At 60.2% G+C, this 55,900-nt stretch carries 54 protein-coding genes and 3 tRNA genes (1 of these 57 cut by a window edge); 24 read left to right on the top strand and 33 right to left on the bottom strand.

The window, feature by feature from the left end:
• Positions 1-265, top strand: partial view of an ATP-binding protein gene (locus ACR0NT_RS05255; RefSeq protein WP_170443762.1) — the 3' portion only. Its footprint begins 1,055 nt before the window's first position; the window shows 265 of its 1,320 coding nt (coding positions 1,056-1,320); its start codon lies beyond the left edge, outside the window; it ends in the stop codon at positions 263-265.
• 11 nt (positions 266-276) lie between these two features.
• Here the strand turns inward: ACR0NT_RS05255 and ACR0NT_RS05250 are convergent, their stop codons facing one another.
• The 8 genes from ACR0NT_RS05250 to ACR0NT_RS05215 form a co-directional block, all read right to left on the bottom strand.
• Complete coding sequence (locus ACR0NT_RS05250) at positions 277-1,203, bottom strand: 3-hydroxyacyl-CoA dehydrogenase NAD-binding domain-containing protein (RefSeq protein WP_170671679.1); 927 nt, start codon at positions 1,201-1,203, stop codon at positions 277-279.
• Positions 1,203-1,943, bottom strand: coding sequence for an SDR family oxidoreductase (locus tag ACR0NT_RS05245; protein WP_170443766.1), 741 nt, complete (start codon positions 1,941-1,943; stop codon positions 1,203-1,205). The genes ACR0NT_RS05250 and ACR0NT_RS05245 overlap by 1 nt, the downstream gene beginning before the upstream one ends.
• A complete protein-coding gene (locus ACR0NT_RS05240; RefSeq protein ID WP_170671677.1) occupies positions 1,943-3,361 on the bottom strand; it encodes a gamma-aminobutyraldehyde dehydrogenase in 1,419 nt (472 codons plus the stop codon). The genes ACR0NT_RS05245 and ACR0NT_RS05240 overlap by 1 nt, the downstream gene beginning before the upstream one ends.
• A 25-nt stretch (positions 3,362-3,386) precedes the next feature.
• Positions 3,387-4,175 carry an SDR family NAD(P)-dependent oxidoreductase gene (locus ACR0NT_RS05235; RefSeq protein ID WP_480442694.1) on the bottom strand — a complete coding sequence of 263 codons (789 nt, stop codon included), beginning with the start codon at positions 4,173-4,175 and terminating at the stop codon, positions 3,387-3,389.
• Positions 4,175-5,710, bottom strand: a complete 1,536-nt coding sequence (gene betC, locus ACR0NT_RS05230) for a choline-sulfatase (RefSeq protein WP_170671673.1) — start codon at positions 5,708-5,710, stop codon at positions 4,175-4,177. Before betC ends, ACR0NT_RS05235 begins: the two co-directional genes overlap by 1 nt.
• Complete coding sequence (locus ACR0NT_RS05225; RefSeq protein WP_170671671.1) at positions 5,707-6,846, bottom strand: ring-hydroxylating oxygenase subunit alpha; 1,140 nt, start codon at positions 6,844-6,846, stop codon at positions 5,707-5,709. The genes betC and ACR0NT_RS05225 overlap by 4 nt, the downstream gene beginning before the upstream one ends.
• Positions 6,847-6,979: 133 nt before the next feature.
• Positions 6,980-7,996 (bottom strand): GlxA family transcriptional regulator, encoded by a 1,017-nt coding sequence (locus ACR0NT_RS05220; protein ID WP_170671670.1) that lies wholly within the window; start codon positions 7,994-7,996, stop codon positions 6,980-6,982.
• 103 nt (positions 7,997-8,099) lie between these two features.
• Positions 8,100-8,176 (bottom strand) — tRNA-Ile (locus ACR0NT_RS05215).
• Positions 8,177-8,283: 107 nt separating this feature from the next.
• Here ACR0NT_RS05215 and purM point away from each other — a divergent pair.
• From purM to rnd, 3 genes are all read left to right on the top strand, one after another.
• Positions 8,284-9,330 carry a phosphoribosylformylglycinamidine cyclo-ligase gene (purM, locus tag ACR0NT_RS05210; RefSeq protein ID WP_170671668.1) on the top strand — a complete coding sequence of 349 codons (1,047 nt, stop codon included), beginning with the start codon at positions 8,284-8,286 and terminating at the stop codon, positions 9,328-9,330.
• The gene (gene purN, locus ACR0NT_RS05205) at positions 9,327-9,923 is read left to right on the top strand and encodes a phosphoribosylglycinamide formyltransferase (RefSeq protein ID WP_170443779.1); all 597 of its coding nucleotides are present in this window, start codon (positions 9,327-9,329) and stop codon (positions 9,921-9,923) included. The genes purM and purN overlap by 4 nt, the downstream gene beginning before the upstream one ends.
• Positions 9,924-10,034: 111 nt before the next feature.
• Positions 10,035-11,192, top strand: a complete 1,158-nt coding sequence (gene rnd / locus ACR0NT_RS05200; RefSeq protein ID WP_170671666.1) for a ribonuclease D — start codon at positions 10,035-10,037, stop codon at positions 11,190-11,192.
• A 6-nt stretch (positions 11,193-11,198) separates the two neighbouring features.
• On the opposite strand, the gene ACR0NT_RS05195 is transcribed toward rnd, so the two are convergent.
• Positions 11,199-11,726 carry a hypothetical protein gene (locus tag ACR0NT_RS05195; RefSeq protein WP_170671664.1) on the bottom strand — a complete coding sequence of 176 codons (528 nt, stop codon included), beginning with the start codon at positions 11,724-11,726 and terminating at the stop codon, positions 11,199-11,201.
• Between the two features lie 139 nt (positions 11,727-11,865).
• On the opposite strand from ACR0NT_RS05195, the gene ACR0NT_RS05190 reads away from it, so the two are divergent.
• Positions 11,866-12,276: a SufE family protein gene (locus ACR0NT_RS05190; RefSeq protein ID WP_170671662.1), complete on the top strand. Its 411-nt coding sequence runs from the start codon at positions 11,866-11,868 to the stop codon at positions 12,274-12,276.
• A 6-nt stretch (positions 12,277-12,282) separates the two neighbouring features.
• On the opposite strand, the gene ACR0NT_RS05185 is transcribed toward ACR0NT_RS05190, so the two are convergent.
• Together ACR0NT_RS05185 and ACR0NT_RS05180 are read right to left on the bottom strand one after the other, a co-directional pair.
• Positions 12,283-12,948, bottom strand: coding sequence for a DUF1638 domain-containing protein (locus ACR0NT_RS05185; protein ID WP_170671660.1), 666 nt, complete (start codon positions 12,946-12,948; stop codon positions 12,283-12,285).
• Positions 12,949-13,048: 100 nt separating this feature from the next.
• Entirely contained in the window at positions 13,049-13,747 is a 699-nt protein-coding gene (locus tag ACR0NT_RS05180; RefSeq protein WP_170443789.1) for a cobalamin B12-binding domain-containing protein, read from the bottom strand.
• A gap of 300 nt (positions 13,748-14,047) precedes the next feature.
• On the opposite strand from ACR0NT_RS05180, the gene ACR0NT_RS05175 reads away from it, so the two are divergent.
• Positions 14,048-15,112: a PA0069 family radical SAM protein gene (locus tag ACR0NT_RS05175; RefSeq protein ID WP_170671658.1), complete on the top strand. Its 1,065-nt coding sequence runs from the start codon at positions 14,048-14,050 to the stop codon at positions 15,110-15,112.
• Positions 15,113-15,163: 51 nt separating this feature from the next.
• On the opposite strand, the gene gltA is transcribed toward ACR0NT_RS05175, so the two are convergent.
• A complete protein-coding gene (gene gltA / locus ACR0NT_RS05170; RefSeq protein WP_170443794.1) occupies positions 15,164-16,456 on the bottom strand; it encodes a citrate synthase in 1,293 nt (430 codons plus the stop codon).
• Between the two features lie 121 nt (positions 16,457-16,577).
• Positions 16,578-17,978: a glutamate--tRNA ligase gene (gene gltX / locus ACR0NT_RS05165; protein ID WP_170671656.1), complete on the bottom strand. Its 1,401-nt coding sequence runs from the start codon at positions 17,976-17,978 to the stop codon at positions 16,578-16,580.
• 78 nt (positions 17,979-18,056) lie between these two features.
• Here gltX and ACR0NT_RS05160 point away from each other — a divergent pair, with 78 nt between their 5' ends.
• On the top strand, positions 18,057-20,108 hold the full coding sequence (locus ACR0NT_RS05160) for a ComEC/Rec2 family competence protein (protein ID WP_170671654.1): 2,052 nt from the start codon (positions 18,057-18,059) through the stop codon (positions 20,106-20,108).
• Here ACR0NT_RS05160 and lexA read toward each other — a convergent pair.
• The 6 genes from lexA to ACR0NT_RS05130 form a co-directional block, all read right to left on the bottom strand.
• Positions 20,102-20,800 carry a transcriptional repressor LexA gene (gene lexA / locus ACR0NT_RS05155; protein ID WP_170671652.1) on the bottom strand — a complete coding sequence of 233 codons (699 nt, stop codon included), beginning with the start codon at positions 20,798-20,800 and terminating at the stop codon, positions 20,102-20,104. The genes ACR0NT_RS05160 and lexA overlap by 7 nt on opposite strands.
• A gap of 78 nt (positions 20,801-20,878) precedes the next feature.
• Complete coding sequence (locus tag ACR0NT_RS05150; RefSeq protein ID WP_170671650.1) at positions 20,879-22,051, bottom strand: molybdopterin molybdotransferase MoeA; 1,173 nt, start codon at positions 22,049-22,051, stop codon at positions 20,879-20,881.
• A complete protein-coding gene (gene moaC, locus ACR0NT_RS05145) occupies positions 22,048-22,521 on the bottom strand; it encodes a cyclic pyranopterin monophosphate synthase MoaC (RefSeq protein ID WP_170671648.1) in 474 nt (157 codons plus the stop codon). The genes ACR0NT_RS05150 and moaC overlap by 4 nt, the downstream gene beginning before the upstream one ends.
• Positions 22,521-23,333, bottom strand: a complete 813-nt coding sequence (gene trpC, locus ACR0NT_RS05140) for an indole-3-glycerol phosphate synthase TrpC (protein ID WP_170671647.1) — start codon at positions 23,331-23,333, stop codon at positions 22,521-22,523. Before trpC ends, moaC begins: the two co-directional genes overlap by 1 nt.
• Positions 23,330-24,349 carry an anthranilate phosphoribosyltransferase gene (gene trpD / locus ACR0NT_RS05135; RefSeq protein WP_170671645.1) on the bottom strand — a complete coding sequence of 340 codons (1,020 nt, stop codon included), beginning with the start codon at positions 24,347-24,349 and terminating at the stop codon, positions 23,330-23,332. The genes trpC and trpD overlap by 4 nt, the downstream gene beginning before the upstream one ends.
• On the bottom strand, positions 24,346-24,927 hold the full coding sequence (locus ACR0NT_RS05130; protein WP_170671643.1) for an aminodeoxychorismate/anthranilate synthase component II: 582 nt from the start codon (positions 24,925-24,927) through the stop codon (positions 24,346-24,348). Before ACR0NT_RS05130 ends, trpD begins: the two co-directional genes overlap by 4 nt.
• A gap of 120 nt (positions 24,928-25,047) precedes the next feature.
• Here ACR0NT_RS05130 and ACR0NT_RS05125 point away from each other — a divergent pair, with 120 nt between their 5' ends.
• Positions 25,048-26,670 carry a divergent polysaccharide deacetylase family protein gene (locus ACR0NT_RS05125; protein ID WP_480442686.1) on the top strand — a complete coding sequence of 541 codons (1,623 nt, stop codon included), beginning with the start codon at positions 25,048-25,050 and terminating at the stop codon, positions 26,668-26,670.
• A gap of 45 nt (positions 26,671-26,715) precedes the next feature.
• Here ACR0NT_RS05125 and trpE read toward each other — a convergent pair whose 3' ends face one another.
• The 5 genes from trpE to fabI all read right to left on the bottom strand — a co-directional run bounded on the left by trpE (position 26,716) and on the right by fabI (position 32,686).
• On the bottom strand, positions 26,716-28,227 hold the full coding sequence (gene trpE / locus ACR0NT_RS05120) for an anthranilate synthase component I (protein WP_170443810.1): 1,512 nt from the start codon (positions 28,225-28,227) through the stop codon (positions 26,716-26,718).
• Between the two features lie 12 nt (positions 28,228-28,239).
• Positions 28,240-30,081, bottom strand: coding sequence for a peptidylprolyl isomerase (locus tag ACR0NT_RS05115; protein WP_170671641.1), 1,842 nt, complete (start codon positions 30,079-30,081; stop codon positions 28,240-28,242).
• Between the two features lie 80 nt (positions 30,082-30,161).
• Positions 30,162-31,337 carry an aminotransferase gene (locus tag ACR0NT_RS05110; protein WP_170443814.1) on the bottom strand — a complete coding sequence of 392 codons (1,176 nt, stop codon included), beginning with the start codon at positions 31,335-31,337 and terminating at the stop codon, positions 30,162-30,164.
• A gap of 27 nt (positions 31,338-31,364) precedes the next feature.
• The gene (gene gpt, locus ACR0NT_RS05105) at positions 31,365-31,874 is read right to left on the bottom strand and encodes a xanthine phosphoribosyltransferase (protein ID WP_170443816.1); all 510 of its coding nucleotides are present in this window, start codon (positions 31,872-31,874) and stop codon (positions 31,365-31,367) included.
• 5 nt (positions 31,875-31,879) lie between these two features.
• Positions 31,880-32,686, bottom strand: coding sequence for an enoyl-ACP reductase FabI (gene fabI / locus ACR0NT_RS05100; protein WP_170325040.1), 807 nt, complete (start codon positions 32,684-32,686; stop codon positions 31,880-31,882).
• A 135-nt stretch (positions 32,687-32,821) separates the two neighbouring features.
• On the opposite strand from fabI, the gene pdxH reads away from it, so the two are divergent.
• From pdxH to ACR0NT_RS05080, 4 genes are all read left to right on the top strand, one after another.
• Entirely contained in the window at positions 32,822-33,427 is a 606-nt protein-coding gene (pdxH, locus tag ACR0NT_RS05095) for a pyridoxamine 5'-phosphate oxidase (RefSeq protein WP_170672435.1), read from the top strand.
• 142 nt (positions 33,428-33,569) lie between these two features.
• Positions 33,570-34,076: a cold-shock protein gene (locus tag ACR0NT_RS05090; RefSeq protein ID WP_480442830.1), complete on the top strand. Its 507-nt coding sequence runs from the start codon at positions 33,570-33,572 to the stop codon at positions 34,074-34,076.
• Positions 34,077-34,082: 6 nt separating this feature from the next.
• Complete coding sequence (locus ACR0NT_RS05085) at positions 34,083-34,550, top strand: DUF192 domain-containing protein (protein ID WP_170671639.1); 468 nt, start codon at positions 34,083-34,085, stop codon at positions 34,548-34,550.
• Positions 34,551-34,593: 43 nt separating this feature from the next.
• Positions 34,594-34,670: transfer RNA gene (locus tag ACR0NT_RS05080), tRNA-Pro, on the top strand.
• 10 nt (positions 34,671-34,680) lie between these two features.
• Here ACR0NT_RS05080 and ACR0NT_RS05075 read toward each other — a convergent pair.
• On the bottom strand, positions 34,681-35,115 hold the full coding sequence (locus ACR0NT_RS05075; RefSeq protein ID WP_170443825.1) for a hypothetical protein: 435 nt from the start codon (positions 35,113-35,115) through the stop codon (positions 34,681-34,683).
• 531 nt (positions 35,116-35,646) lie between these two features.
• On the opposite strand from ACR0NT_RS05075, the gene ACR0NT_RS05070 reads away from it, so the two are divergent.
• Together ACR0NT_RS05070 and ACR0NT_RS05065 are read left to right on the top strand one after the other, a co-directional pair.
• Positions 35,647-39,267, top strand: a complete 3,621-nt coding sequence (locus ACR0NT_RS05070; protein WP_170671637.1) for a vitamin B12-dependent ribonucleotide reductase — start codon at positions 35,647-35,649, stop codon at positions 39,265-39,267.
• 545 nt (positions 39,268-39,812) lie between these two features.
• Positions 39,813-40,058 carry an EF-hand domain-containing protein gene (locus ACR0NT_RS05065; protein WP_170443829.1) on the top strand — a complete coding sequence of 82 codons (246 nt, stop codon included), beginning with the start codon at positions 39,813-39,815 and terminating at the stop codon, positions 40,056-40,058.
• A 49-nt stretch (positions 40,059-40,107) separates the two neighbouring features.
• Here the strand turns inward: ACR0NT_RS05065 and ACR0NT_RS05060 are convergent, their stop codons facing one another.
• Complete coding sequence (locus ACR0NT_RS05060; protein ID WP_170671635.1) at positions 40,108-41,652, bottom strand: trimethylamine methyltransferase family protein; 1,545 nt, start codon at positions 41,650-41,652, stop codon at positions 40,108-40,110.
• A 417-nt stretch (positions 41,653-42,069) separates the two neighbouring features.
• Between ACR0NT_RS05060 and ACR0NT_RS05055 the strand changes: the two genes are divergently transcribed.
• Entirely contained in the window at positions 42,070-42,588 is a 519-nt protein-coding gene (locus tag ACR0NT_RS05055; protein ID WP_170443832.1) for an outer membrane beta-barrel protein, read from the top strand.
• A gap of 6 nt (positions 42,589-42,594) precedes the next feature.
• Here ACR0NT_RS05055 and ACR0NT_RS05050 read toward each other — a convergent pair whose 3' ends face one another.
• Entirely contained in the window at positions 42,595-43,785 is a 1,191-nt protein-coding gene (locus tag ACR0NT_RS05050; protein ID WP_170671633.1) for a pyridoxal phosphate-dependent aminotransferase, read from the bottom strand.
• Positions 43,786-44,050: 265 nt separating this feature from the next.
• On the opposite strand from ACR0NT_RS05050, the gene cysS reads away from it, so the two are divergent.
• From cysS to ACR0NT_RS05035, 3 genes are read left to right on the top strand one after another with little or no spacing between them, the layout of a single operon-like run.
• On the top strand, positions 44,051-45,448 hold the full coding sequence (gene cysS, locus ACR0NT_RS05045) for a cysteine--tRNA ligase (RefSeq protein ID WP_170671631.1): 1,398 nt from the start codon (positions 44,051-44,053) through the stop codon (positions 45,446-45,448).
• Positions 45,448-47,082, top strand: a complete 1,635-nt coding sequence (gene cimA, locus ACR0NT_RS05040) for a citramalate synthase (protein WP_170671629.1) — start codon at positions 45,448-45,450, stop codon at positions 47,080-47,082. Before cysS ends, cimA begins: the two co-directional genes overlap by 1 nt.
• A gap of 2 nt (positions 47,083-47,084) precedes the next feature.
• On the top strand, positions 47,085-47,861 hold the full coding sequence (locus tag ACR0NT_RS05035) for a squalene/phytoene synthase family protein (RefSeq protein WP_170672433.1): 777 nt from the start codon (positions 47,085-47,087) through the stop codon (positions 47,859-47,861).
• Positions 47,862-47,863: 2 nt separating this feature from the next.
• On the opposite strand, the gene ACR0NT_RS05030 is transcribed toward ACR0NT_RS05035, so the two are convergent.
• Positions 47,864-49,090, bottom strand: coding sequence for an MFS transporter (locus ACR0NT_RS05030; RefSeq protein ID WP_170443840.1), 1,227 nt, complete (start codon positions 49,088-49,090; stop codon positions 47,864-47,866).
• Between the two features lie 96 nt (positions 49,091-49,186).
• Between ACR0NT_RS05030 and ACR0NT_RS05025 the strand changes: the two genes are divergently transcribed.
• The 4 genes from ACR0NT_RS05025 to ACR0NT_RS05010 are packed head-to-tail and all read left to right on the top strand — an operon-like array spanning position 49,187 to position 51,283.
• Positions 49,187-49,819, top strand: coding sequence for a DNA glycosylase family protein (locus tag ACR0NT_RS05025; RefSeq protein WP_170671627.1), 633 nt, complete (start codon positions 49,187-49,189; stop codon positions 49,817-49,819).
• Positions 49,816-50,481, top strand: coding sequence for an alpha/beta hydrolase (locus ACR0NT_RS05020; protein ID WP_170443845.1), 666 nt, complete (start codon positions 49,816-49,818; stop codon positions 50,479-50,481). Before ACR0NT_RS05025 ends, ACR0NT_RS05020 begins: the two co-directional genes overlap by 4 nt.
• A gap of 2 nt (positions 50,482-50,483) precedes the next feature.
• The gene (locus ACR0NT_RS05015) at positions 50,484-50,987 is read left to right on the top strand and encodes a GNAT family N-acetyltransferase (RefSeq protein WP_170671625.1); all 504 of its coding nucleotides are present in this window, start codon (positions 50,484-50,486) and stop codon (positions 50,985-50,987) included.
• Positions 50,981-51,283, top strand: a complete 303-nt coding sequence (locus ACR0NT_RS05010; protein ID WP_170671623.1) for a putative quinol monooxygenase — start codon at positions 50,981-50,983, stop codon at positions 51,281-51,283. The genes ACR0NT_RS05015 and ACR0NT_RS05010 overlap by 7 nt, the downstream gene beginning before the upstream one ends.
• Positions 51,284-51,287: 4 nt before the next feature.
• Here ACR0NT_RS05010 and ACR0NT_RS05005 read toward each other — a convergent pair whose 3' ends face one another.
• Together ACR0NT_RS05005 and ACR0NT_RS05000 are read right to left on the bottom strand one after the other, a co-directional pair.
• Positions 51,288-51,713 carry a VOC family protein gene (locus tag ACR0NT_RS05005; RefSeq protein WP_170443851.1) on the bottom strand — a complete coding sequence of 142 codons (426 nt, stop codon included), beginning with the start codon at positions 51,711-51,713 and terminating at the stop codon, positions 51,288-51,290.
• 31 nt (positions 51,714-51,744) lie between these two features.
• Positions 51,745-52,350, bottom strand: coding sequence for a pseudouridine synthase (locus tag ACR0NT_RS05000; RefSeq protein WP_170671621.1), 606 nt, complete (start codon positions 52,348-52,350; stop codon positions 51,745-51,747).
• Between the two features lie 213 nt (positions 52,351-52,563).
• Between ACR0NT_RS05000 and ACR0NT_RS04995 the strand changes: the two genes are divergently transcribed.
• Complete coding sequence (locus ACR0NT_RS04995; protein WP_170443856.1) at positions 52,564-53,151, top strand: HNH endonuclease; 588 nt, start codon at positions 52,564-52,566, stop codon at positions 53,149-53,151.
• On the opposite strand, the gene ACR0NT_RS04990 is transcribed toward ACR0NT_RS04995, so the two are convergent.
• Both ACR0NT_RS04990 and ACR0NT_RS04985 read right to left on the bottom strand, forming a co-directional pair.
• Positions 53,148-53,615, bottom strand: a complete 468-nt coding sequence (locus ACR0NT_RS04990; RefSeq protein ID WP_170443858.1) for a disulfide bond formation protein B — start codon at positions 53,613-53,615, stop codon at positions 53,148-53,150. The genes ACR0NT_RS04995 and ACR0NT_RS04990 overlap by 4 nt on opposite strands.
• On the bottom strand, positions 53,612-54,190 hold the full coding sequence (locus ACR0NT_RS04985) for a YqaA family protein (RefSeq protein ID WP_170671618.1): 579 nt from the start codon (positions 54,188-54,190) through the stop codon (positions 53,612-53,614). Before ACR0NT_RS04985 ends, ACR0NT_RS04990 begins: the two co-directional genes overlap by 4 nt.
• 145 nt (positions 54,191-54,335) lie before the next feature.
• Here ACR0NT_RS04985 and ACR0NT_RS04980 point away from each other — a divergent pair.
• Positions 54,336-54,421: transfer RNA gene (locus ACR0NT_RS04980), tRNA-Leu, on the top strand.
• A 43-nt stretch (positions 54,422-54,464) separates the two neighbouring features.
• Here the strand turns inward: ACR0NT_RS04980 and ACR0NT_RS04975 are convergent.
• On the bottom strand, positions 54,465-55,319 hold the full coding sequence (locus ACR0NT_RS04975) for a hypothetical protein (protein ID WP_170671616.1): 855 nt from the start codon (positions 55,317-55,319) through the stop codon (positions 54,465-54,467).
• Positions 55,320-55,900 lie beyond the last annotated feature (581 nt).

Below are 55,900 nucleotides of genomic sequence, written 5' to 3'. Positions count from 1 at the left end.
CGCCGATGTCAGCCTGTCGATTACGCCGAAATCCGTTCGTATTCGGGTCGAGGATGACGGGCCGGGCATACCGCCCGATCAGCGGTCCGAGGCGGTGAAACCCTTTTCGCGCCTCGATCCGGCGCGCAATCAGAATCAGGGCACCGGAGTCGGGCTGGGCCTTGCTATCGTGTCGGATATCGCGCGCGCGCATGGCGGCGTGCTGCGCCTGAGCAAGAGCGAACGTTTGGGGGGCCTCTGCGCCGATATCATCATCGGACGTTGACGCCGTGGCGGTCACCGCAGTCCGGCAACCGACTTTTGCATGGCAACGATCAGGGCGTCCCGCGTCCGCGCCAGTTCGGCCGTGGATTTTCCTGCGGATGCGGCCTCGACCCCCTGTGTCAGTACGCGTGTGACCTCTTCGGTAAGGTGGACCTGACCCAGATCATCCCACCAGCCATTGAACGTGTCCGTGAAGTGGTCGCAGAAGGCCTGCAACCCGCCGTTACCTGCGCCGAGATTGAACAGCATGGTCGGCCCCATTGCCGCCCAGCGCAGGCCGGGTCCGGCCCAGATGGCCTTGTCCACATCCTCGACCGACGCGACGCCCGAGACCACGAGGTTGATCGCCTCGCGCCAGATCGCGGCCTGAAGGCGGTTGGCGACATGGCCGGGGACCTCTTTGTGTAGCCGGATCGTGGTTTTCCCGACGGCCTGATAGAAGTGCTCAGCCGCATCAACCACGCCATCGGCGGTGCGCGCGTTGCCCAGCACCTCGACCAGAGGGATCAGGTGCGGCGGGTTGAACGGGTGCCCCAGAACGAAGCGCGACGGGTCGGTCCATCCCGGCTGCATCTGGCTGAGGGTCAGCCCCGAGGCAGAGCTGGCAACGATCGCATCGGATGTCAGGGCGGGCTCGATCTCGGCAAAGGTGGCGTGTTTGATCGGCAGGCGTTCAGGGACGTTTTCCTGTACGAAAGCGGCACCCTCGACCGCACGGGCCGCGCTGGTATGAAACGTGATGGCATCGGGCGTGCCGCGGGCCGTCAGCCCAAGCTCGGTCATTGTGGGCCAGGCGGTTTCGATATAGGCCCGCACCTTGTGCTCGACATCCGGGCCCGGATCGAACATCGCCACTGATCTGCCCGAGGCTAGAAACAGCGCCGCCCAACTGGCGCCAATGGTGCCGCCGCCCAGACAGGCGGTGTGTGCGAACTCCATCAGAATAGCCCCGGATTGAGGGGAGAAGCCGCCGTCAGGCCGCCATCCACGGTGAACAACTGGCCGGTGGCAAAACCGGCCTCGTCCGAGGCCAGCCAGACCGCCATGCTGGCGATGTCCTCGGGCCTGCCAAATCGGCGTGTCGCGTGGCGGGCCAAAGCGTCGCGCCGCGCGGTCTCGGGGTTGGCTGCCAGGTCAAAGCCGGCGTCCAGCATTCCCGTTTCGATCCAGCCGGGGCAGATCGCGTTGCAGCGTATCTTGGGGCCGTGATCCACCGCAATCGACCGGGTTAGCCCATGCACAAACGCTTTGGACGCGTTATATAGGGCCATCGACGGGTCCGCGACCTGACCCGAGATCGAACCGATATTTATGATCGATCCACCCTCGGACATGCGCGGGATGTACGCGCGGCACATGTTGAAAACGCCTCGGCAATTGGTGCCGATCACCGCGTCCCAATCGGCATCCGTACTGCCGGTCACGGTCTTTTCAACCTGAACGCCCGCGTTGTTGACCAGAATGTCTGTGCCGTCCGTTACGTAGGCCAATTCGTCGACTGCGTTGGCATCGGTGACGTCCAGCGGATACCAGATCACGCTGTCCGACAGCTCTTCGGGCCTTGCGCCGCGTCCGCAGGTCGTGACGGCAGCCCCTTCGCGCAGGAAGGCCTCGACAATCCCGCGCCCGATGCCTTGGCGGCCACCGGTCACCAGTGCGCGTTTCCCAGCCAACCGCATCAGTGTGCCACCATCACATGCCGCACAGATGTATAGGCATCCAGCGCATAGACCGACATGTCACAGCCGGTGCCCGAACCCTTCATTGCGGCCCAGGGCATTTCCGCTGCGGGCATCCCATGCGTGTTCACCCAGGTCATGCCATAGCGTAGTTGCGCGGTCATTTTCATTGCGGTCGAAACATCCCTTGTCCAGATCGACGAGGCCAGACCATAGCGCCCGGAATTGGCGATCCGCAGCGCGTCTTCAGCCTCGGAAAAGCGCGACAGGGTGACAACGGGGCCGAAGACTTCGCTACACGCGATCTCGGCATTATTGTCGACGTTGGCCACGACGGTCGGTTGATAGAAAAATCCGGGGCCGTCTGCGAGCTGGCCGCCCACGGTGATCTCGCAACTGCTGCGGGCGCGGTCGACGAACCCCGCAATGCGGTCCCTTTGGGTGGCCGAGACGATGGGGCCCATTTCCGTACCCTCGGCCTTGGGGGCGCCGACCCTGATCTGGCTGACCTGATCCGAGACAGCCGCAACGAGCTTGTCGTAGATCCCGTCCTGCACCATCACCCGGCAGGGTTGGGCACAGTCCTGACCCGCGTTGAAGAATGATCCGTAGCGGATCGTTTCCGCCACCGTGTCGATATCGGCATCGTCGAATACGATGACCGGGGCTTTGCCGCCAAGTTCCAGATGCACGTGGCGAATCTGGTTCGACGCCGCCCTCATCGCTGCCATTCCCGTGGCGGGAGAGCCGGTGATCGAAATCCCCTCGATCCGCGGGTCGTTGATCAAAGTGTCTCCGACCGAGGCCCCCCGACCATGCACCACATTCAGCACACCTTTGGGCAGCACATCGGCCAGCAATTCCGCCAGCCGCAACGTGGCCAGAGGGGTAATTTCGGATGGTTTCATGACGATGGTGCAGCCCGCCGCCAGCGGGGCTGCAATCTTCCAAGCGGCCATCATCAGCGGATAGTTCCACGGCGCGATCGAAGCGACAGGGCCGATTGGGTCCTTGCGGATCATCGAGGTGTGACCCGTCACATATTCCCCGGCCACCGACCCGGTCATCGTGCGCGCAGCTCCGGCCATGAAACGGAACGTGTCGATGGTCAGTGGCATTTCCTCATCGCGGGCCATGGGCCAGGGTTTGCCAACATCCAGCGTTTCCAGTTCTGCCAGTTCCTCGATGTTCTCTTCGATCACGTTGGCAATCGCGTTGAGATACCTGGCTCGATCTGCGGGGGTGGTCAGGCGATAGGTTTCAAACGCCTCATGCGCCGCACGTGTCGCAGCCTCAACCTGTTCCGGCGTGGCTTCGGGCACTTGCGCGACGGTTTTTCCGGTCGTCGGGTCCAATACCGAGAGAGGTTCGCCATTGCCGGCGACCATCTCTCCGTTGATCAGCATCTGTGTTTGCATGTCTTCCCCCATCTGCCCGGTAATCTCATAGCTTCATCTGCTGAACCTGCGCGCTCAGCCCACCGTCCAGAACCCATAGCTGGCCGCTGGCATAACGCGCCTCGTTCGAGGCCAGCCAGTTGACCAGATTGGCGATATCGTCCGGCGTTCCATAGCTGCGCATCGGATGCACATCGCGCACGGCCTGCTGCAACTGATCGATGGTTTTGCCGCCGCCACCTGAGCCGTCGCCGGAAAAAAAGCTCTGCAACATGGGGGTGTCCACGTAGCCAGGGCAGATCGCGTTCACGCGGATACCTTCGGGGCCATGATCGCAGGCCATCGCTTTGGTCAGCGCATGAACCGCGCCCTTTGTGGCGCAATAGGCGGCAAGGCCGGGATCTGCGATGAACCCGTCATAGCTGCCGAAATTGATGATCGAGGCGGCGCCGCCTGTGGCAGCCTTCCGCAGCAAGGGCAGAGCGTGCTTCGAGGTCAGAAAGGTGCCGGTGACGTTGACCGCGAAAGAGAGGTTCCACTCGTCAAGGGTGGTGTGCTCGATGGTCTTTTCGATCTCGATCCCTGCGGCATTGACCAGAATGTCCAACTGGCCCGCGTCCTGAGCGACCTGGTCCATCGCCGCAATGGCGTCTGCTTCCTGTGTCACGTCGAGTTTGACAAAAATGCTGCCGTCATCGTCATGCGCGGCCAAAGACCCTTTGGGCGTCAGGTCGGCGGCATAGACCCGAGCACCTTCACGCAGAAACCGAGCCACGATGGCGCGGCCGATCCCGCCACGTCCGCCGGTGACGAGGGCGGTTTTACCTTCCAGCATCATTCTTTGGTCTCCTGCAAAGGCGGATAGCGATAGCGTTTGGCCGCAATTGTCCAATCCATGTGATTGCGCACATAGTCCTGTGAGGCATCCCGTGGTGGGTTGTAGTCCCAGCTTTCCCCGGGGTTGGCCGCCATCGCAGCGTGAAGGGCGCGCCGGGATTTTTGCGTGGCGATGATATCTGCGCGCAGTTTTTCACTGTCCCAGCGCTGAGAAACGCGGGCTGCGAAGTGCACGGCATGATCCGCATAGTCCGGGTCAGTCGCACGGTTCATCTTTTCCATAGGATCAGTGGACAGATCATAAAGCTGCGGCGGGTCCGGGTCGCAGTGGATATATTTCAATGATCCGCTGCGGATCATGAAAACCGGATAGGGCGTCATCTCGGCACAGTACTCACCGATGGCTTCGTCCACCGGGTCAGCCTGTCCGCGTGCCAGTGGCATCAGCGAGCGACCGTCCACGGGTTCTCCGAACAGGTCAGCGCTGCCTCCGGCGATGTCGACGAAGGTCGGCAACAGGTCAAGCAGTGAGCAGGCGTTTGATGCGGTGCCGTGTGCGACGCCCGGTCCGGCCATGATCAGCGGCACGCGGGCAGAGTGTTCGAAGAAGTTCATCTTGTACCACAACCCGCGCTCGCCCAGCATGTCGCCGTGATCGGCGGTGACGATGAGGATAGTGTTGTCCAACTCTCCGACATCACTCAGCGTCTTCACCAGCGCGCCCAGCTTGCTGTCGAAATAGCTGACATTGGCCAGATAGGCACGGCGGGCGCGGCGGATTTCTTCATCGGTCAAAGGGACATAGCTGGCCTCGATCCCATCCATCACCCGGCGCGAGAACGGGTCCTGTTCCTCGGGCGTCAGGCTGAATTCCGGCATCGGAACGTCGTCGTCCGAATACAGGCTCCACCACTCCGGCTTGGCGACATACGGGTCATGCGGGTGGATGAAACTGGCGACCAGGCAGAACGGAGCCTCGTCCCCTGCGGCCCGATCCCGGCCCCGGTCGATCAGCCAGCGGCGGGCGGCAAACTCGACCTCGTCATCATAGTCGGTCTGGAAGGTGGCGATGGCCTCGCCGCTTTCCTTGACGGTTGCCATGTTGTGATACCATTTGTCGATGCGCTCGTCCGGGGCCTCCCAATCGGGGGTCCAGGCAAAGTCCGACGGGTAGATGTCGGTGGTCACGCGATCCTGAAACCCGTGTTTCTGGTCAGGGCCGATGAAATGCATCTTGCCCGACAGGCAGGTGCGATAGCCCAAAGCCTGCAGGTAATGCGCAAAGGTGGGGACCGAGGCGCGGAACTCGCTGGCATTGTCATAGGCGGCGATTCGGCTGATCAACTGCCCCGCCATGAAGGCAAACCGCGACGGCGCGCAGAGCGGTGAGTTGCAGTAGGCTGCGTCGAACCGCATCCCGCGCGCGGCCAGTGCATCGATATGGGGTGTTTTCACCGTTGGATGGCCGTAAGCACCGCAGAAATGCGGTGCCAGTTGGTCGGCCATGACCACAACGATATTACGCCGTGTCACGGTGCGGCCTGTTTATAGGCGTCCAGCACCAGCCCGTGGAAGTGATGCACCGCATGTTCCGATTTTCCCGAGCTGTTCGGGTCATGCACGATGCGCCCCTGAGTAAACGCAGGCGTGCTCATACCGCGCTGTACGCTTTCGACGATGTCGATATCTTCACGTTGCAGAACCTCATCAAGATAGCGGATGGCTTCCAGTTCCGCCGCGTCCGGTTCGGGGGTTTCAAGGAAGAAATCGTAGGTCTCCAGCGTGCGATCCGGACCCATCGGAATGATATTCAGCACAATCATCGACGACCGACCCGGATAGCGCATCAGGCAGGTCGTGGGCCACAGCCACCAGACCGCATGGGTGCGCACCGTCGCATTCGACACGTCATAGGCGGCGTTCGCACCTTTGCCTGCCTCGGCCATGTGGCTGGAGTAGATGCCGTAGGTGGTCACTTTGTAGGTGTCCATGTCTACCAGATCACAGAAATCCTTGTGGGCGGTCGGGCAGTGATAGCATTCAAGGAAATTATCGACGACATTCTTCCAGTTCGACTTGATGTCATAGGTCAGCCGGTGGCCGAATGTCAGGTTCTCGATATCTGGCGCCCAATGGCGAATCTCAGCCTCCAGATTGCCGGAAACCTCGCGCAGAGGCCGCGCGTCGGGGTCGAGATTGACATAGATGAAGCCCGCGAATTCCTCGACCTGCACTTGATCCAGGCAGATGTCTTTGGTATTGAAATCAGTCAGACTTTCGGTTTCGGGCGCGCGGACCAACTGGCCGTCCAGCTTGTAGACCCACGCGTGGTAGGGGCACATGATGCGGGTTGTTTCGCCCTCGCCGGACAACAGGTGATGCGCGCGATGCTTGCAGACGTTGTAGAAGGCACGCAGCGTGCCTTCGCGGTCGCGCACAACAGCTATGGGACGGTTTGCAATCTCGACAGTCACATAGGATCCGGGCGCACGAAGCTTTTCGACATGGCACACCCATTGCCACGTCTTGGCGAGGATTCCATTCAGGTCCACCTGATGCCATGCCGGGTCCACATAGGCCTCGGCCTTCAGGGATTGCGTGTTGAGCGGGTCGGGGCTGAACCCATCGGAAATCCGGTCGAATTGCTCTTTGGACGGCAGCGCGCTCATTTTCGGGGCTCCACATGACGCGTCCGGGACTGGCCCGGAGAGTTGGCTTGCTGAAAACCATGTTCCCCGGAAACGCAGTGCGGCGCTTAACTTTTTACGCCACTAGGTTAACTATTCACGCCACGCAAGAGGGTCAGGCTTTAGGCTTTCGGTGCATCGGCCAGGCGCGGTATTCGAACGGTACGCGACCCTCGGTCCGGTCCTGACTGGGTGGCAGGCCGAAGCGATCCTTGTAGGACCGGCTGAAATGAACCTGACTGGCAAAGCCCGACGCCATCGCGACCTGCGCAATCGGCAACTCGGTCTGCGTGACCAACCCGCGGGCCCGGTCCAGCCGGATGTCGCGATAATACAGGGCAGGGGTCTTCTTGATGTAGGTTGCGAACAACCGGTCGAGTTGGCGGTGCGATATACCGGCCAGACTGCAGATCGCAGGGATTGGCAGGGGGTCTTCCAGATGCGCCTCCATCACCTGAATTGCCGTCTTCAGGTTGGCCGGAACCAGCGCGCCCAGCGGCTCGCTGCCTTCGGGCTGCTGCATGGCGGCAGGGCCGCGCAGACGGTCGTGAAAGATATACCGCGCGGCCGCATTGGCCAGCGCGCTGCCATGGATGCCCTGCACGATCTTCAGCGCAAAATCCACCGAGGCGCTGCCACCGCAACAGGTGATCCGGTTGCCATCCAGCGCAAAGAGGTTCTCGACCACTTCGGTATCGGGGTACAGCTCCTGAAAGGCGTCGATATGCTCGTAATGGACGGTCGCGCGACGCCCTGTCAGTAACCCGGCCTGTGCCAGCACGAATGCGCCCGTGTCCAGCGCGCCCAAGGTTGCACCGGACCGCGCCCATTGGCGCAGGACGCTGCCGAGCCTGTCGGTCAGGTGCCTCTCGGGGTTCCAACTGGTCGAGACGATGGCGATGCCGGGCGGCTCGGGGCCGAGATCACCCAGCGCCTGCGTTTCAATTCCTGCCCCATTGCTGGACACGCAGAAGCCGCCGGTTTCCGACGCGAACACCCATTTGAAATAGGACCGTCCGTCCAGATAATTGGCCGCGCGGAACGGATCGATGAATCCCATTGTGGCCGACATGTTGAAGCTGGGCGCGACGATGACGACAAGGCGGGTCGGGGGCTGGGTTGTCTCAACCATGTCTTTTTGACCTCGCGCTTTGTCCTTCGGTTCAAAAAGAAAGCGATTTGGGAAAACAGTGCAAGATCGGACGCGGTTGAACGTTATCGTCAAGGCAGGGATATGGTAGGCCCGGCAGGACTTGAACCCGCAACCAAAGCGTTATGAGCGCTCTGCTCTAACCAATTGAGCTACAGGCCCGCCTGAGCGCTTTGAGTACCACGGTGAACGCCCGCGTCAAGCCTGACCGTTGCAACAGGGCGCACAATCGAATAACCCGCGCGGGAACCATTCATGAGGGGCTGGCCATGACGACGGGCAAGAACGGAATCACCTATGCCGATGCAGGTGTTGATATTGATGCGGGGAATGCTCTGGTCGACCGGATCAAACCTGCAGCCAAGCGGACCAACCGCTCGGGCGTAATGAGCGGGCTGGGCGGGTTTGGCGCCCTGTTCGATCTGAAAGATGCCGGGTATCAGGATCCGATTCTGGTTGGCGCGACCGATGGCGTGGGCACCAAGCTGCGGATCGCCATTGATACTGGCGTTGTCGATGGCATGGGTATCGATCTGGTGGCGATGTGCGTCAATGACCTGATCTGCCAGGGTGCCGAGCCGCTGTTCTTCCTCGACTATTTCGCCACCGGCAAGCTGGACACGGACACCGCAGCGCGGATCATCGAAGGCATTGCCGAGGGCTGTGTGCAGTCCGGTTGTGCGCTGATCGGTGGTGAAACGGCTGAGATGCCGGGCATGTACCCCGACGGCGATTTCGATCTGGCCGGGTTCTCGGTCGGCGCGATGGAACGGGGCGCGCATCTGCCCACGGACGTGCAAAAAGGCGACGTTCTGCTGGGTCTGGCCTCGAACGGGGTGCATTCCAACGGCTATTCGCTGGTACGCAAACTGGTTGATATCTCGGGGCTGGGCTGGGATGCGACGTCTCCGTTTGGTGACGGTTCGCTGGGCGAGGCACTGCTGACCCCCACGCGTCTGTACGTGAAGCCCGCGCTGCAGGCGATCCGGGCAGGGGGCGTGCATGCGCTGGCCCATATCACCGGCGGCGGCCTGACTGAAAACCTGCCGCGCGTTCTGCCCGAGGGGCTGGGTGCCGAGATTGACCTGAACGCCTGGGACCTGCCGCCCGTCTTCCGCTGGATGGCCGAGACCGGTGGAATCGTCGAGGCCGAGATGCTGAAGACTTTCAACTGCGGCATCGGCATGATCGTTGTCTGCGCCGAAGATCGTGCCGACGAATTGGCCGCGCTGCTGGCCGAGGCGGGTGAGACGGTTTCGCGCCTCGGTACCGTCACTGATACCCCCGGCATGGCCTATTCGGGCAAGCTGCTGTGAGCGAAAAACGCGTCGCCATCCTGATTTCAGGCGGTGGCTCCAATATGGTGTCGCTTGTCGACAGCATGGTCGGAGACCACCCGGCGCGGCCCTGTCTGGTGCTGTCGAATGACGCCGAGGCCGGCGGTCTGAAAAAGGCCGCCGAACGTGGCATCCCGACTGCATCGGTGGACCATCGCCCCTTCAAGGGCGATCGCGCCGCGTTTGAAGCCGAGTTGCTGAAACCGCTGGAACAGGCGCAGCCAGACATCGTTTGCCTTGCCGGGTTTATGCGGGTTCTGACCGGCGATTTCGTTTCACGCTTTCAGGGGCGGATGCTGAACATCCACCCCTCGTTGCTCCCGAAATACAAGGGTCTCAACACCCACGCCCGCGCTATTGAAGCGGGGGATTTCGAGCATGGATGTTCCGTTCACGAGGTGACGGCAGCGCTGGATGACGGACCGATCCTGGGGCAGGCGCGCGTGAACATCGAACCCGGCGACACGCCTGAAGACTTGGCTGCCCGCGTGCTGGTGTGGGAGCATAAGCTCTACCCCGCAGTGTTGCGCCGTTACGCCAGTGAGGATCGGACTCCGGTGTTGCTGCCCTGATCGTCTCAGGGTGATTTACACATGTGTCATAATCGGCCTATGGTCTGCACCACGGCTGGGTACGGACAAGATGATCAGCCGAAGAAAACAAGAGCAAGAACAGCACCGCGCATGAAAACCCTGACAACGACGCAAGAGCTGGCCGATTTCTGCAAGGCCGCGGCGGAATATGACTATGTCACCGTAGATACCGAGTTTCTGCGCGAACGGACCTACTATTCAAAACTCTGTCTGGTGCAACTTGCCGTACCGTCCGAGGACGAAGACAGCGCGGTTTTGGTCGACCCGCTTGCCGATGGTCTGTCGCTGGACCCGCTGTATGAGCTGTTCGGCAATGAGAATGTCGTCAAGGTCTTCCACGCCGCCCGTCAGGATCTTGAGATATTCTGGGTCGAGGCGGGTGTTTTTCCGACGCCCCTGTTCGACACGCAGGTCGCCGCGATGGTCTGCGGCTTTGGTGAGCAGGTCGGTTATGAAACGCTTGTGCGTAAGGTCTGCAAGCAGGGGGTCGACAAGACCTCGCGCTTTACTGACTGGTCCCGGCGACCGCTGTCCGAGGCGCAAAAGACTTATGCGCTGGCTGACGTGACCCATCTGCGTCAGATTTACGAACACCTCGCAGCCCAGCTGAAGAAATCGCAGCGCAGTCACTGGGTGGCCGAGGAGTTGCGCACGCTGACCCAGCCGACAACGTATGACATTCGCCCCGAGGATGCGTGGAAACGTGTAAAAACCCGGACGAATTCCGCCAAATTCCTGGCCGTGGTGCGTGAGCTGGCACAGTTCCGCGAGGCTTATGCGCAGGAAAACAACGTCCCGCGCAGCCGGGTGTTCAAGGATGACGCACTGATCGAGCTGGCCTCGACCAAGCCGAAATCGCCCTCGGATCTGGGTGGTTCGCGCCTGCTGCTGCGCGAGGCCCGCAAAGGCGCGATTGCCGAAGGGATTCTGGCCGCTGTGAAAAAGGGGGTGAACTGCCCCGCCGATCAATTGCCGCATGTGGATAACAGCCGCGACAAGCTGAAGGTCAACCCCGCGCTTTCGGATTTGCTGCGGGTGCTGTTGAAGTCGAAAACCGAAAGCTCGGGCGTGGCGGCCAAGCTGATCGCCACCAGCTCGGAACTGGATCAGATCGCCGCAGGCGAGCGGGAACTGCCCGCCATGTCGGGCTGGCGGTTCGAGGTATTCGGCGAGGACGCGCTGAAGCTCTGCGAAGGCAAGATAGCACTGGCCGCAAAGGGCCAGAACGTCGAGGTCGTATCCCTGTAACGCCTTTTACCGGCGCCGGGATTCCAGCGCGTTCTGCTCGCCCACGACCCGCACCAGACGGGTGCTTTCCAGGTCTTTCTGGCTGATATTGATGGCATCAGACACCATGCGCGACCGCTCGGTGCCCTGATTGGTCGCCTTTTTCGGGTAATCCACGCGGAACGTGAATTCCAGAACGCCGTTCTTCTGATTCTCTTCGCTTTCGGTGCGCACCAGCCGGGCGTTATAGGCCCCTTGCCGTGCTGCAGTACCCGCCACATAGATAATCGCGCCCCCGGACGTCGGGTCGATCCGCAATTCGTCAATTCGGGCGATCGGGACACTGTTGTCCTCTTCCTCGGGGCCGGAAAACAGCCCGACGCCTTCGCGTTGCTCTGGAACCAGGGCGTCGGCATCATAGGCGGCGGTTTCGGCCGGGTCAGCCGATGTGCTTGATCCGAACCAGTTGGACGGGTTGGCCCGCGAGTCCCGCCAGCTGCTGCAGCCAGAGACGGTCAAGGTGGCGACCAGAAGAACAGTAAACGTTTTTTGCATGGGGCAGGCGTCCAGAGCAGTAATTCCAGCAATGGGTTACCGCAAATTCCTCTGTTTGAAAAGCCACGCTTGGGGGTGGACAGGCGCAGGTCGGCGGCATAGGTCACAGTTATGATCGCAACAAAAGGACCGCCGCAAAATGGCTACGCCTGCCTTTGAGGACATTGTCGAGGATTTCGAGTTTCTGGAGGACTGGGAGGACCGGTACCGCCACGTCATCGATCAGGGCAAGGCGATGGAGCCGCTGGACAACGCGCTCAAGGTGCCGGCGACCAAGGTTCACGGCTGCGCCAGTCAGGTCTGGCTGCACCCGATTATCGAAGATGGCGTTTTTCGCTTTGACGGCGACAGCGACGCGCTGATCGTGCGGGGGCTGATTGCGGTTCTGCGGTCATTGTATAATGGCCTGCCGGTCAGCGAGGTTCCCAAAGTGGATGCAGGGGGTGAACTGGCGCGTCTGGGTCTGAACGATCACCTGTCGGCGCAGCGTTCGAACGGGTTGCGGGCGATGATCGAACGCATTCGCGAGGTCGCGCAGGAAAACGCCTGACGCGGATCAGGCTGTCGGTTTGCGGGTTGCCCAATCTGTCAGCGTGGATTCCAGATCGCCATAGCCGGTAAAGCGGCGTTCAAATTTCAGCCCCATCCGCTCGGCACATTCACGGGCGCGTTCGGTCAGGTCCGGATCGTCGATCTGTGCCTGATAGACCAGCTTGGTGTAATTGCCGAAATACATGTCGCGCAGCTCGGGGTGCCGATCCAGGCCGAGGGGTTTCCAGACAAAGGCATCGAACTGCCGCGCCAGAAAATCGGTCAGGTAAAAGGCGGTGGTCTCATCCTCGCCCCGGGCCTCAAAGGCCTGATTTCCTTCGAAGAAGGAATAGCAGTGGGGGCCTTTGACCATCTCGACGCCCAGTTCCGCGCAGGCTTTTTCCAGCAGACCGCCGGTGCCGCAATCGGCGTAGACGACAAAAATCTGGTCGTATTGAGCGCGATGCTTGGCCACCGCGTCCCGAACCGCTTGGGTGATCTTTTCCGGATGGACATGCAGAATCGCGGGCAGGCAGGTCAGGGCCATGTGATCCCAGCCGTTGCGGCGCTTCAGGTCCAGAATCTCGCGCGCAAGCGCACCGCAGGCCAACAGCAGAATCTGCCCCTGTGTGTCAGAAGCATAGCCCTTGGTGGTCAGGCTGGCATCGTCCGGCAATTTGTCCTGCTGCATCGGGTACCCCTTGGAAACTATGCGACAGATAGTGTGGCCTGCGGAAACAAAAAGGGCCGCCCGAAAACCGGACGGCCCCTGAACAATCTAACGTGTCCGATCAGCCGGCCAGTTGGTTGTGCTTGCGCGACACGAAGTCCTTGGCCATTTCCACGGCCACGGCTGCGTCACGGCAGTAACCGTCTGCACCGATCGCTTTGCCGAATTCTTCGTTCAGCGGCGCGCCGCCGACCAGAACGATGTACTCTTCGCGCAGGCCTTGCTCGACCATGGTGTCGATCACGACCTTCATGTAGGGCATGGTCGTGGTCAGCAGGGCCGACATGCCCAGAATGTCAGGCTTTTCGGTTTCCAGCGCTTCCAGGTAGTTTTCGACCGGGTTGTTGATGCCGATGTCGACAACCTCGAAACCGGCGCCTTCCATCATCATCGAGACAAGGTTCTTGCCGATATCGTGGATGTCGCCCTTCACGGTGCCGATGACCATCTTGCCAACGCGCGGTGCGCCGGTTTCTGCCAGCAGCGGCTTGAGGATGAACATGCCGCCCTTCATCGCGTTTGCGGCCAGCAGAACTTCGGGGACGAACAGGATGCCGTCACGGAAGTCATGGCCAACAACGGTCATACCACCGACCAGAGCTTTGGTCAGGATGTCGTAGGGGGTCCATCCGCGTTCCAGCAGGATGTTCACACCTTCTTCGATCTCTTCTTTCAGACCGTCGTAAAGATCGTCGAACATCTGTTCGACAAGTTCTTCGTCGTTGAGTTCGGACAGGACGATGTCTTCTTCATCGGACATGGGGCGCTTCCCTGAGCTGTGCGGACCATCGGCCCGTGGTGGCATTTTTGCCGTTTTGGCCAAAACGCCGCAGTTTGACTGTGACGATTGCGACCTCAGTAGTTTCGAGACCGACCTATACGGTAAATTTTTACACGGCTCGACAGAATTTTCTGCAAGATTATCCTGCATCCCGTTCATTTTCCATTTCCGCCCGTCCTGCGCGATCAAGTGGCTGAAATCAACGTGAAACTGTAAGGCCTTCTTGCTGGATCGCGTAATTGTATATATATCTCGGTATGGAACATAACGGGAACAAATATGACTGCATCGCATGTCCGGGGCCGCGGGGTCGTCACAAACACAGCAGGCCGGTTCGAGCAATTCGACACCGTGCCCTGCGATGACGGCTGGGAAATGGAAGAGGATATCCCGCCTCTGCGGACCGACGTCAGGGACGAGATCGCGCGCAGCCTGATCACCTATAACCGGTCGCCGGATTTGCCATTTGATCGTTCGATCAACCCCTATCGCGGGTGCGAACATGGCTGCGTGTATTGCTTTGCGCGCCCGACTCACGCCTATCTGGGATTGTCGCCGGGGCTGGACTTTGAAACCCGCCTGATTGCCCGCCCGAATGCGGCGGATGTCCTGCGCAAAGAGCTGTCTGCCAAGGGCTACAAAGTGGCAACCATCGCCTTGGGGACAAATACGGACCCGTATCAGCCGATAGAGAAAAATCGCAATATAACAAGAGATTGCCTGTCGGTTTTTCAGGATTTCAACCATCCGGTCGGCATTGTCACCAAGGGCGCGTTGGTCGAACGCGATCTGGATATTCTGGCACCAATGGCCGCCAAGGGGTTGGTTCGGGTCGGGATTTCGCTGACCACGCTGGATGCGGATCTGTCCCGGCGGATGGAGCCGCGTGCGCCGTCTCCGCGGCGGCGGTTGGCCGTCATTCGCCGCCTGACCGAGGCAGGGGTGCCGGTGCGGGTCATGACTTCTCCGGTGATTCCGGGGCTGACGGATCATGAGCTGGAATATCTGCTTGAGGCGGGCAGGGATGCGGGGGCCGATTCCGCCAGCTGGATCATGCTGCGCCTGCCGCGTGAGGTGTCGGACCTGTGGCAAGACTGGCTGCAGGATCATGAGCCTGAACGCGTCGAAAAGATCATGTCAAAGCTGCGGGAAATGCATGGGGGCAGGGACTATGACCCGCGCTGGAGCCATCGGATGCGCGGAGAAGGAGAGTATGCGGGGCTAATTGCCAAGCGGTTCACGCTGGCGGTCAAACGTCTGGGATTGGCGACGCGCACACCGCCCTTGCGACGCGATCTATTCGCCCGCCCGGCCCAGATCGGCGATCAGTTGAGCCTGCTGTAACAAAAAAAGCCCCGGACGCAGGTCCGGGGCTTTGGCATTCAATCGCGGCGATCAGCGGTTTTCGATATCCACGTAATCGCGCATGGTTTCGCCCAGATACAGCTGGCGCGGACGGCCGATCTTGTTCTGAGGATCGGCGATCATTTCTTTCCATTGACTCACCCAGCCAACGGTGCGCGACAGCGCAAAGATCGGTGTGAACATCGAGGTCGGGAAGCCCATCGCCTCGAGAATGATACCCGAGTAGAAGTCCACGTTCGGGAACAGTTTCTTCTCGGCGAAATACGGATCTTCCAGGGCTTCGCGCTCCAGCTCTTTGGCGACCTGCAATTTCGGGTTGTCTTCCACACCCAGCAGATCAAGCACTTCGTCGGCCGACTGCTTCATCACCTTGGCGCGCGGGTCGAAGTTCTTGTAGACGCGGTGGCCAAAGCCCATCAGGCGGAACGGATCGTTCTTGTCCTTGGCGCGGGCGATGTATTCGGGGATGCGGTCGACGGTGCCGATCTCTTCCAGCATTTCCAGGCAGGCTTGGTTGGCGCCGCCATGGGCTGGACCCCAAAGGCAGGCAATACCGGCGGCGATACAGGCAAACGGGTTGGCGCCCGAGGACGACGCCAGACGCACGGTCGAGGTCGAGGCGTTCTGCTCATGATCCGCGTGCAGGGTCAGGATACGGTCCATGGCTCGGCTGAGGATCGGGTTGACCTCATATTCCTCGGCCGGAACGCTGAAACACATGCGCAGGAAGTTCGACGCATAGTCCATATCGTTGCGCGGATACACGAAGGGCTGACCGGTGTGGTATTTATAGGCCCACGCGGCAATGGTCGGCATCTTGGCGATCAGCCGGTGCGAGGCGACCTCGCGCTGGTGCGGATCGTTGATATCGGTCGAATCGTGATAGAAGGCCGACATTGCACCCACAACGCCCACCATGATCGCCATCGGATGCGCGTCGCGGCGGAACCCACGATAGAAATACTGCATCTGTTCGTGCAGCATTGTGTGGCGGGTGATCGTGGTTTCGAATTTCTCCAGATCCTTGGCCGCCGGCAGCTCTCCGTAGAGCAGCAGATAGCAAACCTCGAGGAAGTGAGATTTCTCGGCCAGTTGGTCAATCGGATAGCCACGGTGCAGCAGCTCGCCCTTTTCACCATCGATATAGGTGATGGTGCTGTCGCAGCTTGCGGTCGATGTAAAGCCGGGGTCATAGGTAAACACGCCAGCCTGACCATAGAGCTTACGGATGTCGATGACGTCAGGCCCTGCGGTCGGCGAATGAACCGGCAACTCGTACGTTTCACCATGGACTTTCAGAGTGGCTGTTTTGTTGTCGGTCATTTCTGTCCCTTCCTCAATCATGCGCGTGCCGAAAATGCAATCGGCTGTGCGGTCGGCGGTCATACACGGATGTGCTGACCGGGTCGTAGCGGAGCAGCGTTACCTGAATATGAACCCAGGATTAGTTTGCTGCGTCGGAAAGCCGCGCCAGGGTTTCATCGCGCCCCAGCACAAGCATCATGTCAAAAACCGAAGGTGTTACAGCGCGGCCCGCGAGTGCCGCCCTGAGCGGGCCGGCCAGCTTGCCAAACTTGACCCCCTGTGCCTCGGCAAAGGCGTTGAGGACCTCCTCCAGTTCGTTCCGCGACCAGCTAGCATTTTGCACGTGCGGCGTCAATTCTTTCAGTATACCGTCGGATACAGATTGTAGGGCTTTGGCCGCTTTCTCATCCGGCTCAATGGGGCGGGAAATCAGCGCAAAGTGAGCCTTTTCAAGCAGTTCCGGGAAAGTGCGGGCGCGGTCCTTAAGACAATACATCGCACGTTCCAGATCACCGGATTGTGTCGTCGTCAGAGCAGGAAGTTCCGCTGCGTCCAGATAGGCCTCGATTTCATGCCGCAGCGCAGCATCATCGGCAACCGCAATATGCTGCCCGCAGAGATTTTCGAGCTTTTTCAAGTCGAAACGGGCCGGGCTCTTTCCAATCCCATCCAGATCGAACCACTCTTTCGCCTGTGCGTCGGTAAAGAACTCGTCGTCACCGTGGCTCCAACCTAGGCGCGCCAGATAATTGCGCATACCTGCCGCTGGGTAACCCATCGCCTGGTATTCCTGTGCACCCAGAGCGCCGTGACGTTTCGACAGTTTCTTGCCGTCAGGCCCGTGAATCAGCGGGATATGTGCCCAGACCGGAACGTCCCAGCCCATCGCTTCATAGATCATCATCTGACGCGCGGCATTGTTCAGGTGGTCGTCGCCACGGATCACATGGGTCACGCCCATATCGTGATCGTCTACCACAACGGCCAGCATATAAACCGGGGTCCCGTCCGAGCGCAGCAGGATCATGTCGTCCAACTGATCGTTGCGGATGGTCACGTCGCCCTGCACCTGATCGCGGATCACGGTCGCTCCGTCTTGCGGAGCCTTGATGCGGATCACGAACGGTGCGTCCGGATGGGTCGCCGGGTCGGCATCGCGCCAGGGGCTGCGGAACAGGGTGGATTTCCCTTCGGCCCGGGCCTGTTCGCGGAACGCGGCGATCTCGTCCTGCGACGAAAAGCACTTGTACGCCTTGCCCTCGGCCAGCAGCTGATTGGCCACTTCTGCATGGCGCGCCGCACCTTCGAACTGGCTGATCACGTCGCCATCATGGTCCAGCCCCAGCCATGCCATGCCCTGTAGAATCGCCGCTGTCGCCTCGGGGGTCGAGCGTTCGCGGTCGGTGTCTTCGATCCGCAGCAGGAACTTGCCGCCACGCCCGCGGGCATACAGAAAGTTGAACAGCGCGGTGCGGGCACCACCAATGTGCAGAAAACCGGTGGGCGAAGGGGCGAAACGGGTGACGACCTGATCGGACATTGTGTGGATTAACCTTTTGGTAACCGTGTCTGGCATAGTTTGTCGTCTGTCTAACGAGCCCGAAGGACGGGGGCAACCATGCGTGTTCTGGCACGGGTCGAGGCCGCATTGCTGAACCAGACAGGGTATTTGTTCCAATGGTCTCCGGTATGTCTGGCTATCGGTATAGGTCTGTACTTCAGTCTCCGGTTCGAACCGGGTTGGCAGGTGTATTCGTGCCTGCTGGCGCTGATGTTGGGTCTTGTCTGGGCCGGTCGCAAAGTGCGAACCGGTTGGGCTGCGTTGGCAATGGGGGGTGCGTTGATCGCGGCAGGTTTTGTACTTGCCGGTGCGCGGGCCCACTCGGTCGCAGAGCCGGTCCTGTCCTGGCGTTATTACGGCCCGGTCGAGGGGCGGGTCGTGGCCATGGATCGCTCTGCCTCGGACGCGTTGCGGGTGACGCTGGATCAGGTGCGCATAGGGGATGTGCCCGAGGACCGGCGACCGCAGCGCGTCCGGCTTTCATTGCATGGTGAATCGGCCGATCTGGCGCCGGGCCAAAGGATCATGACGACAGGCCACTTGTCGCCGCCACAAGGCCCGGTCGAGCCCGGAGGTTTCGATTTCCGCCGCCATGCCTGGTTCCAGCGTCTCGGTGCAGTCGGATACACCCGCGTTCCGGTGATGACGGTTGCGCGACCGGAAGAGGCGACCGAAGGAGTGCGTGTCACGGCCTTGCGGATGGCGATTTCCGAGCGGGTCCGTTCGATCCTTCCCGGTGAGATCGGAGGGTTCGCAGCCGCGGTCACAACCGGCGACCGCAGCGGTATGGGGCAGCAGACACTGAAATCGCTGCGCGCCTCGAACCTTGCGCACTTGCTGGCAATATCCGGTCTGCATATGGGCCTGCTGACCGGGTTCGTGTTTCTGGTGTGCCGATTGGCCCTGTCTGCCATTCCCTCCGTGGCCTTGCGCCTGCCGGTGCGCAAGCTGGCGGCGCTCTGCGCGCTGGCTGCGGCTGTCATCTATCTGATGCTGTCTGGTGGCAACGTCGCCACCGAGCGGGCCTTTGTCATGGCCAGCGTCATGCTTGGGGCCGTCCTGATCGACCGCCGCGCAATTTCCCTACGAGTCGTTGCTGTGGCTGCTTTGATCGTCTTGGTGCTGCGCCCTGAATCTCTGCTGAGTCCCGGGTTCCAGATGTCCTTTGCCGCGACGACCGCGCTTGTCGCCGTGTTTGGCCAATTGCGGGACTATGGGCCGATGCCGGGGCCGAAATGGACGAAACCTGTGGTGGGGCTGCTTTTGTCCTCGGCGATTGCCGGGTTGGCGACGGCTCCGATCGGGGCGGCGCATTTCAATACGATGTCGCACTATGGGTTGCTGGCCAATATGCTCTCGGTGCCGGTTATGGGGACGGTTGTGGTACCAGCGGCCTTTGTCGCGGCGCTGTTGGCCCCGTTCGGGTTAGAGGCACTTGCACTGCACGTCATGGGATTGGGGTTGCAGTGGATTTTGATTGTCTCGGACAAAGTTTCCGGCCTAGACGGAGCGCAGGGCTATGTCGTCAGCCCGCCGCACTATGTTTTGCCGATGTTTGCCCTCGGTGCCTTGTGGCTGGCGCTGTGGCGCGGGCGGGCAAAATGGATAGGGGTTGCGCCGGTGGCGGCAGCCTTTTTGCTTTGGGGGCAGGGACACCGCCCCGAGGTTCTGATTGCGGATTCTGGAGGATTGGTGGGTGTCATGACTGAAAACGGTCGTGCGCTCAGCAAGGAAAAGGGCAGCGGGTTTATTGCCACTGTCTGGCTGGAAAATGACGGGGATGGCGAGGATCAGGTCAATGCCGCTCACCGCTGGCCCGACACGTCAGGCGGAATTCAGCGGTATGTCTGGCAGGGCAAGGAACTGGTTCACGTGACCGGAAAACGCGCAGCGCAAGGGTTTCAGGAATGCCGGAAGAACCAGATCGTTGTGTCGGCGGTACCTCTGGACCTGACCGGAGATTGCGGCCTTTTCGACCCGGATCGCCTGAAAGAAACCGGAAGCCTGGCTTTGTCCGGTGGCGGCATGACAACCAGCCGAGAGGCCATCGGCCACCGGCTATGGTCCCCGGAGATGGCCGGGAACCACCGGGCAAAGCAACCTCAGTAGCTGCGGATCAGACCGACCAGGCGCCCCTGAACCTTGACCTTGTCTTCGGGCAGAACGCGGGTTTCATAGGCTGGGTTCGCGGCCTCGAGCGCGATGGCATTGCCGCGCCGGAAGAATCGTTTCAGCGTGGCTTCCTGATCCTCGACCAGCGCCACAACGATATCACCGTTGTCCGCCACTCTGGTTTCGCGGATGACCACGACGTCACCGTCATTGATGCCCGCGTCGATCATCGAATCTCCGCGTACTTCCAGCGCGTAATGCTCACCTTTACCGGAAACCATGCTGCCCGGGACCGCCACGCGATGCGAAACATGGCTGATCGCCTCGATCGGGACACCTGCCGCGATGCGACCCATCACCGGCAGTTCCATCGCGTCGACGGTGACTGGCTCGAAATTCGCCGGGCGCGGACCTTCGGGCCTGTCGCCCTCGATAACACGCGGTTTAAAAGCGGCCGTGGGTTCACCGCCAAGACTTTCCGGCAGTTTGACGATCTCAATCGCGCGGGCGCGGTGGGCGAGGCGGCGGATAAAGCCGCGTTCTTCCAGCGCGGTGATCAGACGATGGATGCCGGATTTCGATCGCAGATCCAGCGCAGCCTTCATTTCATCGAAACTGGGCGGAACGCCGTCCGCCTGAACGCGTTTGTGGATGAATTCCAACAAATCCAACTGTTTCTTGGTCAGCATTGCTCACACCTCGTCGGTCATGCGTTTTCTTTTGTTCTACGCATGTTCACGTTTTGTGTCAACGGATTTGAGCGTTGGCTAGATCGGCAGATACAGGACCTCATCCCCGGCAGAGCGCGCGGGATCGTGAGGTTCGCGCACCAATAGGGCATTGGCCTGCGCCAAAACACTCAACAAAGAGCTGTCCTGATCCGCACAGGCGCGAATGCCCTGATCGTCCAGTGTCGCGCGCATGTAGTGTTCGCGCGGGCCGTTTTCGCCGATCGGTTCGGCCAATCGGGCGCGCTGAAACGGGGGCAGAACCTGCTCAACACCCAACATGCGGCGCACCATCGGGATCAGGAAGAGATAGCCGCAAACCATTGCGCTGACAGGATTTCCCGGCAGACCAACCATCGCGGCATCGCCCAACCGACCGGCCATCAGAGGTTTCCCCGGACGCATCCGGATTTTGTAGAAGGACCGTTCCATCCCCAGCGACTGTGAGACATCGGCGACAAGATCATATTCGCCAACCGAGGCTCCGCCGATCGTGACGACCAAATCGGCACCTTCTGCCAGCCCGAAGGCGGTTTCAAGCGAGGCAACGGTGTCGCGTGCAATCGGCAGGACGCGCACTTGTGCGCCCGCGTTTTCCAGCAGAGCTTTCAGGCCAAATGTGTTCGACGCGATGATTTGATCGGGGCCGGGGGTTTCGCCCGGCATGACCAATTCATCCCCTGTCGAGATCAGCGCGACCACGGGTTTGCGCGTGACCGGAACTGCCGGAATGTTCATGGCTGCCATCAACGCAACATCCTCGGGGCGCAGAACGCGCAGAGCTGAGATTTGGGAGCCGGTTTGGAAATCGATACCGGCAGGGCGGATGTTGGACTTGGACCCGGGTTCATCGGTGATCGTCAGCAGATCACCACGACGGTCTGTATCTTCTTGAATAACAACGAAATCTGCGCCTTCGGGCACTGGGGCACCGGTAAAGATACGCACGGCCTGACCTGGCCCGACGGTGCCTTCGAACCGACGCCCGGCGGCGGATTCACCGATGACCTTGAACATCGCGTGCAGTTCGACCTCGGTCGATTTCAGGGCATAGCCATCCATCGAGGACGCGGCAAAAGGCGGCTGATCGCGGGTAGCACTGACGTCCTGCGCCAGTACGCGCCCGGCAGCTTCGACCAGCGGAACCGTTTCGGCGTTCAGCGGGGAAACAAGATCAAACAGCAGCGCCCGGGCGTCTTTGACCGTAATCATTTCGCCTCGTAACGCCCTGATTTTCCACCGTCTTTCAGCAGAACGCGAAGGCCGCCAATCTCCATCGCCTTATCGACGGCCTTGGTCATGTCATAGACGGTCAGTGCGGCGGTTGAAGCTGCGGTCAGCGCCTCCATCTCAACCCCGGTCTGGCCCGAAGTCTTGACGGTCGTCTCGATCTGAACACCCGGCAGATCGGGGTCCAGCGTCAGCTCAACAGCCACCTTGGTCACCGGCAGCGGGTGGCAGAGCGGGATCAGGTCAGGTGTTTTTTTTGCACCCATGATCCCGGCCAGACGCGCGACGCCCAGAACGTCACCCTTCTTGGCACGGCCTTCGGAAATCAGATCAAAGGTTTCCTGCGCCATTTTGATATGGGCGGCGGCAACCGCCACCCGGTCGGTGACGGCCTTGTCCGACACATCGACCATGTGCGCCTGTCCTTGAGCGTCGAAATGGGTCAGTGGCATTACATCACTCCGGGGATCAGCGGGTTCGCCAGCAATTGGCGGGTTGCGGCTGTGACATCGTCTTGACGCATCAGACTTTCACCGATCAGGAAGCAGCGCGCGCCATAGCGGGCGATGTCGGCCAGGTCTTCGGGCGTGCTCAGACCGCTTTCACATACGATGGTCCGGTCGCCCGGCACCAGTTTCGACAACCGGCGCGTGGTATCAAGCGAGGTCTCGAAGGTCTTGAGGTTGCGGTTGTTTATCCCGATCAGCGGGCTTTTCAGCTGCGTCGCGCGTTCCAGTTCGGCTTCGTCATGAACCTCGATCAGAACGTCCATGCCCCAGTCGAAGGCAGTCTGCTCCAGCTCGGCGGCCTGGCTATCTTCTACCGAGGCCATGATGATCAGAATGCAGTCCGCGCCCAAAGCGCGCGCCTCGATCACCTGATACGGGTCGTACATGAAATCCTTGCGCAGCGCGGGCAGCGATGTGGCCGCGCGGGCTTCGGTCAGATACTCTTTGGCCCCCTGAAAGCTGGGCGTATCGGTCAGCACCGACAAGCAAGCCGCGCCGCCGTCTTCATAGGCTTTTGCCAGCGCGGGCGGGTCGAAATCGGGGCGGATCAGGCCTTTGGACGGGCTGGCTTTCTTGACCTCGGCAATCAGGCCATAGCCTTTGCGCGTGGCCTTTTGCAATGCGTTCGCAAAGCCGCGAACTTCAGGGGCAAATCGCGCTTCGCCTTCCAGAAGGTCCAGAGGTTTCTCTGCCTTGTCTGCGGCGACTTCCTCAAGCTTATAGGCTTTGATTTTGTCCAGTACCGTCTCTGTCATGCGGCCTCCTGAGTCATTCGGGCCAGTGCGGCGATTTTTTCTTTGGCTTTTCCGCTGTCTATGCTTTCGACGGCTTTGGCAACCCCGTCCTTGAGGTCGGTGGCAGCATCTGCGACGACAAGCGCGGCGGCGGAATTCAACAGCACCGCATCGCGATAGGCCGAGGGCTGCCCGTCCAGCAACGCACGGAAGGCAACGGCGTTTTCTTCGGGCGTGCCGCCGAGGATGTCTTCGAACGGATGAACTGGCAGGCCTGCGTCTTCGGGGTGAAGCTCGACCTCTTTGACACGGCCGTCCTCAAGCGCGGCGACCCAGCTGATGCCGGTGATGGTCAGCTCATCGGTGCCATCCGACCCGTGCACCAGCCATGCGCGATCCGAACCAAGCAGGCCCAGCGTTTCCGCCATCGGGCGGATCAAATCGCGGCTGAATGCTCCGGTCAGCTGGCGTTTGGCACCTGCGGGATTGGTCAGCGGCCCAAGAATGTTGAAAATCGTGCGTGTACCAAGTTCCTGCCGCGAGGGCATGACGTGGGCGATAGCCGGGTGATGCATTGGCGCCATCATGAAGCCGATACCAACCTCTTTCAAAGCGTTTTCAACAACTTCCGGACCAACCATCACATTAATGCCCAGCTGTCCCAAGGCATCCGCAGCACCGGATTTCGAGCTGAGGTTGCGGTTACCGTGCTTGGCCACGGTCACACCGGCCCCGGCCACAACAAATGCCGTGGCGGTCGAGATGTTCAGCGTGCCCTTGCCGTCACCCCCGGTCCCGACAATATCCATCGCACCTGCGGGCGCTTTCACAGCATTACACTTCGCACGCATCACGGCGGCGGCGGCGGCGTATTCCTCAACCGTTTCGCCACGTGTGCGCATCGCCATCAAAAGCCCACCGATCTGGCTGGGCGTGGCTTCGCCTTCAAACAGGATGCCAAAGGCCTTTTCGGCCTCGTCGCGGGTCAGAGACCGGTCAGCGGCGGCTCCGATCAGCGGTTTCAGAGCGTCGCTCATGCGGGAACTTTCATCTCGGACAGGAAATTCTTGAGCAGGGCATGGCCGTGCTCGGAGGCGATGGATTCCGGGTGGAACTGGACGCCGTGGATCGGCAGCTCTTTGTGCTGCAGGCCCATGATGGTGCCGTCTTCCAGCTCGGCCGTGATCTCAAGGCAATCGGGCAGGGTGGTGGGATCTACCACCAGTGAATGATAGCGGGTTGCCTCGAACGGCGTGGGCAGCCCGGCAAACAGGCCTTTCCCGGTGTGATGCATGGTGCCCATCTTGCCGTGCACGATCTCATGACACCGGATCACGTCGCCGCCAAAAGCCTGCCCGATGGTCTGATGACCCAGACACACACCCATCAGGGGCGTCTTCGTTTCAGCCGCTGCCTCGGTCAGGGCCAGACAGATTCCCGCCTGATCGGGATCGCAGGGGCCGGGGCTCAGCAGGATGCCTGCCGGGTTCATCGCCATGGCTTCCTGGACGTCCAGAGCGTCATTCCGCCGAATGACCATTTCGGCACCAAGTTCGCCTAAATAGTGTACCAGGTTGTAGGTAAACGAGTCGTAGTTGTCGATCAGCAGCAGCATTTGGGCACTTGTCTCGGCTTGGGCATTTCGGGCTGGCGATACAGCCCCGGGCCACGGTATAATGTCGGGACATACATGCTCAGGCTTGCGCGGCAGCGTCAAGGGGACATCCGGTTCCTGATGCCGTGGCAAGTAAATGCCGCAACAGACGGCGAACATGCGATCGAAGCAGGACCAGAACGAGAGGCAATTGTTATGGGCGGATTTGTCAGCGGGATGATCGTGGGAACGGTCGTTGTTCTTGTGTTGGGGGCAGTGCTGTCTCTGAACACGCCACTGGCGAAAAAACCGGAAGTGGCAGTGTCTGCTCCGGAACCCGAGGTGGCCGAGGTTCCCGAAACCACCGCAGAGGCAACGGACACTGTTGGCGACGCCGATTTGTTGGACCTGCCACCGGCCGAACCCGAATCCACTTTTGACCAGACCGACACGTTGGCCGAACTGTCGGATGTCGAGGTCGAGCCCGAGGCCCAGCCCCAGGTGATAGAGCCTGCGGCTCAAGTTGATGAACCCGTCGCAGCACCTTCGGCACCGGTCAGCGTCTCGACTGAGGCGCCGGTTGCGCCGCAGGCCCCACCTGTAGTGCAGGGATCGCCCAATGCCGAGGCCTTGCCCGAGGTGTCGGTGGACGCGCCCGAAGCCCAGCCCGAGCCGGTCGCCGAAGCCGAGGTGCAGCCCGACGTTGCCGAGGCCACGCCTCAGGCCGAACCTGAAGGTGTCGAGGCCGAACCCCAGCCGGAACCCGAGATTGCCGAAGTCGAACCTCAACCTGAACCCGAGGTTGCACCGGAAACTGAATCTGTCGCGGCTAAGGTGGCACCTGAGCCAGAGGTGGCCGATACAGCTGTGCCTGAGGGGGAAACAAACCCCTTTGAGAACAGCCCGATTGCCGTCGAAGGCGACGAAGATGCAGCACCGCGCGATCTGCCCCGGATTGCATCCGTTCCCCAGATCGGAGGAGAAGGAGACGCTGCCTCAGTTCCGAATGTCGGGACGCGCGTTGTACCTCTGACCGAACGTGATGATGTGATCCAGATCACTGAAACCGGCACCGAACTGGTTGTTCCGGGCAAGCCGATCGAGGCCTACGCGGCCGATTTCGAAAACCCCGAGGCCAAGCCGCTGATGTCCATCATCCTGATCGATGATGAGGGCGCATACGGCGCCGAAGCTTTGCAGGACTTCCCATACCCGCTGACCTTTGCGGTCAGCCCCTCTGATCCGGAAGCCGCCGAAAAGATGAACCGGCACCGCGAGGCCGGTTTCGAAGTTCTGGCACTGGCCGATCTGCCCGAGGCCGCCAGCGCGCAGGATGCCGAGGTTTCTTTGGCGGTATGGCTTGATACGCTGCCGGAAACGGTGGGTATCCTTGAGGGCGTGGATTCAGGAATTCAGGGCAACCGCAAACTGGCCGATCAGGTCGCCGCGATTGCCGCCGGTACGGGCCGGGGTCTGATTACGCAGGATAACGGGTTGAACACCGTGCAAAAGCTGGCCGCGCGCAACGGCGTGCCCTCGGGCGTGATCTTCAGGGATATCGATGGCGCGCGCCAGGACCCCAAGATCATGCGCCGTTTCCTGGATCAGGCCGCGTTCCGCGCCGGGCAGGAAGGTACCGTCGTGATGCTGGGCCGCCTGCGTCCCGACACGATCTCGGCCCTGCTGCTGTGGGGTCTTGAGGATCGAGGTAACCGCGTCGCAATGGCCCCGATTTCCGCGGTGATGATGAAAGAAGTTCAGTAAAGCCTGAAGAAAAGAAACGGTTGGCCTCAAAGGCCAGCCATTTTTCTATGAGTTGCCCGACCCCGTGAATCGTGCAGCATCCGCAGCAGCCCGCCGGATGGCGTTCGATTTGTGAACGGTCTCCATATATTCGTACTCGGGGTCGCTGTCGTAAACGACACCGCCGCCAGCCTGAATATAGAGTTTGTGATCCTTCACGATGGCCGTCCGCAGGGCGATACACATATCCATATCGCCACCGGCGCTGAAATAGCCAACACCGCCGCCATAGACGCCGCGTTTTTCCGGCTCCAGCTCGTCAATGATCTCCATCGCGCGGACTTTCGGCGCGCCCGAGACGGTGCCCGCAGGCATCCCGGCAAAGAACGCATCCAGTGCGTCTTTGTCTTCGGCCAGCTTTCCGACCACGTTCGAGACGATGTGCATCACGTGGCTGTAGCGTTCGATGATGAACTCTTCGGTGGGACGCACGGTTCCGATCTTGGACACGCGACCGGTGTCGTTGCGGCCCAGATCCAGCAGCATCAGGTGCTCGGCCAGCTCTTTCTTGTCGGCCAGCAGATCGGCCTCGTTGGCCTTGTCCTCTTCGGGCGTTGCACCACGGGGGCGGGTGCCGGCGATGGGACGGATCGTGACCTCATCTCCGAAGACGCGCACCAGAATCTCGGGGCTGGCACCAACGACCTGAAAGCCGCCGAAGTTGAAATAGAACATGAAGGGCGACGGGTTGGTTCGGCGCAACGAGCGATACAGGGCAAACGGTGGCTGCGGGAATTCCTGCGTCCAGCGCTGCGCCGGGACGACCTGAAAGATGTCGCCCGCACGGATGTATTCCTTGGCCTTTTCAACCGCTTCCATATAGCCGGACTTGGTAAAGTTCGACACCGGCGGCGCGACCTCGGACGCATCCCCCAGATCGCGGGTTTCGGCAGGCATGGCGCGTTCCAGATCGCGCACCGCGTCCATCACACGCTCGGCGGCCTGCGCATAGGCGGCCTTGGCCGATTGTCCCTCGGCCACCCAGGCGGGCGAGACAACGGTGACTTCGCCTTTGACACCATCCAGAACAGCGATCACCGAAGGGCGCAGCATGATCGCGTCGGGCAGGCCCAGCGGGTCGGGGTTCACGTCCGGCAGGTATTCCACCAGCCGTACCATGTCATAACCCAGATAACCAAACAGTCCCGCTGCAGCCTGTGGCAGGTCGTCGGGCAGTGCGATGCGGCTTTCGGCCAGCAACGCGCGCAGGTTGTCCATCGGGTTACCGTCCTGCGGATCGAACGCCTCGGCATCGAAGCGAGCCGAGCGGTTCAGTTCGGAGGCTTCCCCGCGACAGCGCCAGATCAGGTCCGGCTTCATGCCAATGATCGAATACCGCCCGCGAATCTCTCCTCCGGTCACCGATTCCAGCATGAACGCGTCTTTCTGCGCGCCCGTCAGCTTGAGCATCAGGGACACGGGCGTGTCCAGATCCGCCGCCAGACGGGTATAGACAACCTGATTTTCACCAGCCTCATAAGCGCGGGCGAAGCTGTCAAACTCGGGGGTCAGGGCCATATTCGGTCTCTTTTAATAGCTTGACTGCACGGCGTTCAGCGCGCGCTGATCAATCACCGGACGGGCGCGGGCCTGCGCGTCGCGAACATAGGCGTCAAATATGTTCTGCGCCAACGCCTGGTTCAGCTGAGCCTCAAGCGCGGCCTGAGCCTGACGCAGTTCGTCGGTTTCGGCAGGCGCCAGCAGCTCTTCCAGACGGATGATGAACGCGGAACCGTCACCAGGAACGGTGCGCAGCTCGCCGGGTTCCATTTCGAAAACCTGCACCATGAAATCCGCAGGCACATCGTCCAGGAACGCGGTGCGGGTCAGGGCGTTTTCCACGCGGAAGGGCAGGCCGGTGGAGGTAAAGTCGCCATCTGCGTTCAACTGCTCCAGAACCGCGTTGGCCTGCTCTTCCAGTGCTTTGCTCGTCTCGGCCTGCGTCCACGCAGCCACCACGCGCTCACGCGCTGTCTCCAGCGGTTCGGGGCGTTGGGGCAGAACCTGGTTCAGGCGCAGGGCAAAGATCGAGCCGTCCTCAAGGAACGCAACCTCGGGGAAATCTCCTTCGTTCACAGCCTCGGCGACGGTGCGGAACCCGTCATAGGCGGCAACACCATCGTCGCTCTGGCGGGTCCAGTCGATCTGCCCCAGTTCCATCTCGGTCTCAGAGGTCAGCTCTTCCAGAGTGGCGCCACCGGCCAGCATGTCATTGATGTCTTCAGCCTGTGCCTCGATCTGACGGCGGGCACGGTCGGTGGCCAGTTCCTCGCGCAGGGCAGGTGCGGCGTCTTCGAACGAGGTCGTGTTCTCGGCCAGCGAGCCATTGATGCGGAACAGGGCAGGGCCAAAGGTCGACGGCAGCGGCCCAACCACGGTGTCCAGATCGGCGGCAAAGATGGCATCGGCCGCTTCGCCAAGGTCTTCGCGGGTCACGTCACCAAGGTCGATATCGCTAAGTTCCAGCTGGCGGTCACGCACCAGCTGTTCAAACGTGGTGCCGCCGACCTCAAGCTGGGCCATCGCAGTTTGCGCGGCCTCCTCGCTGGGATAGGTCAGACGTTCGACCAGACGGCGCTCGGGCTGGTGGAATTCGGATGCGCGCTGATCATAGAGGCGACGCACTGAATCCTCGTCTACCTCGACACTGTCCAGCAGCATTTCCGGCGACAGAATCGCATAGGTCAGTTGCTTGGTGCGGGGCAGGGTGAACTGATCCGTGTTCTCATCATAATAGGTCTGAACCTGTTCATCGGTCGGTGCGGCGACAGGGGTGGTCAGCGCATCCGGCCCGACCGTGGCCACGGTAAAGCTGCGGCGGGCACCGACGTAATCGGTCAGCACTTGCGTCAGGACCGAGGGCATTTCAACGCCGCTGACCACCGCGTTCTGCACGATGGTGCGCGAGGATTCCTTGCGCAGGTCCGATTCGAACTCGGTATCCGTCATTCCGACCTGTTCCAGTTGAAACTGATAGGCGTCACGGTCAAACGAACCATCCACACCTTGAAACGCCTGAATGGCGACGATTTCCTTTTGCAGGTTCTCGTCTCCGATCGAAATGCCCAGCTCACCAACTTCGTTGTCCAGCGCGGCCAGAGCGGTCAGGCGCGACAAGGCCAATCGGTCCAGCCCGAACTCCTGCGCCTGCGACATTTGCAGGGGCTGGCCGGTCTGACTTTCGACCGCGCGGATTTCGCGCTGCAGCTCACGGACATATTCGTTGATCGAGACCTCTTCGTTGCCGACCTGGGCAACGGTGCGCACAGTGCCGGTCAGGCTGGTTGCGCCAAAGCCTGCAAGGCCCAGCATCAACAGGCCCATGATAATCCAGACAAAGGTCTTCGATAGGTTTTTAACGCCTGCGGCCATGGTGCCCTCTTATTAATGCGGCAAGTTACTGCCCTGTCGGTTGCGGCCCTGAATACGATGCACGCCGCCGGGGGGCAAGCTCAGAAGGACAGGGCCTGTAGCCGGTCGAACAATTGTGCGATTCCGGCGCGGTCGAGATTGGCAAACGCAATGCGAACCTGACGTTTTCCAGCCGGGTCACTATCGGGAAGGAACATCGTACCGGGCAGCAAGAGTATACCGGCCTCGGGCACCAGACGACGCGCCAGCTCGTCCGAAGGGATGTCGAACGGATGCTCGAAATAGGCAAAATAGGCACCCAGCCCCAACAGGCGCCAGCCCTTGTCGGCCAGACGGGGCAACTGTTCCTGAATAGCGGCACGGCGGTCGAGGATTTCAGCGCGCTCTCCGGCCACCCATTGCGACAGATTTTTCATCCCCCACAGCGCTGAAAACTGGCCGATCTGGCTGGGGCAGATTGCCACCGTGTCCAGAAACTTTTCGATCTCGGCCAGAAGGTCTGCACCGGTTGCGATTGCGCCGACGCGGTGGCCGGTCAGGCGATAAGCTTTGGAAAAGGAATAGAGGTGGACCAGCGTATCCTGCCAGCCCGGTTGGCTGAACAGGTCATGCGGCGGGCCGCTGCGGCTGTCGAAGTCGCGATAGGTCTCATCCACCAACAGCCGAATGCCCGCGTCGCACGCCAGATCGTAGAAGGCGCGCACCAGATCCGAGGGGTACTCCACCCCGCCCGGATTGTTCGGAGTCACCAAGGCGATGGCGCGGGTCTTGTCGGTGATCAAAGCGCGGACCGCATCGGGATCGGGCAGCAGGTTATCACCGGTTTTCAGGTCGATGGCGCGCACGCCCGCCATATCCAGCCACATTTTATGGTTGAAATACCAAGGGGTCGGCAGGATGACCTCGTCCCCTTCGTCCGTGATTGCCGAGATCGCCGCCGCAAAAGCTTGATTGCAACCCGAGGTGATTGCGACCTGATCCGACGCGACCTCGGCGGCGTAATGCTGGCTGATCTGGGATGCCAGTTCCGCGCGCAGTTCGGGATTGCCCAGAACTGGCCCGTAAAGATGAGCACGGTCCTCGGTCACGGCAAACTCGGCCATGGCCTGACGCAACGCCAAAGGCGGCGGCTCGACCGGTGCGGCCTGGCTGACATTGATCAGAGGCCGGTCCTCGGAAAAGACCACGCCCTCCAGCCAGCGCCGCGCCTCCATCACCGGAGGGGCGAAAGTGGCGGCGGTGCGTGTCCGGGTCATGCGTGGTCCTGGATGTTCAGCAGAGGATCAGTCGGTACCGCGATAGGGCTCGACATATTGCAGGGCCATATCCCACGGGAAGAAGATCCACGTGTCCTGGCTGACCTCGGTGATGAACGTGTCCACCATCGGGCGGCCTTTGGGCTTGGCGTATACAGTGGCAAAATGCGCTTTGGGGTACATCGCGCGCACCAGTTCCAGCGTTTTGCCGCTGTCGACCAGATCGTCGATGATCAGAACGCCTTCACCATCGCCCATCAGATCAACGTCGGGGGCTTTCAGCACCTCGGCCTCGCCCTGCGCCTGATGGTGGTAGGACCGCACGCTGATCGTATCGACGGTACGAATGTCCAGCTCGCGGCTGACGATCATCGCAGGCGCCATGCCGCCGCGGGTGATGGCAACAACGGCGCGCCACGCGCCGTCATCCGGGCCCTGACCGTCCAGCCGCCACGCCAAAGCGCGCGAGTCGCGGTGAATCTGGTCCCAGCTGATGTGAAAGCCTTTTTCGTGGGGCAGGCGGTCTTTGGCGCTCATTGTTCTTAACCTTTTTCAACGTCCGGGGCGTCGACGGCCTTCATGCCGACGATGTGATAGCCCGAATCCACGTGCAGATTCTCACCGGTGACACCGCTGCTGAGATCGGACAGCAGATACAGTGCCGACTTGCCCACATCATCAATGGTCACATTGCGGCGCAGGGGTGAGTTATACTCGTTCCACTTCATGATATAGCGGAAGTCGCCAATGCCGCTGGCGGCCAGCGTCTTGATCGGACCCGCCGAGATCGAGTTGACGCGGATACCATCCTTGCCCAGATCCTCGGCCAGGTATTTGACCGACGCTTCCAGCGCGGCTTTGGCAACGCCCATCACGTTATAGTGCGGCATCACTTGCTCGGCACCGTAATAGGTCAGGGTAACGGCGCTGCTGCCTTCGGACATCATCTTTTCCGCGCGCTGCATCACGGCGGTGAAGGAATAGACCGACACATCCATGGTCAGCTTGAAATTCGCGCGGCTGGTATCGACGTAACGACCGCGCAGTTCGTTCTTGTCCGAGAAACCGATCGCGTGAACGATAAAGTCCAGCTTGCCCCATTTCTCTTCCAGTGAAGAGAACAGCGCATCGATCGATGCCTCGTCGCTTACATCGCAAGGCAGGACGATTTCGCTGCCCAGTTGCGCTGCCAGCGGGTCCACCCGTTTCTTCAGCGCATCGCCCTGATAGGAAAAGGCAAGTTCGGCTCCGGCTTCGGATAAAGCGCGGGCAATTCCCCATGCGATCGATTTATCATTGGCCAGCCCCATGATGAGGCCGCGTTTTCCGGCCATCAACTGATTTGACATGTTCGGTTCTCCGCCTGTCTTCGCTTTATGTTGGGTTGGTTTATGCCATTGGTTGCGCTGCTTCAAGGCCACGAACTCTTGCCCACAGCGGGTTCTCGCCCTAGGGTAGTTAACAAAAGTTTCCGGGGGATGGAAATGACCGAGCGTGGTGGCATTTTTGCCGGCGCTGATCCGTTTGAAATTTCGGATCGGTGGCTTGCAGAGGCCAAAGACAGCGAATTGAATGATCCCAACGCCATAGCGTTGGCGACCGTGGACCCGGACGGGATGCCGAATGTGCGCATGGTGCTGTTGAAAGAGATCGAATCCGATGCCTTCGTGTTTTACACCAATTACGAAAGCACCAAAGCGACCGAGCTTGAAACGGCGGGCAAGGCGGCGTTTGTCATGCACTGGAAATCTTTGCGGCGCCAAATCAGGGTTCGTGGTACAATCACCCGGGAAAACGGGCCGCAAGCCGATGAATATTATGCGTCCCGCTCATTGAAGAGTCGCCTCGGGGCCTGGGCTTCGAAGCAGTCTCAGCCTCTCGGCAGCCGGTCTGCCCTTATGGCAGAGGTTGCAAAGGTGACCGCGAAACTGGGGCCGAACCCTCCGCGGCCGCCATTTTGGGGCGGATATAGGCTGGTGCCGACCGAGATCGAGTTTTGGGCCGATGGAGCTTTCCGGTTGCATGACAGGTTCCAATGGCGCCGGGATCAGGTGGGCTCGGCATGGGAAGTGCAGAGGTTGAATCCATGACGTTCGCGTATCGTGAAATGCAACGCGCAGGAAATAAAGGATTTTTTCGGCTTGAATTTGCGCGCCATTCCCATACACATCGGACCCTTAACGAACTGTTAAAATTCGCGATAGGAAAACCGTGCCAGACGATCTGAACAACATGTACCGCGTACGTGGACACGTGAAATGGTTCGACCCCGCCAAGGGGTACGGTTTCGTTGTGTCTGACGAAGGCGGTCCGGATATTCTGTTGCATGTGAACGTGTTGCGCAATTTCGGTCAAAGCTCTGTCGCCGATGGTGCCGGAATCGAGATCATGACGCATCGCACCGACCGCGGTGTTCAGGCGGTCGAGGTCATCAGTGTCGATCCGCCCGCGCGGACCGACTCGATGATGCTGGCGGATTTTGCCGAGCTTGATCCTGTGGTGATCGCGGAAGCGCCGCTCGAAGCTGCGCGGGTGAAGTGGTTCGACAAGGGCAAGGGCTTTGGCTTCGCCAATGTCTTTGGCCGGGGCGAGGACGTGTTCCTGCATATAGAAGTGCTGCGCCGGTCCGGTCTTGCCGATCTGCAACCGGGCGAGGCGCTTGCGATGCGCGTCATCGACGGCAAACGCGGGCGTATGGCGGCTCAGGTGCTGGCCTGGGAATCCGCATTGGACGACTGATTATTCATGACCAGGCTTCTCGCGGTTCTTGCAAGTATTACAATGCTGTGGGCCGGAGAGGTTCTGGCGGCATGTCGCGAAGACCGTGTCGGTCTGCGCAATGATAAGACCCAGATTACCTTCAATGTTGAACTGGCGATAAGTCCGCAGGACAGGGCGCGCGGTCTGATGTTCCGCGAGTCGTTGCCGAAGCGGTCCGGGATGCTGTTCGTGTTCGACCCGCCGCAGCGGGTGGCGTTCTGGATGAAGAACACTCTGATTCCCTTGGACATCATTTTTCTGGACCGCACCGGCATGGTGACCCGCGTGCATGAAAACGCGATACCCGGCGACGAGAGCCAGATCTATGGTGGCGATTCGGTGTTTGCGGTTCTGGAAATCAATGCCGGGCTGGCGGACCGTTACCTGATCACTCCGGGAACCCAGATGCAGCACGAAGTTTTTTCGCAAGGCCCTGCAATTTGGCCCTGTTAGGGCTTTTCAAATCAGATGGGCATCGTTAGGAAGGCGCACGGTCCGGGGCGTGGCGCAGTCTGGTAGCGCACCTGTTTTGGGTACAGGGGGTCGTAGGTTCGAATCCTGCCGCCCCGACCACTTCTTTCCTTTAAATCGGTGAACCACCCATCGTCCGGAACAGCGCGCCAAGCGCCTGATCCAGGGCTTTGCTTTCCACCGGAACGTTGACTGCGGGCCCCTTTTTCTGTGGCACGTTAAAGAACAGCTCGGCATCGACGCGGTAACCCGACGTGTTTTTGGTCGATGTCATGCGCATGACGCTTTTCGGCAAATCCTGCGGATACCCATCATAGTTGAGAATCAGATAGGCGGTGGTGTCCGGCGGCAGCAACTCGGCGCATTCAAAAACCCGATTCCCGGTTTTTTCGAACTGCTCACCGGGGCCTGCGCATTGGGTTTCAAACGTATCGAAAAGCCGTTTTGGGTAGGTCTCGAACTGCGCACTGCGCGTGGGCGGGGGCACATCTTGTGGTGTGCAGGCCACGATCAGCACCAGTACTGGAAGTAAGCGAAACACCAACATCTGACCTGACCCCCTGGTAAGTCGTTTTACATGTAGCGAATTTTATCCACCCCATCGCCGGGCGGCGTTTTGATTCTTGTTCAGCCTATCCAGCTTAGTGCCAGTTTACCAAATGCCGGTAACTGTGCCGAGAAACACAGTTAATTCCCCTGAGCGCTTTTCGGGGCGGGTGCAACGGTCGGTGGATGAACCTGTGGAGGAATCGCAATCCGTCAATAAACGGCGCCTCGAAACTTTTGGGTCAACAAAAAAGATTTTGAAAATGACTGAAAAATGACATTGACGATCTATGGCTGAATACGCCAAGTTGTATGGGCCGAAAGGAGTGCCACTAAATCTGGTAGAATGACCAGAGTGGGGCATGGGGCGAGGGTCGGAAAGCACATCTATTTAACGTGCAACCGTATAGACGGTTTCGCGCTGTAAGAAGCAGCGCCCGGTCATTTGCGTCCAAATTTCTGGCACGGCTGACGGAATGCTGAAATGCCCCTGATGCCAACGGACAAGTTGTTTGAATCTAGGGCTGCGGACATGAAGATTGACAGAAAATTCACCAAATCGGGGCAGGACGCATACGCAGATCTGGACTTTGTCTCTGCGACCTCCGAGATTCGGAACCCGGACGGCACCATCGTTTTTCGCCTCGACGAAATCGAAGTTCCCACCAAGTGGAGCCAGGTGGCCAGTGACGTCATCGCACAGAAATACTTCCGCAAGGCCGGTGTCCCTTCGGCCCTGAAAAAGGTCAAGGAAAAGGACGTTCCCGAATTCCTGTGGCGCTCGGTTCCGGCTGAAGGCGCTGAATTTGGTGGTGAAACCTCTTCCAAACAAGTGTTCGACCGTCTGGCCGGTGCCTGGGCGTACTGGGGCTGGAAAGGCGGCTATTTCTCGACCGAAGAAGACGCGCGCGCCTATTTCGATGAGATGCGCTATATGCTGGCGACCCAGCGCGCCGCGCCGAACTCGCCGCAGTGGTTCAACACTGGTTTGCACTGGGCTTACGGTATCGACGGACCCGCGCAGGGGCACCACTATGTCGACTATAAAACCGGCAAGCTGACCAAATCGAAATCCGCTTACGAACATCCGCAGCCGCACGCGTGTTTCATCCAGTCCGTCGATGATGATCTGGTGAACGAAGGCGGCATCATGGATCTGTGGGTGCGCGAGGCGCGCCTGTTCAAATACGGCTCGGGCACCGGGACCAACTTCAGCCATCTGCGTGCAGAAGGCGAAGCGCTGTCGGGTGGCGGCAAGTCCTCGGGCCTCATGGGCTTTCTCAAGATCGGCGACCGCGCCGCTGGCGCGATCAAATCAGGCGGAACAACCCGTCGAGCAGCAAAGATGGTAATCGTCGATGCAGATCACCCCGATATCGAGCAATTCATCGAATGGAAGGTGATCGAAGAGCAGAAGGTGGCCTCGATCGTTGCCGGATCGAAGATGCACGAGAAGATGCTGAACGGCATTTTCGAGGCCATCCGCAGCTGGGACGGCGCGCAGGACGATGCGTATGATCCCAACACGAATGAAAGCCTGAAGAAGGCGGTTCGCGAAGCCAAAAAGGTCGCGATCCCCGAAACTTACATCAAGCGCGTGCTGGACTACGCCAAGCAGGGCCACGACAGCATCGAATTCCCCACCTACGACACGGACTGGGATTCGGAAGCCTATAGCTCGGTTTCGGGTCAGAACTCGAACAACTCGATCCGCGTGACCAATGCGTTCCTGACCGCCGTTGAAAAAGACGCCGATTGGGAGCTGATCAACCGCACCGATGGCAAGGTCGCCAAGACCGTCAAGGCGCGCGATCTGTGGGAAAAGGTCGGCCACGCCGCTTGGGCCTGTGCCGATCCGGGCATCCAGTTCCACGACACCGTCAACGAATGGCACACATGCCCCGAAGACGGTGAGATCCGCGGATCGAACCCGTGCTCGGAATATATGTTCCTGGACGATACGGCCTGTAACCTGGCGTCGATGAACCTGCTGACCTTTCTCAAGGATGGTGAGTTCCAGGCGGCGGACTATATGCACGCCTCGCGTCTATGGACCCTGACGCTGGAAATCTCGGTGACAATGGCGCAGTTCCCGTCGAAGGAAATCGCGCAGCTGTCCTATGACTTCCGCACGCTGGGTCTGGGTTATGCCAATATCGGCGGACTGCTGATGAACATGGGCTACAGCTACGACTCGGATGAGGGTCGGGCGATCTGTGGCGCGCTGACCGCAATCATGACCGGTGTAGCCTATGCAACCTCGGCCGAGATCGCTGGTGAGCTTGGCCCGTTCAAAGGCTATGAGCGCAACGCCGATCACATGTTGCGCGTCATCCGCAACCACCGCCGTGCGTCGCAGGGCGTGACCGAGGGTTATGAGAAGCTGGCGGTGAAGCCGGTGCCTCTGGATCACGGCAACTGCCCGGACAAGCGTCTGGTCGATCTGGCCATGTCGGCCTGGGATGAGGCGCTGAGCCTCGGTGAAAAAAACGGCTATCGCAACGCGCAGGCCACCGTGATCGCACCGACCGGCACCATCGGTCTGGTGATGGATTGCGACACCACCGGGATCGAGCCGGACTTCGCTTTGGTCAAGTTCAAGAAGCTGGCCGGCGGCGGTTACTTCAAGATCATCAACCGTTCGGTGCCGTCGGCGCTGGAAAAGTTGGGCTATTCTTCGGCTCAGATCGAAGAGATCGTGGGTTACGCGGTCGGTCATGGCACCATCGGCAACGCGCCGGGGATCAACCACACCTCGCTGACCGGTCATGGCTTTGGCCCGAACGAACTGGCCAAAGTGGATGCCGCGCTGGAAAGCGCCTTTGATATCCGGTTCGTCTTCAACCAGTGGACACTGGGCGAGGATTTCTGCACCGGCGTTCTGGGCATCCCGGCGACCAAGTTGAATGATCCGACCTTCGATCTGCTGCGCCATCTGGGCTTTACCAAGGCGGATATCGACGCGGCCAACGATCATGTCTGCGGAACCATGACGCTGGAAGGCGCGCCGCACCTGAAGGAAGAGCACTATTCGATCTTCGACTGCGCCAACCCATGCGGCAAGAAGGGCAAGCGTTTCCTTGGGGTTGATAGCCATATCACCATGATGGCAGCGGCGCAGAGCTTCATCTCGGGCGCGATCTCGAAGACGATCAACATGCCGAATGACGCGACCATCGAAGATTGCCAGAAGGCTTATGAACTCAGCTGGTCGCTGGGTGTGAAAGCCAACGCGCTCTATCGTGATGGCTCGAAACTGTCGCAACCTTTGGCGGCGGCACTGGTCGAGGATGATGACGAAGCGGCAGAAGTGCTGGAAAGCGGTTCGGCACAGGAAAAAGCCGTCGTTCTGGCCGAGAAGGTGATCGAGAAGGTTGTAGTCAAGGAAATCATCCGCAGCCATCGCGAAAAACTGCCGCATCGCCGCAAGGGGTATACCCAAAAGGCGATCGTAGGCGGCCACAAGGTCTATCTGCGCACCGGTGAGTTCGAAGACGGCAAGCTGGGCGAGATCTTCATCGATATGCACAAGGAAGGCGCTGGCTTCCGGGCGATGATGAACAACTTTGCCATCGCGGTGTCGGTTGGCCTGCAATATGGCGTGCCGCTGGAAGAGTTCGTGGATGCCTTCACCTTCACCAAGTTCGAACCTGCCGGGATGGTGCAGGGCAACGACTCGATCAAGAACGCGACGTCGATCCTGGATTACATCTTCCGCGAGCTGGCCGTGTCTTATCTGGACCGCACCGATCTGGCCCATGTGAAGCCCGAAGGCGCAACCTTCGACGATCTGGGCCGGGGCGAAGAGGATGGTTTGTCCAATGTCTCGGAAATCAGTGACAGCGCGGCCTCCAAGTCTTTGGAAGTGCTGAAACAAATCAGCTCGACCGGGTATCTCCGCAAGCGTCTGCCGCAAGATCTGGTGGTCTTCAATGGCGGCCAGGCCGAGGTGAACGGCATGGCCGAACCGGCGCCCACCTTTGAAGCGCCTGCAGCCGAAACAGCGGTCGCGACCGGCATGGACGCACGGACCAAGGCTAAGATGCAGGGCTATGAGGGCGATCCTTGCGGCGAATGCGGAAACTACACGCTGGTGCGCAACGGCACCTGCATGAAATGCAACACCTGCGGCGCAACCAGCGGGTGTAGCTAAGGCTACCGCCCCGGCAACCCGGGGCGCAGGGGTCGGAACGCTGCCACAGGTACCGGCCCCGACGAATACGGAGCAAGGCGCTGAGACTTACCATCGATGCCTCGCTCCACTCGGCCGACATGCCCGTGTCGGTCGGGAACAGGGTGGGGCGGAATATTTGCTCTTTCCCACTCTTTCACGGGGCGGGTGCGCTCGTCCCATGCGCAGTCCAGGCCGCAGGCAAAAAAACACCGGGCGGTCAACGAAATGAGCCTGGAAGGCGAAACTGACAGGGGGCTTCGGCCCCCTTTCTTTTTTGCAGCCCATTTGCCGGGTTTTGAGCAGAGCCTTGCCGTTTTGCGATGTGTCTGTCGGGCAAGTCTCGCCGAATGCATTTGGGGGATTTTTGCCGAGCAACTTGCCGCAGGTGCGACTCGGTCAAACACGCAAAGATTGGCGCGATACGGACAAATTCCCCTGATGCGGGTGACATCAGGATTGAGGACGGTGTTTGTGTTGGGTGTCCGGACGCAAAACCAAACAGAACTCAATCAGGAGGCATCACAATGAAACCGCAAACACTGACCGTAATTTCCGCCTTTGTCCTTGGACTGCCGGTTATGGCCATTGCAGACACCACGGCCGATGCAAACGGCGATGGTGTACTGACAATTGAAGAGGTTCAGGCCGTTGTGCCCGGCGTTGACACCGACACATTCTCGGCGATGGACGCAAACGGCGACGGCGCGCTGGATGAGGCCGAAATTGCCGTGGCGCAGGAAGCAGGGTTGTTGCCGGCGACCGACGGCTAACCCCGAATTTAAGGGCGGCCAGATAAACTCTGGCCGCTTTTACAGTGTCTTATTTGGCGAGATGAATGTTGAATCTGTCGCGAATCTCAGCATCCAAAATCGGATCGAACTGGGCTGGAGACGGGGACGACAGGATTTCTTCTTTCCGCTTGATCGCTTTTTCAATCAGATCGGGTTTGCCTAGCTCTGCCCATTCCTTGGGCGAGGTGCGGTCACCGAACGTTGGATAGACATAGTCCGCCTGCATCCGGCTGAGCGTGGCGTCGGTGCCCAGATAGTGGCCCGGACCGCCCATGCAGACCTCGGCCATCTGGTCCAGCGCCAGTGTCTCATCGTTGACTTCGATCCCACGCACACAGCGCTGCGCCTGTCCGATCAGATCGTCGCTGAGGATAAGGCTTTCGAGGCAGAAGCCCAGCAACGAGGCGTGCATACCTGCTGCTTCGTACACCATGTTCACGCCCGATAGCCCGGCCATGACATTCGAGCACATCTGCTCCCATCCGGCCTGCATGTCGGGCATTTTCGAGTCGGACGCTCCGGCGGCTGCACCACCCGGCAGATCGTAGAACCGGTGCATCTGGGCGCAGCCCGCGGTCAGCAGGGCCTGTTCGCCGGACCCGATCGACATGGCGCCGGTGCGCAGGTCCAAACCAAAAGGCCAAGTGCCAAAAATCGCTGGGGCACCTGGGCTTACGGCGTTTACATAAACCAGACCGGCCAGACATTCCGCCGTGGCTTGGGTGATCGCTCCGGCGATTGTCGAGGGTGCGGTCGCTCCGGCCATTCCGGCAGAAAGCAACAGCACCGGCATCCCAGCCTTGATGCACAGTTCCATGACCTCGCAGCTTTCGGTCGCGAATTTCATCGGTGGCACGACAAAGCAGTTCGAGTTCGAGATGAACGGACGCTCACGGAATTTATCTTCGCCGCCGGCGATCGTGTAGATCATCTCCATCGCGGGCGCCACGTGATGCGGTTCGGTGAAGGATGTGCCGATATGTTTGAAGGTACCCGAACAGCAGGCATAGATCGTGTTCAGATCCATCTCGAGGTTGTCGGGGATGTCTCGGCAGACCATGGGACGTTGAACAAAGTGAATATTTTCAAGCTGTTCACAGATACGGGATGCGTCATGCAGGTCCTGCACTGTTGAATCCCGGTATTCATTGCCGTGAACATCAACCATACTGACGGCCGCGCCTGCGGTGCCGTAGTGGACCTTGGTGCCGGACAGGTTCAGATCGGTTTTGCCGTCGCGGCTGTACAGAGTGACCGAGCGGTTTGCCTTGGCGACCGTGTCCTCGACCAGAGCGCGGGGAAAGCGGATGCGGCCATCATCGCCCAAAGTGCAGCCAGCACCGACGAGGTAATCGATCCCGCTCTGCGGCGCGTCGGCCAGACCGATGGTTTCCAGTGCGGTCAGCGCGGCTTCGTGAATACGTTCGATCTGTGCCTGGGTCAGAACATTGAGGACGCCACCCTCCATACCGGGGCGGATGGGGCGCAGATGTTCAGGCAGTGCTGTCGCACGGGCAGCACGGCGCGCGGCGCGTCCGCCGCTGCGGGAAGAGTTACGGGTTTGATCGGTCATGGGGCAGAATCCAGTAAATAAGGCGTCGTGAGGGTAGGGGTGTCACGCCTTGGACGGCCGCCCGCGCGCCGCACGGCCCCGATCCGCACCGATGGTGCGGCTGATCAGCCGGATCTTCCAAACTTCGTTTTGCATGTGGGTCCTCACATATTGGCGGTCAGTATTCCGACGCGCACCGGCGCTTTCTGTCCTGTTTGCGACCTGAGAGTTCAAAAGCGAAGCTGTGATGCATGTGTCACGGCGTTTGTTTGATTCAAAAGAATTTTTCCCGCTATGGCAGAAATCTGTTATGGTTCCTTCACTTATTTAAGAGTGGTTCGTGATCTCAATTGAATCTTAATGATCGTGAACCAAGTTTCTAAGTTACGTTGACCCGAAAGACCAAAGTCCCGACGGAAGGTTCTTTAGGAGAGTTTTATGAAAGCCCTTAAGGTCGTCTGCCTCTTTTTGGTGACGAGCATCGCAGCCCCAGCAATGGCTGAGGATTGGACCGGGGCTTATGCCGGATTCAGCTTTGGATATGCAGAAGCCGACGGCCCGAACGGGTCAAGCGGCAACGACACGGCCTTTGGCCCTCATATCGGCTATGACCGGGACTTCGGCAGCTTTGTTCTGGGTGGTGAACTGGAATACAACCATCTGTCCCTGGGCCTGAGTGATGGCGAGGGCAGTCTGGACAGCATGACCCGCCTGAAACTTCGCGGTGGCTATGATTTTGGCGGCGCCTTGGGATATGTTGTGGTCGGCGCGGCCCGGTTGGATGCTTCGGTCGACAACGATACGGCGGCCGTCTACGGAATCGGCGTGGCCTATCCGATCAACGACCGCTTTGTGATCAGCGGTGAGGCATTGCGGCAGGATTTCGATGACGTCACCCGGACAGATGGCGGGCTGGACGCGAGTGTTTTCAACCTGCGCACATCCTTCCGGTTCTGACGCCTGTCAGCCAACGGCGGAGTGATGTTCCGACAATTCAGACGCAAAGGTACAGATCGTGGACAGGGCGGTTGCGAATCTGTCGTCGTCAATCGTCATTGCCACACGGATATGGCCTGCGGCTGCGGACCCGAAACTTTCACCCGGCATAACCGCAATCGCGTGCGTATCCAGAAGGGCGTTGGCGAATCCATCACCGCTGAGCCCGGTGGCACGGATATCCAGCATCAGATACATCGCGCCCTGCGCCGGAACCAGTCCGATGGTGTTCTGCGCCTCGAGAATACCAACCGCCAGCGCGCGACGTCGGCGGAAGGGTTCGGCGATCTGTTCCTCCAGATCGTTGCCCGCGTTCAGTGCGAAACTGGCGGCGTCCTGGATAAATCCGGGTACACCATAGGTTGTGTGCGTGGCGAGGTTGATCAGATGCGAGATCACCTTTTCGGGACCGACGATCCAGCCGCAGCGGGACCCGGTCATTGCGTGGGATTTCGACATTGAACCAACGACCAGCGTGCGCTCGGCCATGCCCGGTAGGGTACGGGGCGAGATATGCTCTCCTTCCCAGACCTGCGTGTCATAGACCTCGTCCGAAATCAGCCAGAGATCACGCTGGCGGCACACCTCGGCGATCCCTTCGAGGGTCTGGCGGGAATACACAACACCGGTGGGGTTGTTCGGCGTGTTGACCAGCAAGGACACCGCGCCATCGGCAGCGGCCTCGATCTGTTCGGCGCGCGGCTGGAACGCGTCTTCGGCGGTGGTTTGGATTGATCGGGCCACAGCTCCGGCCCCCCGGATCGTGCCGGGGTAGGTGGCGTAATACGGGTCGAGATACAGCCCCACGTCGTCGGGATCACACACCGCGACATGGGCAGAAAACAGCGCTGATTGTCCACCGGGCGTGATCAATACATTGTGGCGCGTGGTGGGCACTCCGGTGCGTGCCTGCAGCCGGGCGGCCACTGTGTCGCGCAGCAGGTCGGTGCCGGGGACCATCGCATAACCGGTGTGACCTTGCCGGGCGGACTGGTCCATCGCCTCGAGGATCGACGCATCGGTGCGGATGTCGTGCTCGCCAATCGTCAGCTCGGTCACTGCGTAGCCGTCGCTGATCATCTGGCGGGCGCGATAGAACACGTCCCAACCGTCGCTGCCGCCTTCGGTCAGATGAGTGATGCGCTGCGACAGTTTCATGGGCCGTCTCCGTCTGGTGTCTTGCGCAGACAGGGCCAGAGGCATTGGAAATTGTCAATCAGCGACGTCGGGGCGTGGAACTCGGGGCTTGGCGCAGGGCGTTCTGCGTGGTACTGGGACAGTATGAACCGTATGACCTGCATCATTATCTGCTGCATTACCTGCTGATTTATCAAGCGGGCCGGTTTCTTTCGTTTTCATCCCTGAGACAAGTTGCTAAGCCCGCGCCAACGCGAGAAGCCACGCTGTCTTTAGGAGCTGACCGATGACGACGATCAAACTGCACAACACCCGGACGCGGACGAAAGAGGATTTCGTTCCGATCAGCGCCGACAATGTGCGGATGTATGTCTGCGGACCGACCGTCTATGACCGCGCTCATCTGGGAAATGCACGGCCGGTGGTGGTGTTTGATGTGCTCTATCGCTTGCTGCGGCACACGTATGGCACGGATCACGTGACCTATGTGCGCAATTTCACCGACGTGGACGACAAGATCAACGCAACCGCGCTGGCTCGACAGCAGGCTGGTGCTGCGGGCACGTTGGAACAATTGGTGCAGGAGCGTTCGGACGAGACCATTGGCTGGTATCTGCATGATATGGGCGCGCTGGGGGCATTGGAACCAAACGAGATGCCGCGCGCTACGCAATATATCGACCAGATGATCGCTATGATCGAAGGGCTGATCGAGAAGGGCCACGCCTACGCAGCCGCGGGGCATGTCCTGTTTGCAGTGGACAGCTGGAAAGAGAAGTATGGCGCTCTGTCCGGTCGGTCCGTCGATGACATGATCGCAGGGGCGCGGGTTGAAGTCGCGCCTTACAAAAAGAACCCGATGGATTTTGTGCTGTGGAAACCCTCGACCGATGAGTTGCCAGGCTGGGACAGCCCTTGGGGCCGGGGGCGACCAGGCTGGCACATCGAATGCTCGGCCATGAGCTATGAGCTGCTGGGCGACAGCTTTGACATTCACGGTGGCGGTAATGATCTGATGTTCCCGCATCATGAGAATGAGATCGCCCAGAGCTGCTGCGCACATCCCGAAGGGGAGTTTGCGCGGGTCTGGCTGCACAATGAGATGTTGCAGGTGGAAGGTAAGAAGATGTCCAAATCTCTGGGCAATTTCTTCACCGTTCATGACCTGTTGGAACAGGGCGTTCCGGGCGAAGTGATCCGCTTTGTCTTCCTGCAAACTCACTATCGCAAGCCGATGGACTGGACCGAGAAGAAGGCGCGTGAGGCCGAGGCGACACTGCGCAAGTGGCGGGCGCTGACAGCGGGCATCGAGCCCGCCGCCAGCGCGGCGCCCGCAGTTATCGCTGCGCTGAGTGACGACCTGAATACGGCGGGCGCTTTGGCGGAACTCTACCGTCTGGCTGCGGATGGGGATGCGGCGGGGCTGCTGGCGAGTGCGCAGTTGGTGGGACTTTTGTCTGACGAGATGGGCGCGTGGGCGGATACCGCTTCGGTGGATCTGTCTGCTCATGCGGGCCGGTTGGCGGATGCGCGGGTCGTTGCGATGCAGAGCAAGGACTTCTCGGAAGTGGACCGTCTGAAGGCCGCATATATCGCCGCCGGTTTGGAAGTTCGCATGAGCAAGGACGGGGTCGAACTGGTGCCCGGTGCCGGGTTTGACGCGGCCAAGCTGGAGGAGGTGTGATGTCAAAGGAACGGCTGTACCTTTACGACACGACCTTGCGGGACGGGCAGCAAACGCAGGGCGTGCAGTTCTCGACCGCTGAGAAAGTGCAGATCGCGCAGGCTCTGGACGAGCTGGGCGTGGACTATATCGAAGGCGGCTGGCCCGGGGCGAATCCGACGGACAGCGCGTTTTTCGAGGTCGCGCCAAAGACCTCGGCCCGTCTGACCGCGTTTGGCATGACCAAACGGTCGGGTCGGTCGGCCGAGAATGACGATGTTCTGGCCGCGGTGATGAATGCGGGGACGCAGGCCGTCTGTCTGGTCGGCAAATCGCATGACTACCACGTCACCGATGCGCTTGGAATCTCGCTGGAGGAGAATGTCGAGAATGTTCGCGCCTCGGTCGCGCATATCGTGGCGCAGGGGCGTGAGGCGTTGTTTGACGCCGAGCATTTCTTTGACGGCTACAAGGACAATCCCGGTTACGCGATCGAGGTGTGCCGGGCCGCTCTGGACGCCGGGGCGCGCTGGGTTGTGCTGTGTGACACCAATGGCGGCGCGCTGCCGGCGGAGGTCTCGCGCATTGTGTCCGAGGTGATTGCTGCGGGGCTTCCGGGGGATCGGTTGGGTATTCACACCCATAACGACACCGAGAATGCGGTGGCCTGTTCTTTGGCAGCCGTGGACGCCGGGGCGCGGCAGATTCAGGGCACGTTGAACGGATTGGGGGAGCGTTGCGGCAACGCCAACCTGACGGCGCTGATCCCGACGTTGTCGTTGAAAGAACCCTATGCCACGGGCTTTGAGACAGGTGTCAGCTTGCAGGCGCTGGGTGGGCTGACGCGTATCAGTCGAATGTTGGACGATATCCTGAACCGGGTGCCCAGCAAGCAATCGGCCTATGTCGGGGCTTCGGCCTTTGCCCATAAGGCGGGGTTGCACGCCAGCGCGATCCTCAAGGACCCGTCGACCTATGAACATGTAGAGCCGGGCGCGGTCGGGAACGCGCGGATCATTCCGATGTCGAACCAGGCGGGGCAATCGAACCTGCGCAAACGCCTGACCGAGGCCGGTCTGGTCGTCGAAAAAAACGACCCGGCGCTGGGGCGCATTCTGGACCGGATCAAGCAGCGTGAGGCCGAGGGCTATTCCTATGATACCGCGCAAGCCAGCTTTGAACTGCTGGCGCGCGATGAGTTGGAGCAATTGCCCGAGTTCTTCGAGGTCAAGCGCTACAAAGTCACTGTTGAGCGGCGCAAGAACAAGTACAACAAGATGGTCAGCCTGTCCGAGGCTGTGGTTGTCGTGAAGGTCGACGGGGAAAAGAAGCTCTCGGTCAGTGAGTCCATGGATGAAAACGGCAGCGACCGGGGGCCGGTGAACGCACTGGCCAAGGCGCTTTCGAAGGATCTGGGGCAGTACTCACAGATTCTGGCCGATATGAAGCTGGTCGATTTCAAGGTGCGCATCACTCAGGGCGGGACCGAGGCGGTGACCCGTGTGATCATCGACAGCGAAGACGGGCAGGGGCGGCGCTGGTCGACCGTGGGCGTTAGTGCGAACATAGTCGACGCTTCGTTCGAGGCGCTGCTGGATGCGATTCAGTGGAAGCTGGTGCGCGATTGCGGATCGCAGACGGCGGTGGCCGAGTGACCGTGGAATTCAACGACGACGTCAAGGCTTGCGCGGAACTGGTCCATCGCGCCGATCCCGACCGGTTCATGGCGGTGATGGCGGCGCCCGTTGCCGCACGGCCGCTGTTGTTTCCGCTCTATGCGTTGAATGTCGAGGTCGCGCGCGCACCTTGGGTTACTCAGGAAGCGATGATCGCCGAGATGCGGCTGCAATGGTGGCGCGATGCGTTGCAGGAGATTGCCGAGGGTAAGCCCGTGCGCAGGCACGAGGTTGTGACGCCTCTGGCGCAGGTTCTGTCGCCGCATCTGGCTGCTATGTTGGATGAGTATGTGGCCGTCAGGCGCTGGGACATCTACCGTGACCCGTTTGAGGATGAGGCGCATTTCGACGCCTATATCAATCACTCCGCTGGCTCTCTGATGGTTGCGTCGGCGCAGGTTTTGGGCGCTGCGGACGAGGGCGTTTTGCGTGACTTCGGTTATGGTGTTGGCGTGGCAAACTGGCTGCGGGCCATTCCCGATCTTGAGGCGCGGGGTCGTATTCCTTTGCTCGACGGCACGTCCGATGGCGTACGTACGCTGGCGCAGAAAGCGCTGGAGCGGCTTCAACGGGCGCGGTCCAGTGCGTCTGCTGTCTCGGCAGATGCCCGGCCCGCGCTTTACGCCGGGTGGCAGGCGGAATGGGTTCTTCGGCAGGCCGTGGCCCGCCCGGATCGCGTGGCCGCCGGGGATTTGGCGCAGGGTGAAATTCGCCGCAGGCTGTCACTGATGTGGACTGCCGCCAGCGGGTGCTGGTAGGGTCAGACTGTTTCCGCCTCGGACGGTTTCAGAACCAGCCACAGCAGCGCGCCGCCCGCCAGCGTCAGCAGCGGGATCATGGCGAGGTTCACCGCCGTCCAGCCCTCGACCGCGGAGCCGCCCGAACAGTTCATCAATCCGCCCGAGGCCAGTGATGCAAGCGTGACGCCGCCAAACACCAGCAGATCGTTCAGGCCCTGCATCCGGCCGCGTTCATTCACGTCATGCGAGGCGGCCAGCATGGTCGTGGCTCCAATAAAGCCAAAGTTCCAACCAACCCCCAGCAGGATCAGGGCGACGAAAAAATTGCCCAACTCGACACCTTGCAGGGCAACCACGCCCGCGCCAGCCAGAATAGCAAGGCCAAGGGCGACGATTTTCTCGACCCCAAAACGCGCGATGAGCTGACCGGTGAAAAAGCTGGGCACATACATTGCCAGCACGTGGCTGGTGACCACGTCGGCGGCGTCATTTGCGCTGAACCCACAGCCCACTACCGCCAGCGGGGTCGAGGTCATCACAAGGTTCATCAGCGCGTAAGACACCATGGCGCAGATGATGGCCACGGCGATGCGCGGCGTCTTCAGCATTTCCAGACGGGACCGTCCCGTTGGTGCGCCTTCCTTGGCCTTTGGCGGTGTTGGAATATCCAGAAAGAAGAACAGAGCCGAGCCAACGACATTCAGCGCGATTACCGCCATGTATGTTCCCAGGAACGGGATCACATAGGCGGTCGAGGTCAGCTTGACGATCTGCGGCCCGATGATGGCCGCAGCCAGACCACCGGCCATAACGTAAGAGATAGCCTTGGGGCGGAATGCATCCGACGCGGTGTCAGCGGCGGCAAAGCGGTAGAATCCGTGGGCGCTCATGTAGATGCCGGTTAGCAGGCTGCCCAGCAGGAAGATCGGGAACGAACCCAGATACAGGCCATATGCGCCTACCAAACCGCCACAGGCGCCGGCGGTGGCGCCGACCAGAAAACCGGCACGCCGCCCCCAACGCTGCATGATCGCCGAAATAGGCGTGGCTGCCAGCATCGAGCCCAGAACGATCAGCGAAATGGGTAGGGTGGCCAGACAGGGATTGGTCGCCAGCGACTGACCTGCAAGCCCGCCAACGATGAAGATCATCGGCATCTGAGACCCCAGCACGGCTTGCGCCGCCACCAATACGGCGACGTTGCGTTTGGCTTGGCTGTTGTCCGGGGTGGCGGCGGTCAGTGTCATGGGCCTATGGGTATCCGCGAAAACTCAGCCGCACAAGCGGGTTGCATATGCGGCAAAGCAGCCTAACGTGCACGTGATCACCAGCCCGGAGCGCGCATGTCCGTAGGACGTATCATCGAAACCAACGAATGTGTGTCGGAAGGCGCGGCGTGGCTGGCCGAAACGTGTCCGCGTATGGCTTGGGCGATGGAGCAAACCGGACCGTTGCCCCTGCGCCGCCGTCCGGACGGGTTTGCGCAGTTATTGAGCGCGATTGTCAGCCAACAGGTTAGCGTCGCCTCGGCCAATGCGATCTGGAAGCGGTTGCAGGATGCCAAGCTCACCGGACCGCGCAAGATCATGTGGGCAACCGATGACGATTTGCGCGCCGTGGGGCTGAGCCGCCAGAAAATCCGGTATGCCCGTGCTCTGGCTGAGGCGCGAATTGATTACAGGGCATTGCGCGATGCTCCTAATGCAGATGTTGTTGCGACGTTGACTGAAGTGCAGGGCATTGGCGTCTGGACCGCCGAGATCTACGCGATGTTCTCGCTGGGCCGCGCCGACGTGATCGCGCCGGGTGATCTGGCGCTGCAAGAGGCCGCGCGGATCCTTTATGACCTGCCCAAACGCCCGACCGACAAGGAACTGCGACAGATGGCCGAGGCCTGGTCGCCGTGGCGCTCGGTTGCGGCGCGGGTTTTGTGGGCCTATTACCGGGTGGCAAAAGAACGAGAAGGGATCAGATGACACGGGTTTTGAATGCGCTCCGAAAAGAGCCGGTTTCGGGCGATACGCGCTCGGTCGTGGTGTTCGTGCACGGCTATGGGGCCAATGGCGCCGATTTGCTGGGTCTGGCCGATCCGCTGGGTGAACACCTGCCGGATACGCTGTTCGTTGCCCCGGATGCGCCCGAACAAATTCCCGGAATGCCAAACGGCTTTCAGTGGTTCCCGATCCCGTGGATTGATGGCTCGTCCGAGGAAGAAGCGCGGCGCGGCATGGAAATGGCTGCCGACGATTTCAACGCTTTCCTCGACGCGCTGATGGTGGACGAAGACGTGCTGCCCGAGCAGGTGGTTCTGTTCGGATTCTCACAAGGCACCATGATGAGCCTGCATGTCGCCCCGCGCCGCGAAGACCCGGTGGCCGGGATTGTTGCGTTTTCAGGCCGGTTGCTGGAGCCCGATCTGCTGCCCGATGAGACCGTCAGCCGGATGCCAATCCTGCTGGTGCACGGGGACTCCGACGACGTGGTGCCGCCACAATCGCTGCCCGAAGCCGCCGAAGCCCTGCAGGCGGCGGATTTCAAGGAAATCTATGCGCATGTGATGAAGGGCACTGGCCACGGTATCGCACCCGATGGCCTGAGCGTTGCGCTGGCCTTCATGCGCGACAAGTTGAGCTTGTGACCATGATCGCGGTCCGCCCCATGATGCCCGAAGATGTCAGCGCGTCCTGCCGCATCCTCAATGATATCATCGAGATCGGAGGCTCGACCGCGTTTGAAATTCCGTTCTCCGACGCGCTGTTTGCGCAAAGTTACCTTGGTGGATCGGACATGATTTGCTGTCACGTTGCCCTGGACGATCAGGGTGAGGTGGCGGGCTTCCAATGGCTGGGAACGCATGATGCGCTGCCTGAGGATTGCGGAGATATTGCAACCTTCACCCGCCGCACACCCGTGCTGAAAGGGGCTGGGCGGGCGCTGTTCGCGGAAACGACCAAATACGCCGCCGGGGTCGGGTTGAACGCAATCAGCGCAACCATTCGCGCCGACAACGGAATGGGGCTGGGTTACTATGACAAGATGGGATTCCGTGACTACTCGGTCGCCTACGGGGTGCTGTTGCGGAGCGGAAGACCGGTCGACAGAATCACCAAACGGTTTGACCTGAGAAAGGACGCCCCATGTTGATCGTGACCGGAACTGTTGAGGTTTCGCCAGAAGGTGTTGAAAAGGCAGCCAAAGCCGCGCAGGCGATGGTGGCCGAGACGGTGAAGGAACCCGGCTGTCTGGTCTATGAGTTCAGCCGGATTCTGGGGCATTCCACACGGTTTCGCGTCTATGAGGAATGGCAGGATCAGACCGCTTTGGAGGCTCATTTTGCAGCGCCGCATATGGCGGTGTTTCAGGCTGCGTTGGCTGAGGCCGGCGTCGTCTCAAGCGATATCTACCGCGTTGTTGGCGGTGAAAAGCAGCCATTGCGTTGACCAGTCAGTCCCACAAGTGACCCTCGGCAAACTCGACTGAATTGCCGGACGGGTCGCGCACGTAAAGCGAGCGTGCGCCGCTTGGCCAGTCGAACTCGGCATCCATAGGAACGTTCCAGTCCAGCAGATGTTTGCGCATCACATGGATCTGATCACGCGTCAGGATCAGGCAGACATGGCCGGGACCGCGCGCGCCGTGAGGTGGGACCGGAAGGTCGGGATTGCCGGGCGGTTTCTCGGTTTCATCCGCGTTGAACAGTAACAAGACCGAGCCGCCAACCCGGAAGAACACATGCCGGTCGGCAACCCGTTGGATTTTCTCAAGCGCCAGAATCTCGCCATAGAACTGTTCCGCCGCATCCAGGTCATCGACGTAGAGCGCGGCCTCAAGAATACCCGAGGGCGCGGGTATGTCTGGCGTGACTTTCATTCGGTAAGTATATCACAACACGCGGTTTTTGTCACCGGCGCGGGCGGCGGTCCCGTTTTCGCTGCGGGGCGGAGTTCAACGCCGGAGCGGGCAGGCTGTCCCATTGACCGGGTTCAAGGCCATCCAGGGACCAGTCACCGATCCGGGCGCGGATCAGGCGCAGTGTCGGGTGCCCGACGGCCGCTGTCATCCGTCGCACCTGACGGTTGCGGCCCTCGCGCAGGGTCAGTTCGATCCAGCAATCGGGCACCGTTTGGCGCACCCGGATCGGAGGGTTGCGTGGCCACAGCCCCTCGGGTTCATCCATCAATCGCGCCTTGGCCGGGCGTGTCTTGCCGTCTTTCAATTCAACCCCATCTCGCAGGGCCTTCAGCGCGGCTGCATCCAGCAGGCCTTCGACCTGTACCCAGTAGGTTTTCGGCATTTTGTGCTTGGGGTCAGCGATCTGTGCCTGCAGACGCCCGTTGTCCGTCAGCAGCATCAGCCCCTCGCTGTCCCGGTCCAGCCGCCCGGCCGGATAGACACCGGGCAAGTCGATGTAATCCGACAAAGTGCTGCGCGGCGACTCCGCATTGGCGCGGTCGGTAAACTGCGGCAGCACGTCGAAAGGTTTGTTGAATCGGATGAACCAGCTCATGTCTCTCGCCATAGCCCGCAGGCCACATTGGTGCAACCTGTGGATAACTGTCACGCAAATGTTACGGATTCACCTTAACCAACACCCGAGATATTGTGGAAACTCAGGGCTTGTCAGAGTTTTAACACGATATATAGTTAAGTTAAGGCCGGGGCGGGTGTTCCCCGCTCTGATGTCAAAAACGGGCAGAGCAGAGCGAGGAGCGATTCTGATATGGATGGAGACTTCAGGACCGAATTTGTCAGGGAACCCGGTGCGCTAAAGCATCATCCGGCATTGGTTTTGAACGCCGATTATCGCCCCTTGTCCTATTACCCGTTGTCCCTGTGGCCGTGGCAAGAGGCGATCAAGGCGGCCTGGCTGGACAGGGTGGACATTGTGGCCGAGTACGACGAGGTCGTCCGAAGCCCGAGTACCGAAATACGAATACCGTCGGTTGTTGTCCTCAAAGATTATGTAAAACCCAGAAAGCGCGTGGCCTTCACGCGCTTTAATTTATTCTTGAGGGACGAATTCCGCTGTCAGTATTGCGGCGGCAAGGGTGATCTGACTTTTGACCATGTGGTGCCACGTGCCGCCGGCGGCGTGACAAGCTGGCAGAACGTGGTGGCAGCGTGCAGCCCCTGCAACCTGAAAAAGGGTTCGAAATCGCTGCGGCAAGCAGGAATGACCTTGCGCAAACCGCCACGCCAGCCGGATGCCGAGGTGTTGCGCAATATCGGGCGCAAGTTCCCACCGAACCACCTGCATGACAGCTGGATCGACTTTCTCTATTGGGATGCGGAACTGGACGAGTTCTAACGACCCGCCCGCCACGCGGCGATCCAGACCAATACCAGAACGCCCGACAGGATGGCGTTCCACCCGGCCATCGAAATGCCCATCATCTGCCACGGGATGTCATCGCAGCGCACCAGCGGGGCGGACATGATCTGATCCATCAACTCTTGCGTCGACAAGCCACCGATATCGCCGGAGGTACAGCTTGTTGGGCCTTCCCACCATTTTTGCTCGACCCCGGCGTGGAATACACCGATGGCTGCGGTTGTCAGGGCGGCCAGAGCGCCCAGCAGTGGCAGCAGATTTACGCGCGGCAGCACCAAAGCCACGGCACCGATCAGAATGGCCGCGCCATGTGGATACCGCTGCCAGATGCACATCTTGCAGGGCGCCATGCCACCAAGATGTTGAAAACCCCACGCGCCTAGCAGCAGCGCCAAAGACCCGCAGCTTGCGATCAGGACCAGAGTGTTTTTGCGTGTCATAGGTATCTCACCGCCAGGAACCCGCCGAACAGAAGCACGACGAACAGCGTGAACATAAGGCCCAGGCGCTTTTCAATGAAGGCCCGGATCGGTTCTCCGAAGCCCCAAAGCAGCCCGGCGACCACGAAAAAGCGCAGCGCGCGGGCTAGGATCGAGGTGGCGATGAAGGTGCCCAACGGCATCCCGGTCCAGCCAGACATGATGGTGATGACCTTGTAGGGGAAGGGCGTCACACCGGCGCCCAGAACGGCCCAGAAGCCGAAATCGTTGAAGCGGGTGTTGAACTCTTCCATGGCGTGCGCCTTGCCCATGGACTCCAGAATCGGTTGCCCGATGCTCTCATAAAAGAACGCCCCGATGGCATAGCCCAACAAGCCACCCAGAACCGATGCAACCAGAGCGACCGTTGCAATCAGCCATGCGCGCGACGGGCGGGCCAGGATCATCGGAATCATCAGCACATCCGGCGGGATCGGAAAGACCGAGCTTTCGATAAAGGCGATGAATGCCAGCGCCCACAGGGCGTGCGGATGTTCGGCCAGACGAATGGTCCAGTCATAGAGCGAGCGCAACATCTGGTGCTAAAATCCTGTTCTAACCTAGCGCAAGCCAAACCATGCACCCGCTGAGGCGTCAACCACCGCAGTGAAAACAAAACGGATTTGGGTTGGTTTTTGCCTCTGGACCTTCCCGGTCATGGACGCTAATCCAGTGTTCGTGGCCCAAGTGGCGGAATGGTAGACGCAGGGGATTCAAAATCCCCCGATGGCAACATCGTGAGAGTTCGAGTCTCTCCTTGGGCACCACGTAATCCTGCAGATGTTTCACGGCAACCAGCGCTTGGCCTTGCTATCCGTCCAGAACGTTGCCCTCTGGAAAGCAGTCGTCATTAACGATCTGAAAGCTCTGCTCTCTGTGCAGTCCGATCCAAGCGACCGAGTTTGTGAACCCCTTTACGATTCTGACTGTAAGATGTTTGGCCCCGTCCAATATCTGACGCATTTGATCAGAGGCATCCTGAAACAACAGTCTGCACGCAAGCCTGAGATCGACCTGATCATAAGGAACCCGTGTTTCACCGCGACGTCCGAATGTCATTGTTACTTTGCCATCTTTTTCTTTGTCATAGTTTACCGGGGACCAACCTTTCAGTGAACCGGGAAAGGCCCATGTAAACATCACCTGTTCGTCATGGCTTAGACATGCCCCGTCCTGCACCGCTACAGGAAAAATATCTGTCAGTTTCTTGTCCTCGGCATCGACGAAGCGGAAGCCGAGGCGATAGATATCGGTCCGGGTTACCCCTTCGGGTGGATTGGGTAACCGCGTCAAAACAGACCCACACACCGCCCTTAGAAACTCTCCGTCCAGGGTGTGTTGGGGTTCCTCAGAGCCCCGGACACGTAAGAAGTTCACGTTCATATCCAGCGCGTGTTCCCCCTGCAATGTGGTCCAGGTTGGATCGAAGCTTTGCCAAGTCACGTCACCGCTGGTGTAGGTGGGTCCAGCCCGCCCCAAGGGATGAAGTGTCTTTGGGCCTTCAATGAGATTGCTTGCCAAGACCAGAACGGCGGCGACGGCGGTGCAGATGAATATCAGCTTCAGGGGCAGCCTTTTCTTCGGCGGTGGCCGTGGCGGCACGTAATCGGATGGCAATTCCTGAGTGGTATGTTCAGTTTTCAATGGGGTGTCGTCCGAGGCCATAATTTTGTCTTTGCTGCAAATACCCTTGCAGCTTGTCTACGAAATTCGACGATTCAATGGCAATGCAGATTGTTTTGGCGGGTTGTAATCGGCCACAGTCAAAACTGCCCTTCATTACGCCAAATGGCAGTTTTCAGTCGGTCTTGCAAAGTTTGGAAGGTCTCGCGACCCCGCGGAACAAGCGTCTAAGCTGACAGGGTGCATTCAGCCGGATAAGCGGGGAAACTTTTGGAACTCGCCTCAAATCTGCGGATTGAACGCATCAACAGAGGCGCAGGGGTTGACAAGTTGAGTGTCTGAATGAAACGTCGAAGATGTTGGGAGATTTTGGAAATTCAGGCGCTTGGCCTCGTTGCAACGGGTTCAGGCTTGCCTTATCGGCGGGGGCCCTGGAGGGGGAGACGCTGGGCGATTTCCCATCCACCATAAGAATTGGGAGTTCTCAAAAATGAAAAACAGCAGCAAGCTTAGCCTCGGCGCGGTTGTTACTGCGGCCTTTATGGCTCCGGCGGCGTATGCGGAGGAATTCATCACGATTGGCACCGGCGGTGTGACGGGTGTGTATTATCCGACCGGCGGTG

This window comes from Ruegeria sp. AB10, assembly GCF_056542745.1.
The sequence above is the reverse complement of the archived record's forward strand: the minus strand, read 5'-3'. Positions and strand labels throughout refer to the sequence as shown.

Bases quoted from the DNA above. Each gene is read 5' to 3' on its own strand.
- ACR0NT_RS05025 (WP_170671627.1), top strand. From the start codon at position 49,187: ATGTCCGTAGGACGTATCATCGAAACCAACGAATGTGTGTCGGAAGGC.
- ACR0NT_RS05220 (WP_170671670.1), bottom strand. From the start codon at position 7,996: ATGGTTGAGACAACCCAGCCCCCGACCCGCCTTGTCGTCATCGTCGCG.
- ACR0NT_RS05010 (WP_170671623.1), top strand. From the start codon at position 50,981: ATGTTGATCGTGACCGGAACTGTTGAGGTTTCGCCAGAAGGTGTTGAA.
- ACR0NT_RS04975 (WP_170671616.1), bottom strand. From the start codon at position 55,319: ATGGCCTCGGACGACACCCCATTGAAAACTGAACATACCACTCAGGAA.
- ACR0NT_RS05160 (WP_170671654.1), top strand. From the start codon at position 18,057: ATGCGTGTTCTGGCACGGGTCGAGGCCGCATTGCTGAACCAGACAGGG.
- trpC (WP_170671647.1), bottom strand. From the start codon at position 23,333: ATGACAGAGACGGTACTGGACAAAATCAAAGCCTATAAGCTTGAGGAA.
- ACR0NT_RS05000 (WP_170671621.1), bottom strand. From the start codon at position 52,350: ATGAGCTGGTTCATCCGATTCAACAAACCTTTCGACGTGCTGCCGCAG.
- ACR0NT_RS05030 (WP_170443840.1), bottom strand. From the start codon at position 49,090: ATGACACTGACCGCCGCCACCCCGGACAACAGCCAAGCCAAACGCAAC.
- ACR0NT_RS05090 (WP_480442830.1), top strand. From the start codon at position 33,570: ATGTACCGCGTACGTGGACACGTGAAATGGTTCGACCCCGCCAAGGGG.
- moaC (WP_170671648.1), bottom strand. From the start codon at position 22,521: ATGCCACTGACCCATTTCGACGCTCAAGGACAGGCGCACATGGTCGAT.
- ACR0NT_RS05070 (WP_170671637.1), top strand. From the start codon at position 35,647: ATGAAGATTGACAGAAAATTCACCAAATCGGGGCAGGACGCATACGCA.
- ACR0NT_RS04995 (WP_170443856.1), top strand. From the start codon at position 52,564: ATGGATGGAGACTTCAGGACCGAATTTGTCAGGGAACCCGGTGCGCTA.
- ACR0NT_RS05065 (WP_170443829.1), top strand. From the start codon at position 39,813: ATGAAACCGCAAACACTGACCGTAATTTCCGCCTTTGTCCTTGGACTG.
- ACR0NT_RS05130 (WP_170671643.1), bottom strand. From the start codon at position 24,927: ATGCTGCTGCTGATCGACAACTACGACTCGTTTACCTACAACCTGGTA.
- ACR0NT_RS05055 (WP_170443832.1), top strand. From the start codon at position 42,070: ATGAAAGCCCTTAAGGTCGTCTGCCTCTTTTTGGTGACGAGCATCGCA.
- fabI (WP_170325040.1), bottom strand. From the start codon at position 32,686: ATGTCAAATCAGTTGATGGCCGGAAAACGCGGCCTCATCATGGGGCTG.
- purM (WP_170671668.1), top strand. From the start codon at position 8,284: ATGACGACGGGCAAGAACGGAATCACCTATGCCGATGCAGGTGTTGAT.
- lexA (WP_170671652.1), bottom strand. From the start codon at position 20,800: ATGCTGACCAAGAAACAGTTGGATTTGTTGGAATTCATCCACAAACGC.
- trpE (WP_170443810.1), bottom strand. From the start codon at position 28,227: ATGGCCCTGACCCCCGAGTTTGACAGCTTCGCCCGCGCTTATGAGGCT.
- ACR0NT_RS05125 (WP_480442686.1), top strand. From the start codon at position 25,048: ATGCCGTGGCAAGTAAATGCCGCAACAGACGGCGAACATGCGATCGAA.
- trpD (WP_170671645.1), bottom strand. From the start codon at position 24,349: ATGAGCGACGCTCTGAAACCGCTGATCGGAGCCGCCGCTGACCGGTCT.
- ACR0NT_RS05060 (WP_170671635.1), bottom strand. From the start codon at position 41,652: ATGACCGATCAAACCCGTAACTCTTCCCGCAGCGGCGGACGCGCCGCG.
- gpt (WP_170443816.1), bottom strand. From the start codon at position 31,874: ATGAGCGCCAAAGACCGCCTGCCCCACGAAAAAGGCTTTCACATCAGC.
- pdxH (WP_170672435.1), top strand. From the start codon at position 32,822: ATGACCGAGCGTGGTGGCATTTTTGCCGGCGCTGATCCGTTTGAAATT.
- ACR0NT_RS05240 (WP_170671677.1), bottom strand. From the start codon at position 3,361: ATGCAAACACAGATGCTGATCAACGGAGAGATGGTCGCCGGCAATGGC.
- cimA (WP_170671629.1), top strand. From the start codon at position 45,448: ATGTCAAAGGAACGGCTGTACCTTTACGACACGACCTTGCGGGACGGG.
- gltX (WP_170671656.1), bottom strand. From the start codon at position 17,978: ATGTCCGATCAGGTCGTCACCCGTTTCGCCCCTTCGCCCACCGGTTTT.
- ACR0NT_RS05175 (WP_170671658.1), top strand. From the start codon at position 14,048: ATGACTGCATCGCATGTCCGGGGCCGCGGGGTCGTCACAAACACAGCA.
- ACR0NT_RS05185 (WP_170671660.1), bottom strand. From the start codon at position 12,948: ATGCAGCAGGACAAATTGCCGGACGATGCCAGCCTGACCACCAAGGGC.
- ACR0NT_RS05005 (WP_170443851.1), bottom strand. From the start codon at position 51,713: ATGAAAGTCACGCCAGACATACCCGCGCCCTCGGGTATTCTTGAGGCC.
- ACR0NT_RS05180 (WP_170443789.1), bottom strand. From the start codon at position 13,747: ATGTCCGATGAAGAAGACATCGTCCTGTCCGAACTCAACGACGAAGAA.
- ACR0NT_RS05075 (WP_170443825.1), bottom strand. From the start codon at position 35,115: ATGTTGGTGTTTCGCTTACTTCCAGTACTGGTGCTGATCGTGGCCTGC.
- ACR0NT_RS05110 (WP_170443814.1), bottom strand. From the start codon at position 31,337: ATGACCCGGACACGCACCGCCGCCACTTTCGCCCCTCCGGTGATGGAG.
- ACR0NT_RS05195 (WP_170671664.1), bottom strand. From the start codon at position 11,726: ATGCAAAAAACGTTTACTGTTCTTCTGGTCGCCACCTTGACCGTCTCT.
- ACR0NT_RS04985 (WP_170671618.1), bottom strand. From the start codon at position 54,190: ATGTTGCGCTCGCTCTATGACTGGACCATTCGTCTGGCCGAACATCCG.
- ACR0NT_RS05115 (WP_170671641.1), bottom strand. From the start codon at position 30,081: ATGGCCGCAGGCGTTAAAAACCTATCGAAGACCTTTGTCTGGATTATC.
- cysS (WP_170671631.1), top strand. From the start codon at position 44,051: ATGACGACGATCAAACTGCACAACACCCGGACGCGGACGAAAGAGGAT.
- ACR0NT_RS05225 (WP_170671671.1), bottom strand. From the start codon at position 6,846: ATGAGCGCGCTGCCGTCCAAAGAGCAATTCGACCGGATTTCCGATGGG.
- gltA (WP_170443794.1), bottom strand. From the start codon at position 16,456: ATGACCGACAACAAAACAGCCACTCTGAAAGTCCATGGTGAAACGTAC.
- ACR0NT_RS04990 (WP_170443858.1), bottom strand. From the start codon at position 53,615: ATGACACGCAAAAACACTCTGGTCCTGATCGCAAGCTGCGGGTCTTTG.
- ACR0NT_RS05015 (WP_170671625.1), top strand. From the start codon at position 50,484: ATGATCGCGGTCCGCCCCATGATGCCCGAAGATGTCAGCGCGTCCTGC.
- ACR0NT_RS05150 (WP_170671650.1), bottom strand. From the start codon at position 22,051: ATGATTACGGTCAAAGACGCCCGGGCGCTGCTGTTTGATCTTGTTTCC.
- ACR0NT_RS05050 (WP_170671633.1), bottom strand. From the start codon at position 43,785: ATGAAACTGTCGCAGCGCATCACTCATCTGACCGAAGGCGGCAGCGAC.
- ACR0NT_RS05245 (WP_170443766.1), bottom strand. From the start codon at position 1,943: ATGCGGTTGGCTGGGAAACGCGCACTGGTGACCGGTGGCCGCCAAGGC.
- ACR0NT_RS05235 (WP_480442694.1), bottom strand. From the start codon at position 4,175: ATGCTGGAAGGTAAAACCGCCCTCGTCACCGGCGGACGTGGCGGGATC.
- ACR0NT_RS05190 (WP_170671662.1), top strand. From the start codon at position 11,866: ATGGCTACGCCTGCCTTTGAGGACATTGTCGAGGATTTCGAGTTTCTG.
- ACR0NT_RS05020 (WP_170443845.1), top strand. From the start codon at position 49,816: ATGACACGGGTTTTGAATGCGCTCCGAAAAGAGCCGGTTTCGGGCGAT.
- ACR0NT_RS05250 (WP_170671679.1), bottom strand. From the start codon at position 1,203: ATGGAGTTCGCACACACCGCCTGTCTGGGCGGCGGCACCATTGGCGCC.
- ACR0NT_RS05085 (WP_170671639.1), top strand. From the start codon at position 34,083: ATGACCAGGCTTCTCGCGGTTCTTGCAAGTATTACAATGCTGTGGGCC.
- rnd (WP_170671666.1), top strand. From the start codon at position 10,035: ATGAAAACCCTGACAACGACGCAAGAGCTGGCCGATTTCTGCAAGGCC.